This is a genomic window from Streptomyces zaehneri, from assembly GCF_032248645.1.
In the GTDB taxonomy this organism is placed as follows: Bacteria; Actinomycetota; Actinomycetes; order Streptomycetales; family Streptomycetaceae; genus Streptomyces; species Streptomyces coriariae.
In genome coordinates, this window is sequence record NZ_JASTTJ010000013.1 from 1 (window position 1) to 56,486 (window position 56,486).

Genomic DNA, 56,486 nt, shown 5'->3' on the forward strand with positions numbered 1-56,486 from the left:
CTCCTTCTCCAGTCCGCCCGACTCTTTGCGCCTCTCGTAACGCCCTCGTCACGCCCCTCGCCGCGCCAACCGCAGCAGCTCCGCGTTCGACTCCCGTCGCTTCCAGGCTATGAGCGCCAGCGGTACGAGCAGGATGAGCGGCGTCGCCGCGTTCTGGCCGTCGAAGGCGACGACCTGGACGACGAACGCACCCACCATCAGCGCGCCCAGCGCCACCGCCGCCACGGACTGGAGCACCGGGACGAGCAGGGCGATCGCACCGGCGAGTTCCAGGGCACCGATGGTGTACATGCCCGCGCTGCCCCAGCCCATCTCGTCGAAGGCGTCGGCGGCGGACGGGTGCGCGATCAGCTTCGGCAGCGCGCTGGCGATCCCGTAGAAGAGTGCGAGGAGCACCTGCAAGCCTCGCAGGGCGATCCGGCCGCGGCGGCCTCGGGCGATCGTGGAGGCGGACCGGGGAGCGGCTGCGGAAGCGGTGGCGGCGAGGGAAGCCGTGGTCTCGGACATGAGAGTCTCCTGCGGTGAGCGGTCCGTTGTGCTGTCAGGGAGGTAGACCGACCTCCGTCAGCGAACTCATCGCACCCCGCCGCGCTTTCTCGAACCGCCGCCCTTACCGCCCCTGCCGCACTTGCCGTCCCTGCCGTCCCCTCCCACCCCAGCCCTTCTTACGTCTTCTCCGGTCCTACCGCCGTTCCTCCCCCCTCTACTCCGGCACCGGCACCGCCTTCACCCAGGTCCGGTCCTCCGTCAGATAGCGCTCCACCCTCAGACCCGCCTCCGCCAGGGCATCCTCGAACTGGTCCTTGGTCAGTGGTCGGGACCGGAAGGTCTGGGTCCACGCGGCGTCCGGGAAGTCGTACTCCGCGCGTACGGAGTGGACACCGTCCCCGACGGGCTCGGTCGAGACGATCCGGATCGTGAAGCCGCTCGGGTCGACACGCTCGCGCGGCACGTTCGAGTGGTAGTCCTCTCCTTCCCGTTGGATCAGCACGCAGCCGCCCTTCACCGCGTGCCGTGCGCAGGCCCCCAGCAGCTTTCGCCGTAACTCGACGTCCCCGTTGTGCACGAGGAACGACGCGAGCATCACCACGTCGAACGTCTCGCCCAGGGCGAGATCCTCGATGGGGCTGCATATCGTGCGGGCCCCGCGCACGCGCTCCAGCATCTCGGCGGACTCGTCCACCGCCGTGACCGTGTATCCGCGCTCCAGCAGGGCGTGGGTCACTCGCCCGACCCCGCTGCCCAGCTCGAGGATGTGCGCGCCCGGGGGCACCGCCTCGGCGATGACTTCCGGTTCGTTCCCCACCGGCAGGCGCGAGTAGAGCTCGACCGCGCAGCCGTCCGGGGTGATCGCACCGGGACCGGTTCCCTTGTATCCGTCTCGCATTTCCAGCTTCATGCCCGTACAACGGCCCTTCTCCGTGCGGCCGTTCCCCATCGTCGACGGTTCACCCGTTCGAGGGATGGGCTCTCTGTTCGAGCTGCGCCGGGGCGAGGACACCGGCCCCCTGGAGAACGTCCGGGCCGGGGAGTACGTTGCAAGGAGGAGCGGTGATCGGGATGCGTACGGGCAGTGAGCCTGTGACAGCGCGCAGTGCGCTGCGGATGCGTCTGTGGCTGACCCTGTGGGGCCTGGCCTGGGCGATCTTCGGGACGGCCGCGTTCGCTGTCGTGGGGCGTCCGGGGTGGGCGGTAGCGTGCGGCGTGCTGTGGCTGGTGATCACGGTCGACCTGACGATGATCCTCAGGCACCGGCGACAGGGTCCCCACTATCAGCCTGGCCCCGACATCCCGCCGTACCGGCCGCCCGAGCACCGCCACCCCTGATGACCTGTGGGCCCGGCAGCCTGAAGGCCTGAAGGCCTGGGAGCCCGGAAGCCTGGGAGCCTGGAGAACAGAGAAAGCCCGGAGATCCGAAGGCTTGAAGATCCGAAGGCCCGGCAGCGTGGCGACCCGAAGCCACTGCGACCCAGCAGCCCTTGGACCCGGCATCCCGAAGGCCCGGCAGCCCGAAGACCCGACCGCCGGCCGTTCTCAGCTCTCGAAGCGTGCCGCTTTGAGGTACTGCGGGTTCGGGTCCAGTGCCGCGGCAAGCCGGAAGTGGCGCTTGGCCTGGTCGGCCCGGCCCTGCCGCTCATAGGTGCGGCCGAGCGCGAAGTGCGCGAAGGCGTTGTCGGGCTCGCGCTCCAGGACGATGGTGAACTCCAGCTCGGCAGGCCGTAGTTGGGCGGCGGCGAAGAAGGCACGCGCGCGCAGCAGCCGGGCGGCGGTGTTCTCGGGGTGTGCGGCGATGACTCCGTCGAGCAACTTCACCGCGCCCCGCGGGTCCCGTGCGGCGAGCAGATGCTCCGCGGCACGGAAGTCGATGACGTGTGTCTCCGGAGTACGTCCGGTCGAACCGCTGGTATCGGGCACGGAAAAATCCTTCCCTTGCTCAACGGGTTCAACGCGCGGAGCGAGGGCCGCTATTCCGGAGCGGTCCGGTGCGGCGCATGGGCTCTGTGCGTGAGGTCGGCCCATACGTCCTTCACGCGCCGGTGGAGTTCCGCGAGCGGTACGTCGTTGTCGATCACGATGTCGGCGATCTCCCGGCGTTCGTCGCGGGTCGCCTGTGCGGCCATCCGCGCCCGCGCGTCCTCCTGCGTCATGCCGCGGAACCGGACGAGCCGGTCGAGCTGGGTCTCGGGGGTCACGTCGACGACGACCACGACGTCGTAGAGGGAGCCGAGCGCGTTCTCGGTGAGGAGGGGGACGTCGTGGACGACGACGGCGTCCTCGGGGGCGGCCGCCTCGAGTTCGCGGGAGCGGGCGCCGACGAGGGGGTGCACGATCGAGTTGAGGAGCGCCAGTTTCGCGGGGTCGGCGAAGACGACCGAGCCCAGGCGGGGGCGGTCGAGGCTGCCGTCCGGGGCGAGGATGTCCGCGCCGAAGGCGTCCACGACCGCCGCGAGTCCGGGGGTGCCCGGCGCGACGACCTCGCGTGCGATGCGGTCCGCGTCGATCAGTACGGCCCCGCACTCGACGAGCAGCCGTGACACCTCGCTCTTGCCGGCGCCGATCCCGCCGGTCAGGCCCACTGTCAGCATGAGCGAAAGCTTAGGGCCTGCCGGTGACGATGTACCCGACAGGCCCCCTGCGTGCTGCCGCCTCGGCTCGCGCAACCGCACTGTTCAGCGGGGACGTTCGGCTGGAACATCGTGGGATGACTCGGTTGTGAGCGCTCGGCGCGAGCCTCAGCCTTCGCCCCAGGCGGGAGCCTCAGCCTTCGCCCTCGCGCTCGGCGAGGAACCGCTCGAACTCCTGCCCGATCTCGTCCGCCGACGGGATGTCGACGGGCTCGGCGAGCATGTTGCCACGGGTCTCGGCGCCGGCGGCGGCGTCGTACTGGTGCTCCAGGCCCTGGACGAGGGAGGTGAGTTCCTCGTCGCCCTCCTGGATCTGACGGTCGATCTCGGTCTGTGTCCGGTGGGCGTCCGTGCGCAGGGCGTGCGCGATGCCCGGCAGGACAAGGCCGGTGGCCGCCGTGATCGCTTCCACGACGGTCAGGGCCGCGTCCGGGTACGCGGAGCGGGCGATGTAGTGCGGGACGTGTGCGGCGACGCCCAGGATGTCGTGTCCGGCTTCCATGAGGCGGTACTCGACGAGCGCCTCGGCGCTGCCGGGGACCTGGGCCTCGTCGAAGGGGCTGCGGTGGCCCGGCATGAGGTCCGTGCGGTTGCCGTGCGGGGTGAGGCCCACGGGGCGGGTGTGCGGGACGCCCATGGGGATGCCGTGGAAGTTCACCGAGAGGCGGACGCCGAGTCGCTCCACGATCTGCTTGACGGCGACGGCGAAGCGCTCCCATTCCACGTCCGGTTCGGGTCCGGACAGCAGCAGGAAGGGTGCACCGGTGGTGTCCTGTACCAGCCGCACCTCGATGGACGGTTCCTCGTACTCGGTCCACCGGTCGCGCTTGAAGGTCAGCAGCGGACGGCGGGCGCGGTAGTCGACCAGCCGGTCGTGGTCGAAGCGGGCGACGACCTGGTGGGGCAGCGAGTCGAGGAGCCGGTCGACGATCTGGTCACCGGTCTCGCCCGCGTCGATGTATCCGTCGAAGTGGTAGAGCATGACAAGTCCGGCCGACTCCTGGGCCAGCGCCATGTCGACGACCGCCAGGCCCTTCGGCTCCCATGCGTACAAATCCTGCGGATCAAGCACTTGGACCGCTCCCCTCGTGTTCCTCCTGTCCAACGCGCGCCGGACCGTGGGCATTCCCGGTCCACGCGCCTTGATCACATGACTCCTGCCGGCTTCTCACGGGTGGGGGGAGCGGGTGAGGTCCGGCCGGGGCGGGGCGCGCCAGGGTGGTCACGGGGTGAGCGGCGAGGGCGATCCCGCTTCCGGGCAGCACCGAGGGCCCGCACCTCGAAAGGTGCGGGCCCTCGACACACTGCTAAACCTCAGCGGCTGGGGTCACCCCCGCCGGGGGAGTTCAGCTCTGGCCGCCGGCCAGCTTCTCGCGCAGAGCGGCGAGCGCCTCGTCCGAGGCCAGCGCGCCGGACGTGTCGGCACCCTCGGAGGAGTAGGAACCACCGCCACCGCCACCGGACGCGGCCGGAGCGGCGCCAGCCGCGTCGCCACCCTCGGCAGCGGCCTTCTCGTCCGCCTCGCGGGACTTGATGACCTGAGCCTGGTGCTGCTCGAAGCGCGTCTGCGCCTCGGCGTACTGGTTCTCCCAGACCTCACGCTGCGACTCGAAGCCCTCGAGCCAGTCGTTGGTCTCGGGGTCGAAGCCCTCGGGGTAGATGTAGTTGCCCTGGTCGTCGTACGACGCGGCCATGCCGTACAGGGTCGGGTCGAACTCGACCGAGGCCGGGTCGGCACCGAAGGACTCGTTGGCCTGCTTCAGCGAGAGGCTGATGCGGCGGCGCTCGAGGTCGATGTCGATGACCTTGACGAAGATCTCGTCGTTGACCTGGACGACCTGCTCCGGGATCTCCACGTGGCGCTCGGCCAGCTCGGAGATGTGGACCAGACCCTCGATGCCCTCGTCGACGCGCACGAACGCGCCGAACGGAACGAGCTTCGTGACCTTACCGGGAACAACCTGCCCGATCTGGTGCGTGCGGGCGAACTGCTGCCACGGGTCTTCCTGGGTCGCCTTCAGCGACAGGGAGACACGCTCGCGGTCCATGTCGACGTCGAGGACCTCGACGGTGACTTCCTGGCCGACCTCGACAACCTCGGAGGGGTGGTCGATGTGCTTCCAGGAAAGCTCGGAGACGTGAACCAGACCGTCGACGCCACCCAGGTCCACGAACGCACCGAAGTTGACGATCGAGGAGACGACGCCGGAGCGGACCTGACCCTTCTGGAGGGTCGTGAGGAACGTCTGGCGGACCTCGGACTGGGTCTGCTCGAGCCAGGCACGGCGGGACAGGACCACGTTGTTGCGGTTCTTGTCCAGCTCGATGATCTTGGCCTCGAGCTCCTTGCCCACGTACGGCTGGAGGTCGCGGACGCGGCGCATCTCGACGAGGGACGCCGGAAGGAAGCCACGGAGGCCGATGTCGAGGATGAGACCACCCTTGACGACCTCGATGACGGTACCGGTGACGATCCCGTCTTCTTCCTTGATCTTCTCGATGGTGCCCCAGGCACGCTCGTACTGGGCGCGCTTCTTCGAAAGGATCAGGCGGCCTTCCTTGTCCTCCTTCTGGAGAACAAGGGCCTCGATCTCGTCACCGACGGCGACGACCTCGTTGGGGTCGACGTCGTGCTTGATCGAGAGCTCGCGGCTCGGGATAACGCCTTCGGTCTTGTAACCGATGTCGAGCAGGACCTCGTCCCGGTCGACCTTCACGATGACGCCGTCGACGATGTCGCCGTCGTTGAAGTACTTGATCGTCTCGTCGATCGCGGCGAGGAAGGCTTCCTCGTTACCGATGTCGTTGACCGCTACCTGCGGCGTGGTAGAGGTGGTCTCGGTGCTGCTCGTCATGTGGGAAAGGGCTCCGGTACGGACAGTGAGTCGTAGGTACTGCTACGCCGGGAGCCCGTGATCGCTCTGAAGAAGCCGGACAGCTTAGGAAGCACCTCACCGGATGACCGGTGATGGCACCTCGAGAACCGAGGGGACAACAACAGATGCGAGCGCAGCCTGCTACGTCTGAGGTGCGCAGGCCCGCAGCGCAACTTGTAGCATACGGGGGCAGCCGGGCGGGGTCAATGCGCGAAGGCGCACACCCGGGGCGGATCGCCGCATTCCCGGCACACAACCTTTCTCCTGAGGTCAAACAGGCCGCAGGAAGCCTCACCGGTGACACCTCGGGTGACACCGACGGGCGGGTTGCACGGAAGAGTACGACGAGGGAGCCGATCATCCAAGAGCCTGAATCGTCCGAGCCGGTCTTCGAGCCGGAAGCCACCCGACGTGACGCCGACGTCACCGAGAGCTCCCGGGCCAACCGGGGCTGGTGGGACCGCAACGCGGACGAATACCAGATCGAGCACGGCACCTTCCTCGGCGACGACCGGTTCGTATGGGGTCCCGAGGGTCTGGACGAGGTGGAGGCGGAGCTGCTCGGCCCGCCGGAGGAGCTGAAGGGCAAGTCGGTCCTGGAGATCGGCGCCGGCGCGGCGCAGTGCGCGCGCTGGCTGACCGCGCAGGGCGCGCGTCCGGTCGCCCTGGACCTCTCGCACCGCCAGCTCCAGCACGCGCTGCGCATCGGCGTCTCGTTCCCGCTGGTGTGCGCCGACGCGGGCGCGCTGCCCTTCGCGGACGCCTCTTTCGACCTGGCCTGCTCGGCGTACGGGGCGCTGCCCTTCGTGGCCGACCCGGTGCTGGTCCTGAAGGAGGTGCGGCGGGTGCTGCGGCCGGGGGGCCGGTTCGTGTTCTCGGTGACCCACCCGATCCGCTGGGCGTTCCCGGACGAGCCGGGCCCGGAGGGGCTGACCGTGTCCTCGTCGTATTTCGACCGCACTCCTTATGTCGAGCAGGACGACCAGGGCCACGCGGTGTACGTGGAGCATCACCGGACGCTCGGCGACCGGGTCCGCGACATCGTGGCGGGCGGTTTCCGGCTGGTGGACCTGGTCGAGCCGGAGTGGCCGGCCTGGAACTCCTCGGAGTGGGGCGGCTGGTCCCCGCTGCGCGGCAACCTGATCCCGGGTACGGCCGTCTTCGTCTGCGAGCGGGACTAGCGGGCTCCCGCGCCTTCCGTCCTTCCTCCTCTCCCACCCCGCACGCGCGCGTGCGGGGTGGTTTTCGCGGGCGTACGACACTGGGGGCGTGATCCCCCGTTACGACGCCCTGGACGCGCTGCCCGTGCGGGCCGCCCTGCCCGCCCTGAACGACGCCCTGGACGGGCACGGCACGGCCGTCCTGGCCGCGCCACCGGGCACGGGCAAGACGACGCTGGTACCGCTCGCGCTGGCCGGTCTGCTGGGCGAGGGGCCGGCGCGCCGGGTGCTCGTGGCCGAGCCGCGGCGGATCGCGGCGCGGGCGGCGGCCCGGCGGATGGCGTGGCTGCTGGGTGAGCGGCCCGGGGACAGCGTGGGCCACACCGTGCGCGGGGAGCGGGTCGTCGGGCGGCACACGCGCGTGGAGGTCGTCACGACCGGTGTGCTGCTCCAGCGTCTGCAGCGCGACCAGGAGCTGTCGGGCGTCGATGTGGTGGTGCTGGACGAGTGCCACGAGCGGCATCTCGACGCGGACACCTCGGCCGCCTTCCTGTGGGACGTGCGCGAGACGCTGCGGCCCGAGCTGCGGCTGGTGGCGGCCTCGGCGACGACGGACACGGCGGGCTGGTCCCGGCTGCTGGGCGGGGCACCGGTGGTGGAGGCGCGGGGTTCCGTCTTCGGTGTCGAGGTGGTCTGGGCGCCCCCGGCGCGTCCCGTGCGGCCGCCGCACGGGACGCGGGTGGATCCGGCGTTGTTGGCGCACGTGGCGTCGGTGGTACGGCGGGCGCTGGCCGAGCGGTCGGGGGACGTGTTGTGCTTCCTGCCGGGTGTCGGGGAGATCGCGCGGGTCGCGGGGCTCCTCGGTGCGCCGGCCGGGGTGGACGTGCTCCAGGTGCACGGGCGGGCGCCGGCAGCCGTGCAGGACGCGGTGCTGGCTCCCGGGGAGCGGCGCCGGGTGGTCCTGGCGACCTCCGTGGCGGAGTCCTCGCTGACGGTGCCGGGGGTGCGGGTGGTCGTCGACTCGGGGCTGGCGCGGGAGCCGCGGGTGGACCACGCGCGCGGGCTGAGCGCGCTCGCGACGGTGCGTGCCTCGCAGGCGGCGGGCCGGCAGCGGGCGGGGCGGGCCGGGCGGGAGGCGCCGGGAGCGGTGTACCGGTGCTGGGCGGAGGCGGAGGATGCCCGGCTGCCGTCGTTCCCGGCCCCCGAGATCAAAGTGGCCGACCTGACGGCGTTCGCCCTCCAGGCGGCGTGCTGGGGGGATCCTGACGCTTCCGGGCTGGCGTTGCTGGATCCACCGCCGGGTGGGGCGATGGCGGCGGCGAGGTCGCTGCTGACGGCGATCGGGGCGGTGGACTCCGTCGGCCGGGCCACCGAGCGGGGGCTGCGGCTGGCCCGGCTGGGGCTGCACCCCCGGTTGGGCCGGGCCCTGCTGGACGGGGCCGCGTCGGTGGGGGTGGAGCGGGCCGCCGAGGTGGTCGCGCTGCTCAGCGAGGAGGCGCCGCGGGAGTACGGCGACGATCTGGCGGCGGCTCTGCGGTCCGCCCGGCGTGGGGGTGACGCCTACGGCGCGCGATGGCGGGCGGAGGTGCGCCGGCTGCGGGCCGTCGCCGAGGCCTCGACGCCGGCCGGGCCCGCCGCCGGAGGAAACAGCACACGGGGAAGCGGCAACGCAGGAAACGGCGGCGCAGGAAGCGGAAGCGGCGGCGCAGGAAACGGCGGCGTAGGAAGCGGCGGCGGGGATGCTGCCGGGTCGGACGCGCTCGCCGGGCTCGTCGTCGCCCTCGCCTTCCCGGAGCGGCTGGCGCGGGCCGATAGGGGGTCCTACCTCATGGTCTCCGGCACCCGGGCCGAGGTCCGTGAGGGCACGGACCTGCGGGGGGCGCCCTGGCTCGCCGTCGCCGTCGCCGACCGGCCGGTGGGGAAGGGGCACGCGCGCGTGCAGCTCGCCGCGGTCGTGGACGAGGAGGTCGCCCGGTTCGCGGCCGGCGCGCTGCTCGACGAGCGGGACGAGGTCCACTGGGCCGACGGGGATGTCGTGGCACGGCGGGTGGAGCGGCTGGGGGCCGTGGAGCTGGCGGTGCGTCCGCTCCGCAACGCCGACGCCGGGCTCGTACGCGGTGCGCTGGTCGAGGGGCTGGAGAAGGACGGGCTGCGGCTGCTGCGGTGGTCGCCCGACGCGGACGTCCTGCGGCAACGGCTGGCGTTCCTGCGGTGGCATCTGGGAGAGCCGTGGCCCGACGTCTCCGACGCGTCGCTGCGCGCGCGGGTGGACGAGTGGCTGGAGCCGGAGCTGAGCCGGGCCCGGCGGCGGAGCCATCTCGGGCGGATCGGTGCCGGGGAGGCGCTCGGACGGCTGCTGCCCTGGGCATCCGGCGAGGCGGCGCGGCTGGAGGAGCTGGCGCCGGAGCGGATCACCGTGCCGAGCGGGTCCAGGATCCGGATCGACTATGCCGACCCGGAGCGGCCGGTCCTCGCGGTGAAGTTGCAGGAGATGTTCGGGCTCCAGGAGTCGCCGCGGGTCGCCGGGGTGCCGCTGCTGGTGCATCTGCTGTCCCCCGCCGGGCGGCCCGCGGCCGTCACCGCCGACCTCGCCTCCTTCTGGAAGGACGGCTACAAGGGGGTGCGGGCGGAGTTGCGCGGCCGGTATCCGAAGCATCCCTGGCCCGAGGATCCGGCCGGCGCCGAGCCGACCCGGTTCACCAACGCGCGGCTCAGGCGGTGACGGGCCGCGGGGCGACGGGGTCGGCTGCGGTGGGTTCGTCCGGGCGGCGGGAGCGGGCCTCCAGGTAGAGGGAGAGGCACATCGTCAGGACGCCGAGCAGGAGCAGGCCCCAGGGCAGGTAGGCGGTCAGCAGCAGGACCAGGGTGCGGTTGGCCTTGATCACGGACACGGTGTGCTCGATGTAGTCCTCGCGCATCTTCACGTGCCCGGCGAAGGCGGTGACCTTCGCGCGGCCGCCGAGCAGGGTGCCGCCGCGGAGTTCCTCCCGGTGGATCTCCTCGCCGTAGACGGGTGCGCCGGTGACGGGTTCGACCCAGAACCTGCGGACCGTGGTGTACCAGCGGGTGGTGCCGGTCCTGGCGACGGTCTCCGGGGTGATGCCCGCGACCGGCATCGTCCTGGGCATGGCGACCCTGGTCCAGGGGACGGTCTGCTCGAAGTAGTAGACCTCCAGGCCGCGGAAGGTCCGGGTGCCCTGGTAGTGGATGGGGGCCGTGGTGCGGGTCTGCGCGTCGAAGTACTCGTAGTCCCGTTTCTCCGTCAGGAACGGCCACTTGAACTCGATGCCCTCCCGGCGTACCGGGTCGCCGTCGACCATCTCGCCGGTGGCGTGCACGGGCTCCTGGGTGTGGGCGTCGAAGATGTACCGCTCGGGGACCTTGGAGACCATCTTGCCGTCGGGTCCCTGGACGTAGGACAGGCCGTCCCAGACGACGACGTCCCGGCCGGCCGTCTTCTCGATCTTCTCGGAGGCCTCCACGTCGCCCTTGAGGGTCTGCACGATGGTGACCTTGGGGACGGTGCGGGCGGTCATGCTGCCGTAGTCGAGGAGGGTGGCGTTCTCGGCCTCCAGGACCATGGTCTGGTATTCGTTCGCCGGGATCTTGGCCAGGCGCGGGTAGGCGTACCAGCGCAGCAGGGGGGACAGCGCCGCGAAGAACACGGCGAGGGCGAGCAGGATCAGGCTGGCCTTGCGGCGCATCTCGGCCTCCTTCGCGGGCGGAACCGGCGGGCGGGGCGGCTAGGGGTGTGCGGGGACCGTGGTCAGCAGTGGCTTCGGGGAGGTGCGGCCGGCCGGTGTGCCCAGTGCGGAGACGGTGAGGACGAGGGCGAGCGCGACGGCGAGACCGGTCGCGGCGGCGATCAGGGCACGCATACGGTCCTCCCGGAGCTGACGGGACGTCAGGTCGGGCACCGTAGCAACGGGCGGGCGAGATGAGAACACGTAGCGCACGACGGCGGCGCCCCTGTGGAGACAGGGGCGCCGCCGTCGTCGTTCGGTGCGGAGTCCGGACCGGGGTCCGCAGCAGGGCCGGGTCCGCGGGAGGTCTACGAGGCGGTGGCCGTCGGCTCCGACTCGCTGGGCGTCGGGGTGGGCGTCGAGGTCTCGGCCGCCGTGACGGTGAGTTCGACCGTCAGGGTCGCTCCGCCCGTGGTGGTGATGCGCAGCAGATAGGTGCCGGCGGCGTCGTCCGCGTACAGGGCGGGCAGCGCCAGCAGGCCGTTCGCGTCCGTCTGGAGGTCCAGGGTGCGGACGGGGTTGCCGGCGGCGTCCTTGAAGTAGGGGCCCTTGTCGTTCGTGGTCGTGTCGTCGGCCGACCTGATCAGGGTGGCGGTGGCCGCGACCTTGTCCGCGACGGCGCCCTTGTAGGTGGCCTTCACCTCGACCCGGTCGGCGAACTCGCCGCCGGCGGTGCAGGTCAGCGTGGCGCTGCCGGTGCGGGCGAGGGCGTCGGCGGCGCGGGCGGTGACGGTGGCCTTGTAGTCGAGGGCGGAGAGCGTGCGGCCGAGGACCGTGGCCCGGACGGTGAAGCCGCCGGTCTTCTCGCCCGCCTGGAGGACGGGTGCGAGGGCGACGCCCTGGGCGTCGGTGACGATCGTGGCGACGCTCTCGCCGCCCGCGAAGGTGGCGTCGGTGTCGCCGACGACGGTGAAGCGGATCCGGACCTTGGCGACGGCCTTGCCGGCCGCCGTCTCCGCGCGGGTGCTGATGCGTTCGGTGAACGCGTCGCCCGCCGTGGCGGTGAGGCTCGCCGTGCCCGCGTCCTCGAGGTGGCCGACCGTCTCGGTGGGCGTCGGGGTCGGGGTCGGGGTCGGCGTCGGCGTCGGGGGGGCGGGCGTCGGCGGGGTGTCGGGCTTGCCGGGCGTCGACGGCTTGTTCGGCGTGCTGGGCGTGTTGGGCGTGCCGGGCGTCGACGGGGTGGACGGCGAGGCGGGCGTGTAGCCGGTGCCGTCGTCGCTGCGGTTGTCCGGCACGGTACCGGTGCCGTTGGGGATCTCGTGCGTGCCCTTGCGGTAGTACTCCAGCCACGACAGGACGGTGTTCAGGTAGTCCGTCGAGTTGTTGTAGCTGAGGATCGCGCTGCGCATCCCGGACGTGGCCGACATGTCCCAGTCGTAACGGCACAGGTAGTGGCCGGCGGCGAGCGCGGCGTCGTAGATGTTGTTGGGGTCCTTCTTGCCGTCGGCGTTGCCGTCGCGGCCCGCCCACGCCCAGGTGGACGGGATGAACTGCATGGGGCCCACGGCCCGGTCGTAGGTGCTGTCGCCGTCGTACGCGCCGTTGTCGGTGTCGCTGATGTTCGCGAAGCCGACGCCGTTGAGGACCGGGCCGAGGATCGGCGAGACGGTGGTGCCGTCGGCGGTGACGTTGCCGCCGCGGGCCTGGCCCGACTCGACCTTGCCGATGGCTGCGAGGAGTTGCCAGGGCAGGTTGCAGCCGGGCTTGGACCGCGCCAGCTCCGCCTCGGCCTTCTTGTAGGCGTCCAGGACGGTCGCCGGGATGCCCGCCTCGGTGGCGCCGGTGGCGGCCGGGGTGGTGGCGGAGCTCTCGCTCGGCGCGGGGTTCGGGCTGTTCAGCGGCGGCAGGTCCGTGTAGTACGGCGAGTTGCCGGTGGCGCTGTCACCGATGCCGCTGCCGTTGTCGGCGGACGACGGGGTGTCGGCGGCGGTCTGTCTGCCGTGGCCGTCGGCCGTGACGTCCGGTGCCTGGGACGCGGCCAGAGCCGCTACCGCCAGCGCGGCGACGGTCGTGTTGACCGCTCCCTTGCGCAGCCTCGTGCCGAAATGCGCCGACATGAAGTGAAACCCTCCCGTGGACGCGGTACGCCCGTCTATTCGCCTGCACCTGCCGTTGCGGCTGTTGCCACTGTTGTGGCCGTTGCCGCTGCCGCCGCCGTACCGGTGTGACGATCAACCCGCTCCGACGGTTGCACTCATGGGCGGTCTGCCCTGCTCCGCTCTTGTGTTCGACGCGCCCTCGGGCACACCGACCCAGGCGACCCTACGACAACTTCTTTTGCACCGGCACCCGTTCGGGTGCCGTTTTCACCAGCCGGCCATGCTCCGTCGACCGGGAACCACGCCCCGCATACTGGACGTCGTAGATCACCGGGCCGGCCGGCCCGTCAACGTCCGCCCCCGGGAGCCCCGTTGCCGTTCACGCTGAGTCACGCGGCGGCCGTGCTGCCCGCCGTGCGCGCCGACGGCACCGGCCGCCGGCAACTCGTCCCGGGCGCCCTGGTGGCGGGCTCCTTCGCTCCCGACATGACCTACTACGCGGCGAGTGTCTCGTCCGGGGCCATGGAGTTCGGCGACGTCACGCACTCCCTCCCCGCCGTGTTCACGGTCGACGTGCTCGTCGCCTGGGTGCTGGTGGGGCTCTGGCTGCTGGTGCGCGAGCCGCTGGTCGCGCTGCTGCCACGGTCCCGGCAGGGCCGGACGGCCACGCTGACCCGCTGCGGTGCGCCACGCGCGCGTGTACGGCCGTCCACCGTCCGGTGGTGGTACGTCTCCGCGGCGCTCGGCGCGCTGACCCATGTGGTGTGGGACGCGTTCACGCATCTCGACCGCTGGGGCATGCGGCTGTTCCCCGTCCTCGGCGAGGACATCGCCGGCTCGCCTCTGTACTGGTATCTCCAGTACGGGGGTTCGGCCGTGGCCGCCGTCGTGCTCGCCGCGTTCGTGACGTACGCGCTGCGCCGGACGCCGGCCGGCGAGCCGGTGGGGGTCGCGGTGCTGTCGGCGCGGGACCGATGGTGGGCGGGTGCCGTGATCGGCGGTTGCGCGGTGGTCGCGGCGGTGCGGCGGGCGACGCGATGGTGGGAGTACTGGGGCGCGCGCGAGGCGAAGCCGTGGGAGCTCATCCCGACGCTGTGCTTCGGGGCGGGCGCGGGGCTGGTGCTGGGGGTGCTGCTGTACGCGGTCGGCGTGCGGCTGTGGCGCCCGGCTGGTCCGGTCCGCCCGGCTCATCCTGCTCATCTGGCCGCTCGGGATGCCGGCACCGGGCAACCGGACGCAGACGCAGACGCAGACGGGCTCAGTGTGCGGCGGAGTCGCCCGGGCGTTCGGTGACGGGGGGCGCCGTCGCGACGAAGAGGGGGATGCGACGGACCGTACGGCGGCCGCGGAGGCGGCCGAGGACGCCGAGGGCCGACGCCAGGTGACGCCGTACCGCCTCGGCCCACGGACGCCGCCGGCCGTCGTTCCGGGAGACGAACCCGGCGAGGAACCGGGTCAGGTCCCGGAGCGCACACCGGGGCAGGAACCGAGTGGGAGCCGGCCCGCCGAGCCGCGCGGCGGCCGCGCGCAGGACCGCGCCGGGTGGCCACGGGATGCGGGGGCCGGCGGCGCCCGGCGCGAGGGCGGGACGCGGCCGTGTGCGGGAAGCCGCGCCGGGCCCGGACCGCGTGTCCGCGGACGCCGTGGCGTGGACGGGTGCGTGGGCCTTCCGGCGGTGGAGCATGCGTATACCCATGGCGGCATCCTGGTGGCCCGGACCCGGCAGGGGCCTGTTCTCGGGGGCCACGCGGGTGAGGACCCTTCGGAGGAAGTGCCGGCGGCGACCTGGCTCCTCACGACGGCACCGGCTCGTACGGCACCCCGCCGGGGTACGGCACCGCCTCGTACGGCATCGGCTCCCCCGAGGCGTGCGAAGGGGCCCTGCCGGTGTCGGCAGAGCCCCTTCCAGCTGTTGCGGCTGTTGCGGCTGTTGCGGGGAGTGCGGCGGGCCGCCCCCGGCGCAGGCTAGTGCGCCGCCGACTCCCAGTCCGCGCCCGCGCCGACCGACACGTCCAGCGGGGCCCTGAGCCGGACGGCGCCGGCCATCTCCCGGCGCACCAGTTCCTCGACCGCCGCACGCTCGCCGGGGGCGATCTCCAGGACGATTTCGTCGTGGACCTGGAGCAGCATGCGGGACTTGAGGTCCGCCGCGCGCAGGGCCTCGTGCACCTTGAGCATGGCGATCTTGACGATGTCCGCCGCCGTGCCCTGGATCGGCGCGTTGAGGGCCATGCGCTCGGCCGCCTCGCGGCGCTGGCGGTTGTCGCTGTTGAGGTCGGGCAGATAGCGGCGGCGGCCGAAGAGCGTCGCCGTGTAGCCGGTCGCCCGTGCCTCGTCGACCGCGCGGCGCAGGTAGTCCCGGACGCCGCCGAAGCGCTCGAAGTAGGCGTCCATCAGGCCACGGGCCTCGCCCGCGTCGATGTTCAGCTGCTGGGACAGGCCGAACGCCGACAGGCCGTACGCCAGGCCGTAGGACATCGCCTTGATCTTGCGGCGCATCTCCGCGTCCACGGCGGCGGGCTCGACGCCGAACACCTGGGAGGCGGCCGTGGTGTGCAGGTCCTCGCCGGAGGTGAACGCCTCGATGAGGCCCGCGTCCTCCGACAGGTGCGCCATCACGCGCAGCTCGATCTGGCTGTAGTCGGCCGTCATCAGGGACTCGAAGCCCTCGCCGACGACGAAGCCGCGGCGGATCGCCCGGCCCTCGTCGGTGCGGACGGGGATGTTCTGGAGGTTCGGGTCGGTGGAGGACAGCCGGCCGGTCGCGGCGACGGTCTGGTTGAACGTGGTGTGGATGCGGCCGTCCGCGGCGATCGTCTTGATCAGGCCCTCGACGGTGACCCGCAGCTTCGCCTGTTCGCGGTGGCGCAGCATGATGACCGGCAGCTCGTTGTCCGTCTGGCCCGCGAGCCAGGCCAGGGCGTCGGCGTCGGTGGTGTAGCCGGTCTTGGTCTTCTTCGTCTTCGGCAGGCCCAGTTCGCCGAAGAGGACCTCCTGGAGCTGCTTGGGCGAGCCCAGGTTGAACTCGTGTCCGGCCGCCGCGTGCGCCTCCTTCACGGCCTGCTGGACGGCGCCCGCGAACATCTGCTCCATGGCCTCCAGGTGGGCGCGGTCGGCGGCGATGCCGTGCCGCTCCAGACGGGCCAGGAGGGCGGAGGTGGGCAGCTCCATGTCGCGCAGCAGGTCGGCCGCGCCGACCTCCTCCAGCCGGCCGCGGAACGCCTCGCCGAGGTCGACGATCGTGCGGGCCTGCACCATGAGGGCCTCGGCCTCGGCGCCGTCGTCCGCGCCGAAGGCGAGCTGGCCGTCGGCCGCGGCGGCCGGGGCCAGCTCACGGCCCAGGTACTCCAGGGACAGCGCGTCCAGGTCGAAGGAGCGGCGGCCCGGCTTGACCAGGTAGGCGGCGAGCGCCGTGTCCATGCCGACGCCGGCGACGGACCAGCCGTGCTCGGCGAAGACGCGCATGGCGCCCTTGGCGTTGTGCAGGACCTTGGGGCGGTCCTCGGCGGCGATCCAGGCCGCCCACGCGTTCTCGTCGGCCTCGTCGAGCTCGGCCGGGTCGAACCAGGCGGCCGCTCCCCCGGCCGCGGCGAGCGCGATCTCGGCGACCGAGCCGGAACCCAGCGCCCAGGTGTCGACGGTGGCGACGCCGAGGGTGTCGGTGCCGTGCTCCGCGAGCCAGCCGGCCAGCTCGCCGGTGCCCAGCACCGTGCCGTCCAGCTCAACCCCGCCGGTGATCACCGGCGTCGCCTCGGCCTCCTCGCCGCCGGGGTCGACGGCGAACAGCCGCTCGCGCAGGGACGGGTTCCTGATCTCCAGGGTGTCCAGGATCATCGCGACGGCGGTGCGGTCGTAGGGTGCGCGCTCCAGCTCGACGACCGTCTTCGGCAGCTCGACGGTGCGGACCATCTCGGTGAGGCGGCGGTTGAGCTTGACGGCCTCCAGGTGGTCGCGCAGGTTCTGCCCGGCCTTGCCCTTGACCTCCTCGACGCGCTCGACGAGATCGGCGAACGAACCGAACTGGTTGATCCACTTCGCGGCCGTCTTCTCACCGACGCCGGGAATGCCCGGCAGGTTGTCGGACGGGTCGCCGCGCAGCGCCGCGAAGTCGGGGTACTGGGCGGGCGTCAGCCCGTACTTCTCGATGACCTTCTCCGGAGTGAACCGGGTCAGCTCCGAGACGCCCTTCGTCGGATACAGCACCGTGGTGTGCTCGGACACCAGCTGGAAGGAGTCGCGGTCGCCGGTGACGATCAGCACCTCGAAGCCCTCGGCCTCGGCCTGGGTGGCGAGGGTGGCGATGACGTCGTCCGCCTCGAAGCCGTCCACCGCGAACCGGGACACGTGCATCACGTCGAGCAGCTCGCCGATCAGCTCGACCTGGCCCTTGAACTCGTCCGGTGTCTTGGAGCGGTTCGCCTTGTACTCGGTGAACTCCTCGGAGCGCCAGGTCTTGCGGGACACGTCGAACGCGACCGCGAAGTGCGTGGGCGCCTCGTCACGCAGGGTGTTGGCGAGCATCGACGCGAAGCCGTAGATGGCGTTCGTCGGCTGGCCCGTCGCGGTGGTGAAATTCTCCGCGGGCAGCGCGAAGAACGCGCGGTAGGCCAGCGAGTGCCCGTCCATGAGCATCAGGCGGGGCCGGCTGCCGGCGGGGGTGTCGGTCTTCTTCGCTGCTGTCTCTGCCACGCCCCCGATCCTGCCACGCCCCACTGACACTCGGTCCCGGCCGCCGCGGCTCACGGGGCTCGGCGGGCCGCCCGCCGGCCGGCGCAAGCTTTGCTGCCGCCCGCCGACCGGCCCGCGCGTCAACATTGTCGGCGCCTCGTGCGAGGATCCATGCGGTGTGTGGCGCAGGCGAGCGAAGGAGAGCGCGCGATGGCAACGAAGCCCCCCAAGGCCGATCCGGTCCAGGACGCTCCGCAGGTCACCGAGCCGAAGCAGGTGGCGGCGGGTCTGCCGGCCGTCGGGCACTCCCTGCGGATCGCCCAGCAGCAGATGGGTGTGAAGCGCGCCGCCCTGACCCTGCTGCGCGTCAACCAGAAGGACGGCTTCGACTGCCCCGGCTGCGCCTGGCCCGAGCCCGAGCACCGGCACACCGCCGAGTTCTGTGAGAACGGCGCGAAGGCGGTCGCCGAGGAGGCGACCCTGCGCCGGGTCACCCCCGAGTTCTTCGCCGCGCACCCGGTCGCCGACCTCGCCGGCCGCAGCGGCTACTGGCTCGGCCAGCAGGGCCGCCTCACGCACCCCATGTACCTCCCCGAGGGCGCGGAGCGCTACGAACCGGTGACCTGGGAGCGGGCCTTCGACATCATCGCCGAGGAGACCGCCGCCCTCGCCTCTCCCGACGAGGCCGTGTTCTACACCTCGGGCCGCACCAGCAACGAGGCCGCGTTCCTCTACCAGCTGTTCGCCCGCGAACTCGGCACGAACAACCTCCCGGACTGTTCCAACATGTGCCACGAGTCGTCCGGCTCCGCCCTGTCGGAGACCATCGGCATCGGCAAGGGCAGTGTCCTGCTCGAGGACCTCTACCAGGCCGACCTGATCATCGTCGCCGGGCAGAACCCGGGCACCAACCACCCGCGCATGCTGTCCGCCCTGGAGAAGGCCAAGGCGGGCGGCGCGAAGATCATCAGCGTCAACCCGCTGCCCGAGGCGGGCCTGGGACGTTTCAAGAACCCGCAGACCCCCAAGGGCCTCGCCGCGGGCGCCGCGCTCACCGACCTCTTCCTCCAGATCCGCATCGGCGGCGACCAGGCCCTCTTCCGCCTCCTCAACAAGCTCGTCCTGGACGCCGACGGCGCGCTCGACGAGGCGTTCATCGCCGAACACACCCACGGCTTCGAGGAGTTCGCCGACGCGGCCCGCACCGCCGACTGGGACGAGACGCTCACCGCGACCGGCCTCACACGCGCGGAGATCGAGCAGACCCTGCGCATGGTGCTCGCCTCCGAGCGCACCATCGTCTGCTGGGCCATGGGCCTCACCCAGCACAAGCACTCCGTGCCGACGATCCGCGAGGTCGTCAACTTCCTTCTGCTGCGCGGCAACATCGGCCGTCCGGGCGCGGGCGTGTGCCCGGTGCGCGGCCACTCGAACGTGCAGGGCGACCGCACGATGGGCATCTTCGAGCGGCCCGCGCCCGCCTTCCTGGACGCCCTGGAGAAGGAGTTCGGCTTCGCGCCCCCGCGCGAGCACGGCTTCGACGTCGTCCGCGCGATCCGCGCGCTGCGCGACGGCGAGGCGAAGCTGTTCTTCGCGATGGGCGGCAACTTCGTCTCCGCCTCCCCGGACACCGAGGTCACCGAGGCGGCCATGCGGCGCGCCCGGCTGACGGTGCACGTGTCGACGAAGCTCAACCGCTCGCACGTCGTGACGGGCGCGCGGGCGCTGATCCTGCCGACGCTCGGCCGCACCGAGCGCGACGTGCAGGCCGGCCCGGACGGGAGAGGCGCGGAGCAGTTCGTGACCGTCGAGGACTCCATGGGCATGGTGCACGCCTCACGCGGCCGCCTCGCGCCCGCGAGCGCGCACCTGCTGTCCGAGCCCGCCATCGTCTGCCGCCTCGCGCGCCGCGTGCTCGGCGCGGACAGCAAGGTGCCGTGGGAGGAGTTCGAGAAGGACTACGCGGCGATACGCGACCGCATCGCGCGCGTGATCCCCGGCTTCGACGACTTCAACGCGCGCGTGGCCCGCCCCGAGGGCTTCACCCTCCCGCACGCCCCGCGCGACGAGCGCCGCTTCCCCACCGCGACCGGCAAGGCCAACTTCACCGCGGCCCCCGTCGAGTACCCCCGGCTGCCCGAGGGCCGGCTGCTCCTGCAGACGCTGCGCTCGCACGACCAGTACAACACCACGATCTACGGCCTCGACGACCGCTACCGGGGCATCAGGAACGGCCGCCGGGTGGTCCTGGTCAACGCCGAGGACGCGCGGGCTCTCGGGCTCGCCGAGGGCTCGTACGTGGACCTGGTGAGCGAATGGCGGGACGGGGTGGAGCGGCGGGCGCCCGGTTTCCGGGTCGTGCTGTACCCGACCAGCCGGGGCTGCGCCGCCGCGTACTACCCGGAGACCAACGTCCTGGTCCCGCTGGACGCCACCGCCGACACCAGCAACACCCCGGCCAGCAAGTCCGTCGTCGTCCGTCTGGAACAATCGGCTACCGACTGAGCGTTTGCTTAAGTCACGCTGGACTGTGATCGACGAACGGAGCCGGGCCCCATGGGCGAGCAGCAGCACGTGAAGTTCCCGCAAGAGGTCATCGACGAGTACGCGGCCCTCGGCATCGACATCCTGGCCCTGTTCTCCGCCGGGCACCTCGGCAACCGCATGGGCGTGGAGATCGTCGAGGCCTCCGCGGACCGGGTCGTCGGCACCATGCCGGTCGAGGGCAACACCCAGCCCTACGGCCTGCTGCACGGCGGCGCCTCCGCGGTCCTCGCCGAGACCCTCGGCTCGGTCGGCTCCATGCTGCACGGCGGCAGCACCAAGATCGCCGTCGGTGTCGACCTGAACTGCACCCACCACCGCGGAGTCCGCTCCGGCCTGGTCACCGGCGTGGCCACACCCGTGCACCAGGGGCGCTCCACGGCGACGTACGAGATCGTGATCAGCGACCAGGAGGGCCGGCGCGTGTGCACCGCGCGGCTGACCTGCCTGCTGCGGGACGTCCGGGCCGGCGACGGCGCGCAGGTGCGCGCCGCTCACTGACGGCAACGGCGCTCCGGAGGGTGACCGACGCGCGGCCGTTGCCCACCGCCACCGCGGCGGCCTAGCGTCGGGGCATGACCACGGGAGGAGCCCCACGGGCGGTGGCGGCGAGGCGGCTGTCCGGACCGGCGTTGGCGGCGGCCTTGCTGGCGGTCCTGCCGGCGGCCGGCTGCGGAGTCCCGGGGAACGCCGACGCGAGCGGCACCCCGTCGCCGTCGGCGTCCACCTCCTCGCCCGAGGAGCTGTGCACCCGCATCGTCGCCCACTGGTCGCGCGAGGTCCTCGACAGCACCGCCTACGGGGACTACCAGTCGATGGGGCTGTCCAACGGGCAGTACGAGATCCTGCGGACCGTCGTGGACGCCGCGCGGACCGCGAAGAAGCGTCAAGGGGCCGACGCGGCGGACGAGTTGATCGGCCGCGAGGCGGCCGAGGGCTGCGCTGACCGGTACCGCTCCGGCGGCCCGACCGAGGGTCCCTGGCAGTGAGCGGCGTCGGCCCCGTGGAGCCCGGCGAGGGCACACACGCGTGGGAGACCCCCGCGGCCGCCCGCGCCCCCGTCCGCGCCGACGCCCCCGGCGCGGACGCCCCAACTCCCTTCACCCGCCTGCTCCGTGGGCTCGGCCGCCGCCATGCCGCGCACCGCCGGGCCGTGTCGGCCGTCCTCGCCGCGGCGGTCCTCCTCGCGGGCGGCGGCTACCTCTGGGCGACGCGGCCGCACGACACCGAACAGGCGCACCCCGCACCGCCGTTCCCGTCCCAGGTGGTGGACGTCAGCTACCTCGGCGAGGTCGCCGTACCGCCGGGCACCCGCCCTCGCACCTTCGCCTTCGACGTCGTCCTCGGCGTGGAGTCCGGCCCGCCGGTCACCGTGACCCGGCTCGCCCAGCCGTACCCAGGGCTTTCCCTGACCTCGGCCCCCCGGGCCCCCTTCAGGACAAAAGCGGGTTCCGTCCGCAAGGTGGTCATCACCATGCACGTAACGGAATGCGGAAAAGTGCCGAAGAACGTCGGACTCCCTTTCGTGGACGTAACTCTACGTAATGCACGCGCAATACAAGTCCACAGTTTCATCCTCGGCTCGCGCTATGCGCACGACCTCTCCGCGGCCCTACAAGTCGCCTGTAGCAACGAATCAAGTAATCACCAAAACGCCTGAGACACCTGAACATACCCGGGTTCGTCCTGCACGTTCTCACCATGCGGACAGGGCGAATCGGCCTGAATTCAGCTGTTCCACCCACCAAGTACCGCTCTGCATTACCTCGTGTCATAACAAGAGAGTCACAGCATGGGTCAGACCCTCCTCCCCGTCACCTTCACCCGCTTAGAGTCACGCCCAGTCACCGCGCGGCTGGAATACCCCTTCGGCCCAGCGCTCGACTCGGCTTCTTCCAGGGGGGAGGGCCGCCCAGGGAAAGGACTGGAACGTGCGTCAACGTTCGCTCATCGCCATTACCGCCGCGCTGTCCGCAGGAGCACTCACCCTCACCGCTTGCGGTTCGCGCGACAGCGACGACAAGGGCTCCGACAGCGGTGGCACCACCGTCACCATCGGTATCGACGCCCCGCTGACCGGCGACCTGTCCGCGCTGGGCCTCGGCATCAAGAACTCCGTCGACCTCGCCGCCAAGACGGCCAACAAGCAGAAGTACGTCGACGGCGTCACCTTCAAGATCGAGGCGCTCGACGACCAGGCCCAGCCGTCCTCGGGCCAGCAGAACGCCACCAAGCTGGTCGCCGACAAGTCCGTCCTCGGCGTGGTCGGCCCGCTGAACTCCTCCGTCGCCGAGTCGATGCAGAAGGTCTTCGACGACGCCAAGCTCGTCGAGGTCTCCCCGGCCAACACCAACCCGGCGCTCACCCAGGGCACCGACTGGGCGACCTCCAAGAAGCGCGTCTACAAGTCGTACTTCCGCACCGCGACCACGGACGCCATCCAGGGCCCGTTCGCCGCGCAGTACCTGATCAACGACGCCAAGAAGAAGAAGGTCTTCGTCATCGACGACAAGAAGACCTACGGCGCCGGCCTCGCCGGAACCTTCACCGAGGAGTTCAAGAAGCTCGGCGGCACGGTGGCCGGCACCGAGCACATCAACCCGGACAGCAAGGACTTCTCGGCCATCGCCACCAAGGTCAAGACCTCCGGCGCCGACGTCGTCTACTACGGCGGCGAGTACCCGCAGGCCGGCCCCCTGAGCAAGCAGATCAAGGCCGCCGGCGCCAAGATCCCCGTGGTCGGCGGCGACGGCATCTACAGCGCCGACTTCATCAAGCTGGCCGGCGCCACCGCCGCCGGCGACCTCGCCACCTCCGTCGGCGCACCGGTCGAGCAGCTCCCCTCCGCCAAGGAGTTCGTCGCCAACTACAAGACCGAGGGCTACAAGGAGGCCTACGAGGCCTACGGCGGCTACTCCTACGACTCGGCCTGGGCGATCATCGAGGCCGTGAAGAAGGTCGTCGACGACAACGACGGCAAGCTTCCCGACGACGCCCGCGCCAAGGTCACCGCCGCCATGCAGAACGTCTCCTTCGACGGTGTGACCGGCAAGGTCTCCTTCGACGAGTTCGGTGACGCCACCAACAAGCAGCTCACCGTCTACGCCGTCGAGAACGGCGCCTGGAAGCCGGTCAAGTCCGGCACCTACTCCGGCTGACCCACCCCGCATCACACGAGCCGCGCGGGGCGCTGTTCCACTGGCGCCCCGCGCGAACTCACATCCGGACACACACGTCGAAATTATCCGAACGTCTCGGAGGACATGCGGTGAACGAACTGCCGCAGCAGCTGGTCAACGGCCTGCTACTGGGATCCATGTACGGGCTGGTCGCCATTGGCTACACAATGGTCTACGGCATCGTCCAGCTCATCAACTTCGCCCACGGCGAGATCTTCATGACGGGAGCATTCGGGGCTCTCTCCGTCTACCTCTGGGTACTGCCGAACGGCACGACCATGTGGATAGCCCTGCCGCTCATGCTCATCGGCGCCATCCTGGTCGCCGTCCTCGTCGCCATCGGAGCGGAACGGTTCGCCTACCGCCCCCTGCGCGGCGCACCCCGCCTCGCCCCCCTCATCACCGCCATCGGCCTCTCCCTGGCCCTCCAGCAGGCGGTCTGGGCCTGGTACCCCGAAGCCACCTCGGCCCGCACCTTCCCCCAGATCGAGGGCGGCCCCTTCCACATCGGCGACGTCACCATCCAGACCGGTGACATCTTCCTCCTCGCCGCCGCCCCCATCAGCATGGCCGTCCTCGCCTACTTCGTCATGAAGACCCGCACCGGACGCGGCATGCAGGCCACCGCGCAGGACCCGGACACCGCCAAGCTCATGGGCGTCAACACCGACCGCATCATCGTGATCGCCTTCGCCCTCGGCGCCGTCTTCGCCGCCATCGGCGGTGTCGCCTACGGCCTCAAGTACGGCCAGATCGACTACCGCATGGGCTTCATCCTCGGCCTCAAGGCCTTCACCGCGGCCGTCCTCGGCGGCATCGGCAACATCTACGGCGCCATGATCGGCGGCGTGGTCCTCGGCATCGCCGAAACGCTGGCCACCGCCTACATCGCCGACATCCCCGGCATGGACAAGTTCGGCAGCCAGTCCTGGGCCGACGTCTGGGCCTTCGTACTTCTCATCCTCGTACTGCTGTTCAGGCCACAAGGCCTGCTCGGCGAGCGCGTCGCGGACAGGGCGTGACACCGATGACCACACAGACCACCGCACCCGAGACCCCCGGCGCCCCCAGCCCGGTCACCACGACCGACACCCTGGGCATACCGCCTCACATCGGACGCGCACTCGCCACCGGCGGCGGCGCCCTCACCGTCGTCTCCACCTTCCTCGCCTGGACCTGGACCTCCGCCTTCCCCGGCGACCTCACCGTCTACGGCTACCCCGGCGGCCTCCAGGTCCTCGTCCTCATCGGCGGCGCCCTCACCACCCTCTTCGGCCTCTCCTCCTACGGCGTCAAGGGCCTGCGCTGGCTCACCCCCGCCGGCGGCGACGGCGCCATCAAGTTCGCCGCACTCGCGACCTTCTACACCACCTGGTACACGATCATCGCGATCACCGCCGACCTCGGCGGCATCGTCAACCTCGAGCCGGGCGGCTACATCGCCGCCATCGCCTCCGCCGTCACCTACCTCGGCGCCCGCGCACTCCCCTTCGAGCGGCCCGAACCCGACCCGATCGACCCCGAAGACACCCGCTGGGAACACGTCAAGCACGCCTACGCGTACCGCTGGCAGACCATCAAAGCCGCCTACGCGGGCGGCAAGCCCAGCACCCTCGGCACCCTGCCCTCCTACGTCGAGATCCTCATCATCGTCGGCATCCTCGGCCTCGGCCTCACCGTCTTCACCTACGGCATCGGCACCGAGTACGACGAACTCTTCATCGGCTTCCTGATCACCGCCGCCTTCGGCTTCGCCGCACTCAACAAGTCCGGCCTCGTCGCCCAGGCCAGCCAGATCACCGCCCGACACCAGAACATCACCATCTGCGGCGCCTTCGTCGCCGCCGCGATGTTCCCCTTCACCCAGACCGACGACCAGTACGCCACCGTCGGCGTCTACATCCTCATCTTCGGCACCGTCGCCCTCGGCCTCAACATCGTCGTCGGCCTCGCCGGCCTCCTCGACCTCGGCTACGTCGCCTTCCTCGGCGTCGGCGCCTACGCCGCCGCCATGGTCTCCGGCTCCCCCAGCTCCCCCTTCGACGTGCACTTCCCGTTCTGGGCCGCCGTCCTCGTCGGAGCCGCCGCATCCCTCGTCTTCGGCGTCCTCATCGGCGCCCCGACCCTGCGACTGCGCGGCGACTACCTCGCCATCGTCACCCTCGGCTTCGGCGAGATCTTCCGCATCACCGCCAACAACCTCGACGGCACCTCCGGCCCCGACATCACCAACGGCTCCAACGGCATCTCCTCCATCCCGAACCTCAACATCCTCGGGTTCGACTTCGGAGCCGAACACGCCATCGCCGGATTCACCATCGGCCGCTTCGCCAACTACTTCTTCCTGATGCTCGTCATCACCGCCATCGTCGTCCTCGTCTTCCGACGCAGCGGCGACTCCCGCATCGGCCGCGCCTGGGTCGCCATCCGCGAAGACGAGACCGCCGCCCTCGCCATGGGCATCAACGGCTTCCGCGTCAAGCTCATCGCCTTCGCCGTCGGCGCCTCCCTCGCCGGCCTCGCCGGCACCGTCCAGGCACACGTCACCTACACCGTCACCCCCGAGCAGTACCTCTTCGCCGGCCCCATCCCGCCCAACTCCGCCTTCCTGCTCGCCGCCGTCGTCCTCGGCGGCATGGGCACCATCAGCGGACCCCTCATCGGCGCGGCACTGCTCTTCCTCATCCCCAACAAGCTCCAGTTCCTCGGCGACTACCAGCTCTTCGCCTTCGGCCTCGCCCTCATCCTGCTGATGCGCTTCCGCCCCGAGGGACTCATCCCCAACCGGCGCCGCCAGCTCGAATTCCACGAGGACGCGGAAGCTCCCACCGTCCTGACCAAGGCAGGGGCCTGACCACCATGACCACCGACACCACCACCAAGGACGCCCCTGTCGCCCCTGTCGGCGAGACGGTGCTCGACGCCCGCGGCGTCACCATGCGCTTCGGCGGCCTCACCGCCGTCCGCGACGTCAACCTCCACGTCAACGCCGGAGAAATCGTCGGCCTCATCGGCCCCAACGGAGCCGGCAAGACCACCTTCTTCAACTGCCTCACCGGCCTCTACATCCCCACCGAGGGCGAAGTCCGCTACAAGGGCACCGTCCTGCCGCCCAAATCCTTCAAGGTCACGGCCGCAGGCATCGCCCGCACCTTCCAGAACATCCGTCTGTTCTCCAACATGACCGTCCTGGAAAACGTCCTCGTCGGCCGCCACACCCGCACCAAGGAAGGCTTCTGGTCGGCCGTCCTGCGCCTCCCCTCCTTCCACCGCGCCGAAGCCGCCAGCCGCGAACGCGCCATGGAACTCCTGGAGTTCATCGGCCTGGAGAAGAAGGCCGACCACCTCGCACGCAACCTGCCCTACGGCGAACAGCGCAAGCTCGAAATCGCCCGCGCACTCGCCAGCGAGCCCGGCCTCCTCCTCCTCGACGAGCCCACCGCCGGCATGAACCCCCAGGAAACCCGCGCGACCGAAGAACTCGTCTTCGCCATCCGCGACAAGGGCATCGCCGTCCTCGTCATCGAGCACGACATGCGCTTCATCTTCAACCTCTGCGACCGAGTCGCCGTACTCGTCCAGGGCGAGAAGCTCGTCGAAGGCGACAGCGCCACCGTCCAGGGCGACGAACGAGTGGTCGCCGCCTACCTCGGCGAACCCTTCGAAAACGCCCCCGGCGACGAGGAAATAGCCGAAGTCGAGGCAGCCGAAGCGAAAGCCGAGAGCGCCGCCACCCCGACGGACGCCGCGCCCGGCAAGGAGAACGACCGATGACCGCACTGCTCGAAGTCGAGGACCTCCGGGTCGCCTACGGCAAGATCGAGGCCGTCAAAGGCATCTCGTTCAAGGTCGAGGCCGGCGAGGTCGTCACCCTGATCGGCACCAACGGCGCCGGCAAGACCACCACCCTGCGCACCCTCTCCGGCCTGCTCAAGCCGGTCGGCGGCCAGATCAGGTTCAACGGCAAATCGCTGAAGAAGACCCCCGCCCACGACATCGTCTCGCTCGGACTCGCCCACTCCCCCGAGGGGCGGCACATCTTCCCGCGCATGACGATCGAGGACAACCTCCGCCTCGGCGCCTTCCTCCGCAACGACAAGCCCGGCATCGAAAAGGACATCCAGCGCGCCTACGACCTCTTCCCCATCCTGGGAGAGCGCCGCAAGCAGGCCGCCGGCACCCTGTCCGGCGGCGAACAGCAGATGCTCGCCATGGGCCGCGCCCTCATGTCCCAGCCCAAACTGCTCATGCTGGACGAGCCCTCCATGGGCCTCTCCCCCATCATGATGCAGAAGATCATGTCCACCATCGTCGAGCTCAAGGCCCAGGGCATGACCATCCTGCTCATCGAGCAGAACGCCCAGGCAGCCCTCTCGCTCGCCGACCACGGCCACGTCATGGAGATCGGCAAGATCGTCCTCTCCGGCACCGGCCAGGACCTCCTCCACGACGAGTCCGTCCGCAAGGCGTACCTCGGCGAGGACTGAGCACCCCCTCGCACACGACGAGGCCCGCGCCCCTTCTCCGGGCGCGGGCCTCGTCGTCTGCTCTACCGTGCTTGCTCAGCCCTTGGACGACTTCTTCTCGTCCGCGTCCTGGATGACCGCCTCCGCCACCTGCTGCATCGACATCCGACGGTCCATCGACGTCTTCTGGATCCAGCGGAACGCCGCCGGCTCCGTCAGCCCGTACTCCGTCTGCAGAATCGACTTCGCCCGGTCCACCAGCTTGCGCGTCTCCAGCCGCAGCGTCAGATCCGCGACCTCGTTCTCCAGCTCCCGCAGCTCCGTGAAACGCGAGACGGCCATCTCGATCGCCGGCACGACGTCACTCTTGCTGAACGGCTTCACCAGGTAAGCCATCGCACCGGCGTCGCGCGCCCGCTCGACGAGGTCGCGCTGCGAGAACGCGGTCAGCATCAGCACCGGCGCGATGCGCTCCTCGGCGATCTTCTCGGCGGCGGAGATGCCGTCCAGCTTGGGCATCTTCACGTCGAGGATGACCAGGTCCGGCTTGTGCTCGCGCGCGAGCTCGATCGCCTGCTCACCGTCACCGGCCTCGCCGACGACGCTGTAGCCCTCCTCCTCCAGCATCTCTTTGAGGTCGAGACGGATCAGCGCCTCGTCCTCGGCGATGACGACACGGGTCGTCAGCGGAGGCACGTGCGACCTGTCGTCGTCGGGCGCGTCTACGGGCTGGGGCGACTCGGGGGCGGTCACGGGGGCTCCTTGTTACGGGCCGGGCTGTTTGCAGCTGCTTGTGCAGCCTACCTAGAGGCGGGGCGCTACGGTGACCCGGTATGCTTCCGATCAGCCAGTCCCGCCGGGTTGGTGGAATCGGCATACACACGGTCCTCAAAAGACCGCGCCTAACGGCTTGCGGGTTCGAGTCCCGCACCCGGCACCAATAAGCGGAGGATCACGTTCGCGTGATCCTCCGCTTTTTGCTGCGCACGGTCACCACCAGTCACGCAACGTGTTCGTATGACCTTTCATAGCACCGAGGTTCGACAGAAGGCCGTCTCAGCCACTCCGACGGGTGCCGCATCACCAACTGGACGACCCGCATCGTTGCCGGTGAACGCAAGCGCTACGCATACCCCCGGTACTTCTTCACCAACGTCTCCGACGACATCCGGCGGCTCTTCACCGACACCCTCGAAAAGCTGGGCACCGAGTGGACGCACTGCACCCGCAACGGGAACCCCTACAACATCTCCGTCGCCAAGAAGGCGCACGTCGCCCTGCTCGACACCCACGTAGGCCCCAAGTACTGACCCGGTCCCCCTACTTCGGGCTGTCGTCCTCTCCGACGTGGTGGACGCGGACCAGGTTGGTCGAGCCCGAGACCCCGGTGAGCGAACCCGCCGTGATGACCACCACGTCGCCCTTCTGGCAGCGGCCGTGCCTCAGCAGCAGCTCGTCCACCTGGTCGACCATCGCGTCCGTCGAGTCCGCGTGCGGGCCGAGGAACGTCTCGACGCCCCAGGTCAGGTTCAGCTGGGAGCGGGTCGCCGGTTCCGGGGTGAAGGCGAGGAGGGGGATCGGGGAGCGGTAGCGGGAGAGGCGGCGGACGGTGTCGCCGCTCTGGGTGAAGGCGACGAGGAACTTGGCGTCGAGGAAGTCGCCGATCTCGGCGGCGGCGCGGGCGACGGCGCCGCCCTGGGTGCGGGGTTTGTTGCTTGCGGTGAGGTCGGACAGGCCCTTGGCGAGGATGTCCTCCTCGGCCGCTTCGACGATCTTCGCCATGGTGCGGACGGTCTGGATGGCGTATTTGCCGACGCTGGTCTCGCCGGAGAGCATGACCGCGTCGGTGCCGTCGATGACGGCGTTGGCGACGTCGGAGGCTTCGGCGCGGGTGGGGCGGGAGTTCTCGATCATGGAGTCGAGCATCTGGGTGGCGACGATGACGGGCTTGGCGTTGCGCTTCGCCAGCTTGATCGCGCGCTTTTGGACGATGGGGACCTGTTCGAGGGGCATCTCGACGCCGAGGTCGCCGCGGGCGACCATGATCGCGTCGAAGGCGGCGACGATGTCGTCGATGTTCTCGACGGCCTGGGGCTTCTCGATCTTGGCGATGACGGGGAGGCGGCGGCCTTCGTCGTCCATGATCCGGTGGACGTCCACGATGTCGCGGCCGCTGCGGACGAAGGAGAGGGCGATGACGTCGAAGCCGGTGCGGAGCGCCCAGCGGAGGTCTTCTTCGTCTTTTTTGGAGAGGGCGGGGACGGAGACGGCGACGCCGGGGAGGTTGAGGCCCTTGTGGTCGGAGATCACGCCGCCTTCGATCACGCGGGTGTGGACGCGGGGGCCGTCGACGTCGGTGACTTCGAGGCAGACCTTGCCGTCGTCGACGAGGATGCGTTCGCCGGTGGTGACGTCGGCTGCGAGGCCGGCGTAGGTGGTGCCGCACCTGTGGCGGTCGCCCTCTACGCCTTCCTCGACCGTGATGGTGAAGGTGTCTTCGCGTTCAAGGAGTACGGGGCCTTCCGCGAAGGTGCCGAGGCGGATCTTCGGGCCTTGAAGGTCGGCGAGGAGGCCGATGCTGCGGCCGGTTTCGTCGGAGGCCTTGCGGACGCGCTGGTAGCGCTCCTCGTGCTCGGCGTGGCCGCCGTGGCTGAGGTTGAGGCGGGCTACGTCCATTCCGGCGTCGACCAGGGCTTTGATCTGGTCGTATGTGTCGGTGGCGGGGCCCAGGGTGCAGACGATTTTTGCTCGGCGCATGTTTCGAGCTTATGTCTTACCGGTGGGTAGGGAATTCGGAGGGCATGGCCGTCCAACAACCTTTGGGTGAAGGGTTGTTGTCGACTGCCGTCAATTAATAAATTGTGCGGGCTACCGCTCTGATGAGCACTTTTCGGTTTTGCTCCGGCTCTTACCGCGGCTTCCCCGAACGGGTGAATTCACAGGCTCGGTGGATTCATCGTGAACTGGGCGCTGATCTCGGCCCGGACCTGGATGCGCTGGGGTTCGAGGTCGAGGGGTTCGGGTGTGGTGGTGTCCGCGTCGGCTGCGGCCATGGAGAAGCGGACGGCGCGGCGGTCGAAGGCGGCGCGGGGGCGTCCGCCGGCTGTGCCGGTGTCGGCGAGTTCGAGGAGGGCGGCGACGGTGGTGCCGAGTGCTTCGGCGTATTCGCCGGCTCGTTGTACGGCTTCGCGTACGGCTTGTTGCCGGGCTTGGCGGTGGACGGGTGAGGTGGGGCGGAGTTCCCAGGTGGGGCCGTCGATCCTGGTGAGGTCGAGGTCGGCGAGGCGGGTGGTGAGTTCGCCGAGGGCGGTGAAGTCGGTGAGTTCGGCGGTGAGGTGGATGGTGCCGTGGTAGGTGCGGACGCGTTCGCCCCGTCCGCGGTGGGTGAGTTCGGGGGTGAGGGAGATGGTGCCGGTGGAGAGGTTCTCGACCGCGTCGCCGTAGGACTTCACGAGGTCGAGGGCGGTGGTGTTGCGGCGGGTGAGGTCGTCGAGGGTGGTGCGGCGGTCGCGGCCGCGGGCGGTGATGGTGATGCCGATGCGGGCGATCTCGGGGTCGACTTCGAGTTCGGCCTCGCCGCGGACGGTGAGGAGGGGGGCGTCGGGTGTGCCGTACGGGGGATTCTGCGGGGAGGTCATACGTCCTACCTTGTCATGGCTTTCCCGGGCTCCTGGGGGGAGTTGACCGTGCTGGTCATCAGATCGCAACCTCCTGGACCTGTTGCCGTCGGTCGGGTCCGGGTCAGAATCTACGCGCGTCGTCAGCCAGTCCCCGAGGAGCCTGAGTCATGCCGTTGAATCGCCGGAAGTTCCTGAAGAAGTCCGCTGTGACCGGGGCGGGGGTGGCGATCGCGGGTGCTGCGGTGGCTCCGGCGCGGGCCGCCGAGGCGAAGAAGCCGGGGAAGCCGGTCAAGCAGCCGAAGCGGTATGCGCTGACGGTGCTGGGGACGACGGACCTGCATGGTCACGTGTTCAACTGGGACTACTTCAAGGACGCGGAGTACAAGGACGCGGCCGGTAACGCGCAGGGGCTGGCGCGTATCTCGACGCTGGTGAACCAGATCCGTGAGGAGAAGGGGCGCGAGAACACGCTGCTGCTGGACGCGGGTGACACGATCCAGGGCACTCCGCTGACGTACTACTACGCGAAGGTGGACCCGATCACCGCCAAGGGTGGTCCGGTGCACCCGATGGCGCAGGCGATGAACGCGATCGGGTATGACGCGGCGGCGCTGGGCAATCACGAGTTCAACTACGGCATCGAGACGCTGCGGAAGTTCGAGTCGCAGTTGCGGTTCCCGCTGCTGGGTGCGAATGCGGTGGATGCGAAGACGCTGAAGCCGGCGTTCGCGCCCTATGTGATCAAGACGTTCTGTGTGAAGGGTGCGCCGCCGGTGAAGGTGGCGGTGCTGGGGCTGACGAACCCGGGTATCGCGATCTGGGACAAGGCGTACGTGCAGGGCAAGCTGGCGTTCCCGGGGCTGGAGGAGCAGGCGGCGAAGTGGGTGCCGAAGCTGAAGTCGCTGGGTGCGGACGTGGTGATCGTGTCGGCGCACTCGGGTTCGTCGGGGACGTCGTCGTACGGTGACCAGCTGCCGTATGTGGAGAACTCGGCGGCGTTGGTGGCGCAGCAGGTGCCGGACATCGACGCGGTGCTGGTGGGTCATGCGCATGTGGAGATTCCGGAGCTGAAGGTCGTCAACGCGAAGACCGGGAAGACGGTCGTGTTGTCGGAGCCGTTGGCGTATGCGGAGCGGCTGTCGGTGTTCGATGTGGAGCTGGTGTTCGAGAAGGGTCGGTGGACGGTCGAGTCCGTTTCGTCGAAGGTGCTGAACTCGAACACCGTGGCGGACGACCCGAAGATCACGAAGTTGCTGGGTGACGAGCACGCGAAGGTCGTGGCGTACGTCAACCAGGTGGTCGGTTCGGCGACGGAGACGTTGACGACGGTGGAGGCGCGGTACAAGGACGCTCCGATCATCGACCTGATCACGAAGGTGCAGGAGGACGTCGTCAAGGCGGCGCTGGCGGGTACGTCGTACGCGTCGCTGCCGGTCATCGCGCAGGCGTCGCCGTTCTCGCGGACGTCGGAGATCCCGGCCGGTCAGGTGACGATCCGGGATCTGTCGAGCCTGTACGTGTACGACAACACGCTGGTGGCGAAGTTGATGACGGGTGCGCAGGTGCGGGCGTACCTGGAGTACTCGGCGCAGTACTTCGTGCAGACGGCCGCGGGTGCGGTGGTCGACACGGAGAAGTTGACGAACGCGGCGGGGCGTCCGGACTACAACTACGACTATGTGTCGGGTCTGGTGTACGAGATCGACATCGCGCAGGCGGCGGGTTCGCGGATCAGGAACCTGACGTACAACGGGGCGGCGTTGGACGATGCGCAGCAGTTCGTGCTGGCGGTGAACAACTACCGGGCCAATGGTGGTGGCGCGTTCCCGCATGTGGCGTCGGCGCAGGAGCTGTGGTCGGAGTCGACGGAGATCCGTACGCGGATCTCGGAGTGGGTGACGGCGAAGGGTGTGCTGGATCCGAAGGACTTCGCGTCGGTGGACTGGAGGCTGACGCGTGACGGTACGCCGGTCTTCTAGGGGTTCCGCACTCGTGTAGTCCTGTGGGGCGGTGGGCGGTGTTTCGTGCGGTGGCCGGGTGGGTCACCGTGGGAGCACCGCCTTTCGCATGGGTGGGCCGGGGGCCGTGGGGTGGGGTGTCGGGTGTGGCTTTCAGCGTCGGTCGACGAGGGGGGTGAGGGTGGGGGTGGGCGCCTGTCGGGCCGCGGGGACTCGGGGTTGTGGTTGTTCGAGTCCGAAGGTGGTGAAGGCGGTGCGGGTGGGGAGGGGATAGGTCTCTTTGCCGGTGAGGGTGTTGAGGATGGTGGCGGCGCGCCAGGCGGCGAGGCCGAGGTCGGGGGCGCCTACGCCGTGGGTGTGGCGTTCGGCGTTCTGGAGGTAGATGTTGCAGCCGGTGGCGGTGACGGAGGGGTCGAGGACGAGGCGGAAGTGTTCGTCGACGCGGGGGCGTTCGCTGTTGTCGCGGCGGATGTAGGGGTCGAGGCCGGCGAGGATGCGGTCGAGGGGGCGTTCGCGGTGGCCGGTGGCGAGGACGACGGCGTCGGTGGTGAGGCGGGTGCGGGTGTTCTGCTGGAGGTGTTCGAGGTGGAGTTCGATCTTGGTGGTGGCGATGCGTCCCGCGGTGCGGACGCGGACGCCGGGGGTGAGGACGGTGTCGGGCCAGCCGCCGTTGACGGTGCGGTGGTAGAGCTCGTCGTGGATGGCGGCGAGGGTGGTGGTGTCGATGCCTTTGTGGAGTTGCCATTGGGCGGCGGTGAGGCGGTCGCGGGTGCTTTCGGGGAGGGCGTGGAAGTAGCGGGTGTAGTCGGGGGTGAAGTGTTCGAGGCCGAGTTTGGAGTACTCCATGGGGGCGAAGGCGTCGGTGCGGCCGATCCAGTGGAGTTGTTCGCGGCCGGCGGGGCGGTGCCGGAGGAGGTCGAGGAAGACTTCGGCGCCGGACTGTCCTGATCCGACGACGGTGATGTGGCCGGCGGCGAGGAGGGTGTCGCGGTGGGTGAGGTAGTCGGCGGCGTGGACGACGGGTACGCCGGGGGCGTCGACGAGGGGGCGGAGGGCGTCGGGGATGTAGGGCTCGGTGCCGATGCCGAGGACGACGTTGCGGGTGTGGGTGCGGCCGAGGGCTTCGCCGTCGGTGTCGAGTTGGGTGTGGTCGACTTCGAAGACGTCGCGTTCGGGGTTCCAGCGGACGGCGTCGACCTGGTGGCGGAAGTGGAGTCCGGGGAGTTGGTCGGCGACCCAGCGGCAGTAGGTGTCGTATTCGGCGCGTTGCGTGTGGAAGCGCTCGGCGAAGTAGAACGGGTAGAGGCGCTGGTGGGTTTTGAGGTAGTTGAGGAAGGTCCAGGGGCTGGTGGGGTCGGCGAGGGTGACGAGGTCGGCGAGGAAGGGGACCTGGACGCGGGCGCCGTCGATGAGGAGGCCGGGGTGCCAGTCGAAGCGGGGGCGTTGTTCGTAGAAGACGGCGTCGAGTTCGGCGAGGGGTTGGGCCAGGGCGGCCAGGGAGAGGTTGCAGGGGCCGATGCCGATGCCGACGAGGTCGCGGGGGGTGTCGGCGGTGAAGTGTGGGGGCGTGTTCATCGGGGGGTGTTTCCTTCCACCAGGTCGAGGAGGGCGGCCAGGTCGTGGGGGCGGGTGTGGGGGTTGAGGAGGGTGGCCTTGAGCCAGAGCCGGCCGTGGAGGCGGGCTCGGCCGAGGACGGCGTGGCCGTGGGTGAGGAGGCGGCGGCGTGTCTCGGCCACGGTGTCGTCGGTGGCGCCGGTGGGGCGGAAGAGGACGGTGCTGATGGTGGGTGGGGCGTGGAGTTCGAAGCCGGGGTGTGCGGTGACGATGTCGGCGAACTCGTGCGCGTGGGCGCAGACTTGGTCGACGAGGGCGCCGAGGCCGGTGCGGCCGAGGGTTTTGAGGGTGACGGCGATCTTGAGGGCGTCGGGGCGTCGGGTGGTGCGCAGGGAGCGGCCGAGGAGGTCGGGGAGGCCGGCTTCGGTGTCGTCGTCGGCGTTGAGGTAGTCGGCGTGGTGGTGGAGTGCGGTGAGGTCGGTGGCGTCGCGGGCGGCGAGGAGTCCGGCGGCGACGGGCTGCCAGCCGAGTTTGTGCAGGTCGAGGGTGACGGTGTGGGCGGTGTCGAGGCCGGTGAGCAGGTGGCGGTGGCGGTCGCTGAAGAGGAGGCCGCCTCCGTAGGCGGCGTCGATGTGGAGGCGGGCGCCGTGGGTGGTGGTCAGGGCGGCGATGGCGGGGAGGGGGTCGATGAGTCCGGCGTCGGTGGTGCCGGCGGTGGCGGCGACGAGGAGGGGGCCGGGCAGGGTGGTGAGGGTGTGGGTGAGGGCGGTGGGGTCGAGGGTGCCGGTGGGGGTGGGGATGATCACGGGTTCGGGGAGACCGAATAGCCAGGCGGCGCGGGGCAGGGAGTGGTGGGCGTTGGCGCCGCAGACGAGTCTGACGGTGGGGCCGTGGGTTTCGCGGGCGAGGAGGAGGGCGAGCTGGTTGGCTTCGGTGCCGCCGGTGGTGACGAGGGCGTCGGCCAGGCCGGCCTGCGCGGCGAGTCTCCGTGTCACGAGGGCCTCCAGTTCGGAGGCGGCCGGTGCCTGGTCCCAGGAGTCGAGAGAGGGGTTGAGGGCGGAGACGGCGAGGTCGGCGGCGGTGGCGACGGCGAGGGGTGGGCAGTGCAGGTGGGCGGCGCAGAGGGGGTCGGCGGGGTCGGCGGCCCCTTCGGCGAGGGCGTGGACGAGGGTGGCGAGGGCGGCGGGGTCGCCGTGTTCGGGGAGTACCTCCCCGACGGCGTGCCGTAGCCGGGTGGCGACCGCTTGGGGGCCGCCTGCGGGCAGTGGTCCGCCGCGGGCCCGGGTGCCGGTGGCGAGGGCGTCGAGGACGGTGGCGAGCAACGGCCTCAGGGCGTCGGGGCCTTCGGGTCCTGAGGCGAGGGGCGGCATGCTCACGGGGGCTCCTCCGGGGTGCGGGGGCGGATGGCCGCAGCGGGGAGTGCCAGCTTGTCGGGGATTGCGGTGGCGCGCCCGGAAGATCTGGTGATCGGAACCCTAAAGGGGGATGTGCGCCCGCGGCCCCGCCACGGGAGGTGGCACCGGGGCCGGGCCTGGCGCCGGGGGCGGTGCACGGACACGGCGCCTGGGGCGGTGACGGGGCCTGGGGCGGTGACGGGGCCTGGCGCCGGCGGCGGAGGGCCTGGCGCCGGCGGCGGCGGAGGGCCTGGCGCCGGAGGCGGGCGGGGGCGGTGCACATGACCTGGCGCCAGGACCGGCGGGGGACCTGGCGCCGTGGCTCGGAGGGAGCCCTGCGCCGGGTCAGTATCCGACGGCTTCTCGGAGAAGCAGTACGGTGCCGCGCCCCGGGCGGGGTTCGGCGTTGAGGATGAGCAGGCGGTTGACGGCGCTGGGCGTCCCGTACACCGCCTGGGCGCGGACGTTCTCCAGTGGGAGGGCGTGCTCCTCGACGCGGCGCAGTGCTGTGCTCAGGTCGGGGACCACCTTCTGCGCGCCGACGATCCAGACCGCGTGGGCGGCGCCGCCGGCGTTGGCGGGGAGCTGGCTGCCGCTGCCCGAGGCGAGGACGAGCGATCCGGTCTCGGTGACCGCGGCGACGCTGTTGACGACGAATTCGGGGCCGGCGGCCAGCCTTCGGATCTCGTCGGCGCCGGTGGCACGGTCGATGGCCAGGATGCGCGGCCTGACGGCGTCGTACCGGCCGCCGGTGTTGATGTCCTCGTCGATGCCGGAGAGCCGGAGGGTCTCGCTGGCTCCGGTGAGCACGCCGGCGCCTTCGGGGAGCAGTTCCTTGATGCGGGCGCGGGCGGCCGTGACGTCGTCGAGGATCTCGGTGGTGAAGCCGTTGGCGCGCAGTGCGGCGGCTGCCCGCTCCAGTTGTTCGGCCGGTGCCGGGTCGGCGAAGGACGCGGCCGGAGCGGGGGTGGCCGTGGCGGGGGTGGCCGGGGTGGCGGTGGCCGGGGTGGGGGTGGCCGGGGTGGCGGTGGCCGGGGTGGCGGTGGCGTCTGCCTGGTGGGTCCCGGACTCCCGCGCCGCGTGGGGTGCGGTGCCCGCCAGCGGGGAGGTGTCGAGGTACCTGACCTCGTACACCCGCTCGGCGAACTTCCAGCCCTCCTCGGTGCGCCGGTAGCGGTCGTGGTAGACGGCGTAGTTCAGGCCCTGGCGTCCGTCGAGGGTGCGCGCGAGTTCCTGGATGTAGGCGCGGCCGGTCGCGGTGTCGCCGTCGAGGGCGATCGTGCCGGGGTGTGTGGTCTGTACGAAGAAGTCCCACTGGCTCTGCAGCCGCTCGCCCTGGGCACGGATCTCTTCGCGGCCGACCATTTCGGCGGGGATGTTGGGCATGCGCAGGGCGCCGTCCGGTGTGAACAGCGATGCCAGGCGGGGTCGGTCGCGCATCATCACCGCGTCGGTGAACTCGCCGCGCAGTGCCTCGATCTCGACGCGGTCCGCGATGGCCTGGAAGTCGTTCATGAAAGTCACCTCTTCGTCTTGTCGTCGTCCTCGCCGGTACGACAAGGCAGCCCGTCGGAATGTGAGGCGGCGCGTGGGCCTCACATTCCGATGCGCTGTCCTGTCGTAAGGGGTAGAGGCACAGAGGCGAGCGAGGGAGACGGCCGGACGATGACCACCAGAGGCGGGACCACCAGGGGCGAGCGGGGCGACGGTCAGAGGGATCCGGACCTCGGCGTGATCATGAGCGAGCGGCGGCGGCTGATCAACCTCGGCTATCGGCTTCTCGGGTCCGTTGCGGACGCCGAGGACGTCGTGCAGGAGACCTACGCCCGTTGGTATGCCCTGTCCGCGCGGGAGCAGCAGGCCATCGAGTCGCCGGGCGCCTGGCTGATGACGGTGGCCGGCCGTATCTGTCTGAATCTGCTCGGCTCGGCGCGGGCCAGGCGGGAGACGTATGTGGGTGACTGGATCCCGGAACCGCTGCCGGAGCCCACGGAGTGGATCACCGGGCGTTCCGGCGGTGGCGGGATCGATCCGGCCGATCGGGTCACCTTCGACGAGTCGGTGACGATGGCGTTCCTGGTCGTCCTCGATGCGATGACCCCGGCCGAGCGTGTCGCGTTCGTCCTGCACGACGTCTTCCGCTACCCGTTCGGTGAGATCGCCGGGGTCGTCGGCCGTAGTCCGGCGGCGTGCCGCCAACTGGCCTCGTCGGCGCGCCGTCGCGTCCGCACCGCGCGGACCCCGGCGGTCCCGGGTGCGGGGCAGGCCGACGTCGTCACGCGGTTCAGGATCGCGTGGGAGGCCGCGGACATCGAGGCCCTGGTCGGTCTGCTCGACCCCGACGCCACCGCGACCGCCGACGGCGGCGGGCTGGCCGTGACCCACCCGCGTCCGCTCGTGGGCGGTGAGCGGATCGCACATGGCTACGCGGAGATCGCCGGTCTGTGGGCCGGCCGTACGGCATTGCTGGAGTGCACGGTCAACGGTCTGCCCGGCTTGGTGGCGCGGCAGGACGGCAGTATCGCGACCGTGTTCTCGTTCGAGATCGCGGGCGGCCGGATCAGGCGTATCTGGGCGGTGCGCAACCCCGAGAAGCTCCGTTCCTGGCGGATCGGCTGAGGAGCGATCCGGAAGGCCGCAGCTTCGGGGGCCCGCCTCGGCCGCCTCGGCCGCCTCGGCCGCCTCGCCCGCGACGCCCTCGACGCCGGTGGTGTCCCTACGCCTCCCTCACCCTCAACGCCCTTGCCAGGTCGTCGAGTTGGTCGACGAGTTTGCGGCGCAGGGCGGGGATGGGGGCGGCTTCGGCCAGGCACTCCTCGCCCAGGCGGAGGGTGTCGGGGGTGACGGCGTGGGCGGGGAAGGCCCAGCGGCCGGCGGCTTCGGCGATGGCGGGGCCCCGGCGGGCGGCGAGGGTGACGGCGTCCTGGTAGTAGCGCGGGACGTAGTCGGCGACGAGGTCGCTCTGCTCGGGTTGCCAGAAGCCTTGGGCGGTGGCGGTGAAGAGGTAGTTGGAGAGGGCGTCGTCGTCGAACATGGCGGCCCAGGCGGTGCGTTTGGCGTCCGGGTCGGGGAGGGCGGCGCGGCAGCGGGCGGCGCCTTCCCGGCCGGTGGCGGAGGGGTCGCGGTCGAGTTCGGTGGCGATGGCGCGCTCGTCGGTGGCGCCGAGGACGGCGAGCCGGGCGAGGACGCGCCAGCGCAGGTCGGGGTCGAGTTCGGGGCCGCCGGGCACGGTGCCGTCGGCGAGCCAGGCGGCGATGGTGTCGGGGTGGGCGGCGACGTCGATGAAGTGGCGTACGGCGATGAGGCGCAGGCCGGGGTGGTCGCCGTCCTCGGTGCGGCGGATGAGGTCGCGGCAGAGGGCGGAGAGGGTGGCGACGGCGGCGGGGCGCTGCTCGGGGGTGACGTAGCGGTCGGCGACCTGTGCGGAGGCGTAGGCGAGGACGCCCTGGACGAGGGCGAGGTCGGTTTCCTTGGGAAGGTGGGCGCGGGCGGCGTCGAGGTAGGCGGTGGGGGCGAGGTCGCCGTCGCGGACGGCGTCGCGCAGGGAGTTCCAGACGACGGCGCGGGTGAGCGGGTCGGGCAGGCCGGACAGGCTGGTGCGGACGGTTTCGAAGGAGGCGGGGTCGAAGCGGACCTTGGTGTAGGTGAGGTCGCCGTCGTTGAGGAGCACCAGGGCGGGGCGCTTGCCGATGGGCTGGGGTGCGTTCTGCGGGATGTCGATCTCGAGGCGTTCGCGCAGGGTGAGGCCGCCTGCGTCGGTGAGGTCGAGGTCGTAGAGTCCGGCGGCGACGCGGTGCGGGCGGCTGCCGCGGTGGGTGATGGTGAGGCTGTGGTCGCCGTTGCTGCCGCCCAGGGTGGGGGTGAGGGTGTCGACGCCGGTGGTGCGCAGCCAGGCGTCGGCCCAGGCGTGGACGTCGCGGTCGGTGTGGGTGGCGAGGGAGTCGATGAAGTCGGCGAGGGTGGCGTTGGCGAAGCGGTGGCGGGCGAAGTGGGTGTTGATGCCGGCGAGGAAGTCCTTCTCGCCGAGCCAGGTGACGAGTTGTCGTAGTGCGGAGGCGCCCTTGGCGTAGGAGATGCCGTCGAAGTTGAGGAGGGCGGAGGCGGTGTCGTCGACGTTCTCGGGGGCGACGGGGTGGGTGGAGGGGCGCTGGTCGGCTTCGTAGCCCCAGGCTTTGCGGGCGACGCCGAAGTCGGTCCAGGTGCCGGTGAAGCGGGTGGCTTCGGTGAGGGTCTGGTAGCCCATGTACTCGGCGAAGGACTCGTTGAGCCAGATGTCGTCCCACCACTGGAGGGTGACGAGGTCGCCGAACCACATGTGGGCCATCTCGTGGGCGATGACCATGGCGCGGGTCTGGCGTTCGGTGTCGGTGACGGCGGAGCGGTAGACGAACTCGTCGCGGAAGGTGACGAGGCCGGGGTTCTCCATGGCTCCGGCGTTGAACTCGGGGACGAACGCCTGGTCGTAGGAGTCGAAGGGGTAGGGCTCCTCGAACTTCTCGTGGTAGCGGTCGTAGCACTGCCGGGTGATCTCGAGGAGTTCGTCGGCGTCGGCGTCGAGGTGGGGGGCGAGGGAGCGGCGGCAGTGGAGGCCGAACGGGAGGCCTTGGTGTTCGGTGCGCACGGAGTGCCAGGGGCCGGCGGCGACGGCGACGAGGTAGGTGGAGATGAGGGGGGTGGGGGCGGCCTGCCAGCGGCCTTCGCCGAGGTGTTCGGTGATGCTGTTGGCGAGGACGGTCCAGGTCTCGGGGGCCTTGACGGTCAGCTCGAAGACGGACTTGAGGTCGGGCTGGTCGAAGGCGGCGAAGACGCGCTGGACGTCTTCCATGAAGAGCTGGGTGTAGAGGTAGGTCTCGCCGTCGGTGGGGTCGGTGAAGCGGTGCATGCCTTCGCCGGTGCGGGAGTAGCGCATGCTCGCCCGGACGCGCAGTTCGTGGTCGCCGGCGGTGAGGTTCTCGAGGGGGAGCCGGTTGCCGTCCAGGGTGTCCGGGTCGAGGGGCTCGCCGTCGAGGGTGACGAGGTGCAGTGTCGCGGGCCTGACCTCGACGAAGGTGTCCCCGCCCGCGCGCGCGGCGAACCGGATGACGGTGCTGGACTCGAAGGTCTCGTCGCCGGTCGTCAGGTCGAGCTCGATGGTGTAGCGGTGGACGTCGAGGAGCTTGGCACGGCTCTGCGCTTCGTCGCGCGTCAGTACGGACATGCACGACATGCTGCCTGATACCGCTGGCCGGGCACAGGGGCGGATCGGTACGTGCCCTATGTCCCTTCTCGCGCCGGAGCGCCGTGGCGGTCGTGGGGTGGAGCGGGTGCGGCGGGCGGCGCCGACGGATCGCGTCCGGCCGGTTACCGCCCGTAGCGTGCGCCGTGCGGGTCAGTTCGGTGCGGGGGCGGGGCCGTTGACGGTGTCCTCGGCGATGCGCTCGTGGTGGCGGATCACCTCGGCGATGATGAAGCCCAGGAACTTCTCGGCGAACGCGGGGTCGAGTTTGGCGTTCTCGGCGAGGGTGCGCAGCCGGGCGATCTGGCGGGCTTCGCGGGCCTGGTCGGCGGGCGGCAGCTGGTGGCGGGCCTTGAGGTGGCCGACCTGCTGGGTGGCCTTGAAGCGCTCGGCGAGCATGTGGACGACGGCGGCGTCGATGTTGTCGATGCTGTCGCGCAGCCGGGCGAGCTCCTCGCGGACGGCGGGGTCGACGTCTCCGGGGCCGGGGGTGTTGCTGGTGGTCATGGGCGTTCACCCTAGTGCGTCCGCCGGGCCCGCTGCGGGGGTGGCCTGCCCTTACAGTGGAATGGGGTTCTCGGCGTCTTGGGGGTGCGGGCGTGGCGAACGGCGGGCCGGTCGAGCACGGGTACCCGCACCTGGAGACGGTGCGGGCGGCTGTCACGGCGTTGTACAGGCGGTTGTCGTACGACACGATCCATCAGTTCACGTCGAGTGTGGTGCCGGCGGACGTGGCGTTCTGCGACACCGACGATCTGCATCTGGGGGTGCAGCGGGTGGCGCGTGAGCTGGTGCGGCACTTCCGGTTGCCGCAGGCGCGGATGATCGTCGCGTTCCGTGCGATGGAGCATGCGGCGAACGTCGAACTCACGGCGGGTCCGGAGTACTTCGTCGAGCTGAACGACCGGTTCCGTACTCATCGGCGGGACATCGGCGCGGCGCTGGCGCACGAGATCATGCATGTCTATCTGCATCGGTTGGGTCTGTCGTTCCCGGGGACTCGGGACAACGAGATCCTGACGGACACGGCGACGACGTATCTGGGGGCGGGCTGGCTGCTTCTCGACGCGTACCGGGAGGACGCGGCGTCCTCGCAGAAGCTGGGGTATCTGACTCCGGAGGAGTTCGGGTACGTGCTGGCGAAGCGGTCGCTGGTCTTCGGTGAGGATCCGTCGGTGTGGTTCACGAGTGCGCAGGCGTACACGGCGTACGGGCGGGGTCTGGAGCGGGCCCGGCATGACGAGCGGCAGCCTCCGCTGACGGCGGCGGGCTGGGCGGGGCGGCGGCGTTACGCGCGTGACCGCCGGCACGCCCAGGACTCCCAGGACCACCGGGACCGTCGGTCGGTGGCGGCCCCGGACAGTCCGTACAGCTTCGCTCCGGGTTCGCCGGGGGCGTTGCGGGTGACGTTCGCGTGCCCCACCTGTCACCAGCGGATCAGGGTGCCGGTGCGGGGGCGGGTCCGGGCGCGGTGCGCGTTGTGCCGGACGGTGCTGGAGTGCGACACGTAGGCGGGTCGCCGGGGGCTCGCGTCCCGTGTGTGCGGGTTTTCAGGAGGCCTGGGTGCCGTACACCGGGCCCGGTGGTGTCGTGTGCGTCAGCAGTTTCCGTACGGCCTCTCCCGCCTCGGCGGGGGTCCACCGGGCTCCTTTGTCGGTGGTGGGTCCCGGCCGCCAGCCCTCCATGACGGTGATCCGGCCGCCGTCCGCCTCGAAGACGCGTCCGGTGACGCCCTCGCTCGCGGCGGAGCCGAGCCAGACGACGAGCGGGGAGACGTTCTCCGGGGCCATCGCGTCGAAGCCGTTCTCGGGGGCGGCCATGGCGGCGGCGAAGGTGCGTTCGGTCATGCGGGTGCGGGCGGCGGGGGCGATCGCGTTGACCTGGACGCCGTAGCGGGCGAGTTCGGCGGCGGCGACGAGGGTGAGGGCGACGATCCCGGCTTTCGCGGCGCTGTAGTTGCCCTGTCCGACCGAGCCGAGCAGTCCCGCGCCGCTGCTGGTGTTGATGATGCGGGCGGTGGGCGGGCGGCCCGCCCTGGTCTCGGCGCGCCAGTGTGCGGCGGCGTGTTTCAGGGTGAGGAAGTGGCCTTTGAGGTGGACGCGCAGGACGGCGTCCCAGTCGTCGTCGGTCAGGTTGACGAGCATGCGGTCGCGCAGGAAGCCGGCGTTGTTGACGAGGGTGTCGAGGCGGCCGTAGGTGTCCAGGGCGGCGTCGACGAGGCCGGCGGCGCCCTCGGGGGTGGCGATGTCCCCGTGGTGGGCGACCGCTTCGCCGCCGCTCGCGCGGATCTCGTCGACGACCTGGCCGGCGGGGCTGTGGGCGCCGGGTGTGCCGTCGAGGCCGACGCCGAGGTCGTTGACGACGACCCGGGCGCCCTCGGCGGCGAACGCGAGCGCGTGGGCGCGTCCGAGGCCGCGTCCCGCGCCGGTGACGACGACGACGCGCCGGTGGCAGGTTCCGCTCATCTCACGTCTCCTTGTTGGCGGTTGCGGCGTCGAGGAAGGCGGGCCGTTCGCCGCCTCCGTGCAGGAGCAGGCTCGCCCCGCTGATGTAGCGGGCCGCGTCGGAGGCGAGGAAGACGGCTGCCGCGCCCACGTCGGCGGGGAGGGCGAGCCGGCCGAGCGGGACGGTGCGGGCGACGGCTTCGACGCCGTCCTCGCCGCCGTAGTGGAGGTGGGTCAGTTCGGTGCGGACCATGCCGACGACGAGGGTGTTCACGCGTACCCGGGGCGCCCATTCGACGGCCATGGAGCGGGCGAGGTTCTCCAGGCCTGCCTTGGCCGCGCCGTAGGCGGCCGAGCCGGGCGAGGGGCGGCTGCCGCTGACGCTGCCGATCATCACGATCGAGCCGTTCGCGTGCCGGAGGTGGTCGTACGCGGCGAGGGAGACGGTCAGTGGTGCGAGGAGGTTGAGTTCGATCACGCGCGCGTGCCGTGCGGCGTCGGTGTGCGCGAGGGGGCGGTAGGGGGCGCCGCCGGCGTTGTTGACGAGGACGTCGAGCCGGGGCAGGCCGGTGAAGAAGCGCTGTACGGCGTCGGCGTCCCGTACGTCGAGCGGGATGAACTCGGCTTTTTCGAGCGGGTGTTCCGGTGGCCGGCGGGCGCAGACCACGACCTGGGCGCCCGCGCGGGCGAGGGAGCGTGCGATGCCGGCGCCCACTCCGCGCGTGCCGCCGGTGACGACGGCGACCTTCCCGTCCAGCTCCATTCGCTGCTACCTTCCACCTAACAAACGTTTGGTGGAAAGGTAGCTGATGCTTCCATGGGTGTCTCCACCTCGTCCCCGGAAAAGGGGCCGGACAAGGGAATCGCGCTCGTCACGGTCGACTTCCCGCCGGTGAACGCACTGCCGGTGAGCGGCTGGTTCGCCCTGGCGGACGCCCTGCGCGCGGCCGGCCGCGATCCCGGCACCCGGTGTGTGGTGCTGGCCGCCGAGGGGCGCGGGTTCAACGCGGGCGTGGACATCAAGGAGATCCAGGCGCGGGGGCCGAGCGCGCTCGTCGGCGCCAACCGCGGCTGCTTCGAGGCGTTCGCCGCGGTGTACGAGTGCGAGGTCCCGGTGGTGGCGGCGGTGCAGGGCTTCTGTCTGGGCGGCGGCGTCGGCCTGGTGGGGAACGCGGACGTGATCGTGGCGAGCGAGGACGCCGTGTTCGGGCTGCCGGAGCTGGACCGGGGCGCCCTGGGCGCGGCCACCCATCTGTCCCGGCTGGTCCCCCAGCACCTGCTGCGCGCCCTGTACTACACCTCGCGCACGGTCACGGCGGCCGAACTGCACGGGCACGGCTCGGTGTGGCGGGTGGTGCCGCCGGGCGGGCTCCGCGCGGCGGCCCTGGAGCTGGCGGGCGAGATCGCCGCGAAGGACGGGGAACTGCTGCGGCTCGCCAAGGCGGCCATCAACGGCATCGACCCGGTCGACGTGCGCCGCAGTTACCGCTTCGAGCAGGGCTTCACCTACGAGGCGAGCGTCGGCGGGGTGGCCGACCGGGTCCGCGACACCTTCGGAAGGAACGGTGACTGAGTGAACGCCGACGCCGACAAGCCCACCGGCCCGAGCGGAACCGACCGGGCCGGCGGGACCGGCAGGACCGACAAGTTGCTGTCCGCGGACGAGGCGGTGGCCCGGCTGCGCAGCGGCATGACCCTCGGCATCGGCGGCTGGGGCTCCCGCCGCAAGCCGATGGCGCTGGTCAGGGCGCTGCTCCGGTCGGAGGTCACCGATCTCACGATCGTGTCGTACGGCGGCCCGGACGTCGGGATGCTCGCCGCGGCCGGCCGGATCCGGAAGCTGGTCACCGCCTTCGTCACCCTCGACTCGATCCCCCTGGAGCCGCACTACCGCGCGGCCCGCGAGCGCGGGGCCTTCGAACTGACGGAGGTCGACGAGGCGATGTTCATGTGGGGTCTGCACGCGGCCGCGAACCGGTTGCCCTTCCTGCCCGTGCGGGCGGGGCTCGGTTCGGACGTGATGCGGGTCAACCCCGGCCTGCGGACGGTGACTTCGCCGTACGAGGACCAGGAGACGTTCGTGGCCATGCCGGCCCTGCGGCTGGACGCCGCCCTGGTGCACGTCAACCGGGCCGACCCGCTGGGCAACGGGCAGTACCTGGGCCCGGACCCGTACTTCGACGACCTGTTCTGCGAGGCGGCGGACGCGGCGTACGTCAGCTGCGAACGGGTCGTCGACACCGCCGAGTTGACCAAGGCGGCGGCGCCGCAGACGCTGCTGGTCAAGCGGCACACGGTGACCGGGGTGATCGAGGCCCCGAACGGGGCGCACTTCACGTCCTGCGCCCCCGACTACGGCCGGGACGAGGCGTTCCAGAAGCGGTACGCGACGACGCCCTGGCCCGAGTTCGCGGCGCGGTTCCTCGCCGGGGACGAGCAGGCGTACCGGTCGGCCGTCGGGGAGGAGTCATGAGCGGGGGCGTGAGCGAGGTGACGCGCGCCGAGTACTGCGTGATCGCCTGCGCGGAGGCGTGGCGCGGCGCGGGCGAGATCCTGGCCAGCCCCATGGGCCTGATCCCCTCGGTCGGCGCCCGCCTCGCCCGGCACACCTTCGCGCCGGACCTGCTGCTGACCGACGGGGAGGCGCTGCTCGTCGGTCTCGACGGCGCCGTCGAGGGCTGGCTGCCGTACCGGCAGCACCTGGCGCTGGTCACCGGGGGCCGGCGGCACGTGATGATGGGCGCGAGCCAGATCGACCGGTACGGCAACCAGAACATCGCGTGCATCGGCGACTGGGCCAAGCCCACGCGGCAGTTGCTCGGGGTGCGCGGCGCGCCGGTCAACACGCTGAACAACCCGACGAGTTACTGGGTACCGAGGCACTCCCGACGGGTGTTCGTCGGGCGGGTCGACATGGTGTGCGGGGTCGGGTACGACCGTGCGGCCGGCGCACCCCACCACCGCATCCCGCGGGTCGTCTCCGACCTCGGGGTGTTCGACTTCGCCACCCCCGACCGGTCGATGCGGCTGGCCTCGCTGCATCCCGGGGTGAGTGTCGAGCAGGTCCGGGAGGCGACGGGGTTCGACCTCGTGGTCCCGGACGAGGTGCCGCACACCCGTGAACCGACGGCGGGCGAACTGCGTCTGATCCGCGAGGTGATCGATCCGGGGAACACCCGGGCCCGGGAGGTCGCCGGCTGATGGAAACGGCACTGACCCGGCTGGTCGGGGTCCGTCACCCGGTCGTGCAGACCGGGATGGGATGGGTGGCGGGCCCGCGCCTGGTGTCGGCGGCGGCGGACGCGGGGGCGCTGGGCATCCTGGCCTCCGCGACCATGACGGTGGACCGGTTGCGGGCGGCGGTGCGCGAGGTGCGGTCGCGGACGGCGGCGCCGTTCGGGGTCAATCTGCGGGCCGACGCGGCGGACGCCGGCGACCGGGTGCGGATCATCCTCGACGAGGGCGTGCGGGTCGCGTCCTTCGCGCTCGCGCCCTCCCCGGAGCTGATCGCCGAGCTCAAGGAGGGCGGCGTCGTCGTCATCCCGTCCATCGGGGCCCGCCGGCATGCCGAGAAGGTCGCCGCGTGGGGTGCGGACGCGGTGATCGTGCAGGGCGGGGAGGGCGGCGGACACACCGGGGACGTGGCGACGACGGTACTGCTGCCGCAGGTGGTGGACGCCGTGGACATCCCGGTCGTGGCGGCGGGCGGCTTCTTCGACGGGCGGGGGCTGGTGGCGGCGCTGGCGTACGGGGCGGCCGGGGTCGCGATGGGCACCCGGTTCCTGCTCACCTCGGACTCGCCGGTCCCGGACGCGGTGAAGGCGCGGTACCTGGCGGCCACGGTCCGGGACGTCACCGTCACCCGGGCGGTGGACGGCCTGCCGCACCGCATGCTGCGCACCGCTCTGGTCGACGCCCTGGAGGACGCGGGCCGGGCCGGGGCCCTGATGCGTGCGGTGCGGCACGCGGCCGGCTTCCGCAGGCTGTCCGGCCTCACCTGGCGGGAGATGGTCCGCGACGGCCTGGCGCTGCGCCACGGCAAGGACCTCGCCTGGAGTCAGGTGCTGCTCGCCGCGAACACCCCGATGATGCTCAGGTCCGCGATGGTGGAGGGGCGTACGGACGCGGGGGTGATGGCCTCCGGGCAGGTCGCCGGGGTGATCGACGACCTGCCGTCGTGCGCGGAGCTGGTGGCCCGGATCATGCGGGAGGCGGAGGAGACCCTCGCCTCCCTGGACCGGCTCGGAGCCGCTCGCTGACCGTCACCGGTGTGGCCGGCACAGCGGCCCCGTGGACCGTCGCCTTCGTGGCGGTCACAGCGGCCCGATGACCGTCACCATCGTGGCGGTCACCACCACCCGACGACCGTCGCCGTCGCTGTCGTCACAGGCGCTCGATGATCGTCACGTTGGCCTGGCCGCCGCCCTCGCACATGGTCTGCAGGCCGAACCGGCCGCCGGTGCGTTCCAGTTCGTGCAGGAGGGTGGTCATCAGCTTGGCGCCGCTCGCGCCGAGCGGGTGGCCCAGGGCGATCGCGCCGCCGTTGACGTTGACCCTCTCCGGGTCCGCGCCGGTCTCCTTCAGCCACGCCAGGACGACGGGCGCGAACGCCTCGTTGATCTCGACGAGGTCGATGTCGTGGATCGACAGCCCGGTCTTCTTCAGGGCGTGCGCGGTGGCCGGGATCGGAGCCGTCAGCATGCGGATCGGGTCCTCGCCGCGGACGGAGAGATGGTGCACGCGCGCGCGGGGCGTCAGGCCGTGCTCGCGCACCGCCCGCTGCGAGGCCAGCAGCAGGGCCGCCGCGCCGTCGGAGACCTGCGAGGAACAGGCGGCGGTGACGGTCCCGCCGTCGATGACGGGCTTCAGCGCGGCCATCCTCTCCAGGGATGTGTCCCGGCGCGGCCCCTCGTCGGCGGTGACCTCCCCGAGGGCGACGGTCTCGCGGGCGAAGCGGCCCTCGTCGATCGCCCGCACCGCCCGCCGGTGCGAGCGCAGGGCGAACTCCTCCTGGTCCTGGCGGCTGATGCCCCACTTCGCGGCGATCATCTCGGCGCCGGCGAACTGGTTCACCGGCCGGTCGCCGTACCGCGCGCGCCAGCCCTCGCTGCCCGCGAAGGGGCCCTGGGTGAAGCCGAGGGGCTCGGCGGCCTGCCGGGTGGCGTAGGCGATCGGGATCTGCGACATGTTCTGCACGCCGCCCGCGACCACCAGGTCCTGGGTCCCGGACAGCACGCCCTGCGCGGCGAAGTGCACGGCCTGCTGCGAGGAGCCGCACTGCCGGTCCACGGTCACGCCCGGCACCTCCTCGGGCAGTCCGGCGGCCAGCCAGCAGGTCCGTGCGATGTCCCCGGCCTGCGGCCCGACCGTGTCCAGGCAGCCGAAGACGACGTCCTCGACGGCGGCCGGGTCGACCCCGGTCCGCGCGACGAGTTCCCCCAGCACATGCGCGCCCAGGTCGGCCGGATGGACCGTGCTCAGTCCTCCTCCGCGCCGCCCGACGGGCGTACGGACCGCTTCGACGATGTAGGCCTCGGCCATGGCAACTCCCTCACAGGAACGGGCTGTGCACGTACGGCGATCCCGTCCAGCACCATCGACAGGTACTGCCGGGCGATCTCTTCCGGGCTGTGCTGTCCGCCGGGCCGGTACCAGGACGCGGCGACCCACACGGTGTCGCGGACGAACCGGTAGGCGAGGCGGATGTCGAGGTCGGTGCGGAAGACCCGGTCCGTGACGCCGCGCTCCAGCGTGGACAGCCACGCCTTCTCGAACCGGAGCTGCGACTCGGCGAGGAACGCGAACCGTTCCTGCGCCACGAGCTGTTTGCTCTCCTTCTGGTAGATCGCGACGGCGGCGCGGTGCCGGTCGATCTCCCGGAAGGACTCGGTGACCAGGGCCGCGAGAGTCTCCCGGGGTCCGAGCTCGGCGCCCAGGACGGTGTCGTAGCCGTCCCAGAGCTCGTCGAGGAAGGTCCGCAGGATCTCCTCCAGCATCGATTCCTTGGAGTCGAAGTGGTAGTAGAGGCTGCCCGCGAGCATGCCCGCGTGGTCGGCGATCTTCCGGACGGTGGTGGCGTTGTAGCCCTGTTCGGCGAAGACCTCGGCGGCGGTGTCGAGGAGTTCACGGCGACGCGCGGGCGCCGCGGTCACCTGGGGCTTCTTCTTGGTCGGCACGAACACATTGTCGTCTGCTCCGGCCGTCAGGGGTGCTGGCCGCTGACGGAGACGACCTCGCCCGTCATGTACGAGGAGTAGTCCGACGCCAGGAACACGATCACGTTGGCCACCTCCCAGGGTTCGGCGTACCGCCCGAAGGCCTCCCGCGCGGTGAGCTCCTCCAGCAGTTCGGCCGAGGTCACCTTCACCAGGTGCGGGTGCATGGCGAGGCTCGGCGAGACGGCGTTGACCCGTACGCCGTACCCGGCCGCCTCGATCGCCGCGCAGCGGGTCAGCGCCATCACGCCCGCCTTCGCGGCGGCGTAGTGCGCCTGTCCGGCCTGGGCGCGCCAGCCGACGACGGAGGCGTTGTTGACGACGACTCCCCCGCCGGTCTCCCGCATCAGCCGCAGGGCGGCCCGGGTGCACCGGAAGGTTCCGTTGAGGGTGACGTCCAGGACGCGTGACCACTGCTCGTCGGTCATGTCGGCGAGTTCGGAGGTCCCGCCGAGGCCCGCGTTGTTGACGACGACGTCCAGCCGCCCGTGTTCGCGCACGGCGGTGTCGAACAGGGCCCGCACCTGGCCGTCGTCGGTGACGTCGCACGGCAGGGCGGCCACCGACGCCCCGCCGAACTCCGCGGCCAGTTCGGCCTGGTACGCCTTGAGCCGCCTCGCGTGGGCGTCGCTGATCAGCACGCGCGCGCCCTCCTCCAGGAAGCGGCGCGCGGTCGCTCCGCCGATGCCGGCGCCGGCCGCCGCGGTGATCACGGCGCTGCGGCCGTCGAGCAGCGCGTGTCCGGGAACGTACGGCGGACCCTCGACGTTCTTCATGACGGCACGCTAACCTACCAAACACTTGTTAGGGAAGAACGAAGGCGTGCGAAGCACGCACGCGAAGGCATACGTCAAGGACGCACGGACGCACGGACGCACCCGTTGGTCGCACACACGAGGAGGGACCGGTGGACCTCGCACACTCCCCCGCCGACGAGGCGTTCCGCGCCGAGGCGCGGGCCTGGTTGCGCGCGCGGGTGCCGTCCGAGCCGTTGCCCTCCCTGGAGACCGCCGAGGGCTTCGCGGCACACCGCGCGTGGGAGGCCGAACTGGCCGGGGGCGGCTGGTCGGTGGTCAACTGGCCGACCCGCTACGGCGGGCGGGACTGCGGGCTGATGCGCTGGCTGGTCTTCGAGGAGGAGTACTACGCGGCGGGCGCCCCGGGCCGCGTCAACCAGAACGGCGTGAGCCTCCTCGCCCCCACCCTGCTCGACCACGGCACCGAGGAACAGCGGGCCCGGGTCCTGCCCCCGATGGCCACCGGCGAGGTCGTCTGGGCGCAGGCCTGGTCGGAGCCCGAGGCCGGCTCGGACCTGGCCGCGCTGCGCGCCAGGGCGGTCCGCGTGGCCGGCGGCTGGCGGCTGAGCGGCAGTAAGACCTGGTCCTCGCGCGCGGCCTTCGCCGACCGCGCCTTCGGCCTGTTCCGCACCGACCCCGACGCCCCGAAACCCCATCTGGGGCTCACCTACGTCATGTTCGGCCTGCGGGCCCCCGGGGTCACCGTCCGCCCCATCGGCCGCCTGGACGGGAAGCCGGCGTTCGCCGAACTGTTCCTGGACGAGGTGTTCGTGCCGGACGAGGACGTGATCGGGGAGCCGGGCCAGGGCTGGCGGATCGCGATGTCGACGGCGGCCAACGAACGCGGGCTCACCCTGCGTTCCCCCGGGCGCTTCCTCGCCTCCGCCGACCGCCTGCACGCCCTCTGGGTGGACCGGGGCAGCCCGCAGGCCGGCGCGGCCCGGGTCGCCGACGCGCTGATCGGCGCCCGCGCCTACCAGCTGTTCACCTACGCGGCCGCCTCCCGCTTCCTCGCCGGGGAGCGGCTCGGCCCGGAGTCGAGCCTGAACAAGGTCTTCTGGTCGCAGTACGACATCGCGCTGCACGAGACGGCGCTGGACCTGCTCGGCGCGCAGGACGCGGAAGGGGAGGCGGCCGACACCGAGTGGTCGGAGGGCTATGTCTTCTCCCTGGCCGGCCCGATCTACGCGGGCACGAACGAGATCCAGCGCGACATCGTCGCCGAGCGGCTGCTCGGCCTGCCGAGGGGACGCCGTCGATGACTTCGCCCAGGCCGGCTCAGCCGGCGATGAGTTTCCTGCTGGACGGCGAACAGCGGGCGTTCGCCGCTTCGCTGGACGCGATGCTGAGAGCGGCCGACACCCCGGCCGTGATCCGCGACTGGAGCCGGGGCGAGCGGGCGAGCGGCCTCGCCCTGTGGTCGCGGATCGCCGAGGCGGGCGTGTTCGCCCTGGCGGTCCCGGAGGCGTACGAGGGGCTGGGGCCGCGGCCGGTGGAGGTGGCCGTCGCCTTCGTGGAACTGGGGCGGCACGCGGTGCCGGGCCCGCTGGTGGAGACGGTCGCCGCGGCGGCCCTGTTGCGCGATCCGGGCCCCGCCGAGCGGTTCCTCCCCGCTCTGGCCGCGGGCGGGTCGGTGGCCACGCTGGCGCCCGAGGGTTCGTACGCCGTGGACGGTGACGCGGCGACCCTACGGCTGGCGTCGGCCGCCGACGGCCTCCGGCTGGCTCCCGGGCACGGTCCGGTGCGCGCCTCCCTCGATCCCGCCCGTCGCCTCACCCGACTGCTGCCGGGCGGCGAACTCCTCACCCCGGACCCGCCCGTGGACCGTGCCCTGCGCTGGGCCCGTCTCGCCACCGCCGCGCAGGCTCTCGGGGTGGGTCTGGCGCTGCTGGAGCGGACCGTGGCGTATGTCGGGCAGCGCGTGCAGTTCGGCGTCCCCGTCGGCTCGTTCCAGGCGGTCAAGCACCGGCTGGCGGATGCGAAGATCGCGTTGGAGTTCGCCCGCCCCCTGGTCCTGGGCGCCGCCGCGACGATGAACCCGGCGGATGTCGCCGCCGCGAAGGTGAGCGCCTGCGAGGCGGCGTACACGACCGCGCGCACCGCACTCCAGCTGCACGGCGCGATCGGCTACACGGCGGAGTACGACCTGTCGCTCTGGCTCACCAAGGCCCGCGCCCTGCGCACGGCCTGGGGCACCCCGGACGACTGCCGGGCGGAGGTCCTGCGCGGCCGCGCCCGGGTCACGTCCGCGAAGTAGCGCCGTCCGCCCGCAGGGCAGGGCTCGCGGCGTCCGGGGCGTGCGATCGCGAAGCCGAGCATCGCGCACGTACCGCTCGCACCGCCCGTACCGCCCGTACCGCCCGTACGTGCGAGATCCCGACGACGTGGCCGGGGGTCCCTGCGAGGGAGTGCGAGCCGGGCGCCGCGAGCCAGGCGGGGAGGCGGACACGGCCCAGCCTCATCCGGTCACCTTGGCGACGAACGCGGCGAGGTTCGCCACGGTCCGCCCGATCTTCTCCTCCAGCGTGATCGTCTCGGGCAGCCGGGCCCCGACGCCCGCGTCCCGCTTGCCCCGCACATACAGCGAGCAGGCGAGGTCGCTGCAGATGTAGGCCCCCACCGAGTTGCCCTGCTGGCCGGCTCCGCCCGCCTTCGGCGCGACCATCAGTGAGACACCGCCGGAGTGGGTGGTCAGGCACATCGTGCACATGCTGCGCCGCGCCTGCCACGAGCCCGAGCTGGAGGAGCGCAGCGCGAGGGCCTTCGGCCGGCCGTCCAGTTCCACGGCGAGGTAGGCCCGGTCGGGAGCCTGGGGGTCCCGCCAGCCGAGGTAGTCCAGGTCCTCCCAGGGCCGGTCGGCCAGGTCGCGGGGGACGGCCAGGCGCTTGGCCTCGCCCTTGGTGCAGTTGACGAACGCGGCACGGATCTCTTGCTCGGTGAGCGGCTTCATATGGCGCAGGCTAATTTGCCTAAAGGTTTTAGGCAAACGCATAATAGCTATCGGCGGGGAGGTACGGGGCGAGACGCAGGAGGATGGGCATGGGGCGTGTGGGGCTGAGCACGGATCGTCTGGTCCGGGCGGGCGCGGAGCTGGCCGACGAGGTCGGCTTCGACCAGGTGACCGTCTCGGCGCTCGCCCGGCGCTTCGACGTCAAGGTCGCGAGCCTGTACTCGCACGTGAAGAACTCCGACGACCTCAGCACCCGGATCGCCCTGCTCGCCCTGGAGGAACTCGCCGACCGGGGCGACCTCGCGCTGGCCGGACGGGCCGGCAAGGACGCCCTGACCGCCCTGGCCGACGTCTACCGCGACTACGCCCGCGAACATCCCGGCCGCTACGCAGCGGCCCAGCTGCGACTCGACCCCGAGACGGCGGCCGCGAGCGCCGGACCGCGGCACGCCCGCATGACCCGGGCGATCCTGCGCGGCTACGACCTCACCGAGCCGGACCAGACCCATGCCGTCCGGCTCCTGGGCAGCGTCTTCCACGGCTACGTCAGCCTGGAGCTCGGCGGCGGCTTCAGTCACAGCGCCCCCGACACCCAGGAGACCTGGACCCGGATCCTGGACGCCCTGGACGCCCTGCTGCGCAACTGGCCACCGAAGACCTGACCGGACCCGCACCCGGGCGGGCAGGCGGGCAGCCCTGTGCGCGAACGCCCGGCGGACGGCCCGCACCCGACGGCGGCGGTCCGAGCGGCCGGCGGGGGGCCGCACGTGCCGGCGTCACGGGGTGAGGCCGACCACCGCCGTCGGGCCGTGCGCGTGCACGGTCGCGTCCTCCCCGGCCAGCAGGAGGGCGTCATGGCGGGCGAGCCGCACCCCGTCGACGTCGGCGGACCCGCTTTCACCGAGGGCGACGACCAGGGCGTGCGCCGCCCGCAGGCCGAGCCGGCCGCGCACGACCGCGACGGTCGGGGCCGGGGCGCCCCTGCGCCACATCACGTTGAGGTTGACGACGGGCCCGTCCAGCAGCCGGCAGTCGGTGGGCTCGTCGCCGGGGAGGTCCTGGGGCACGTACCGTGCGTCGACGAGCCGTCGCCGCCCGCCCACGGTCAGGTCCATGCCCGCGCCCTGGACCAGTGTCAACGTCCGTTCCACCTCGGGGAACACGGAGAAGGGGCCGTCCGCTGCGACCTCGGCGAGGCTGACCCGCCAGGTGAAGTCGGCCATGCCCGCGCCCGCGGGGAAGCAGGCGATCCCACGGGTCACCCCGCCGCCGTTCTTCCAGGCCGTGGCCGCACGCCCGGCGGCGGGCAGCAGGACCGTCACCGGATGATCCCCTGCGCCCGAGCCGCCCCCAGCCACGCCGGGAACTCCCCGACCAGCCGGTCGTACAGCTCCGCGTCCGACACCTTGCGCGGATCCGAACCGGCATGGAAGAAACCGGCGTTGTCGACCGCCCGCTTCGCCGGTACGGGCAGTTCGTCGAGCTTGCGCAGGAAGTCGAACTGCTTGCTGCCCCGGTCGCCGAAGCCGATGAACTGCCAGAACAGGGGCAGCTTCGAGGCCTTGCACAGATAACGCTCGGCGGCGAGCTTGTTGATCGGGCCGCCGTCGGTCTGGAAGACGACGAGCGCGGGGTCCTTCGACCCGCTGTCGAGGTAGTGGTCGATGACGGCGTCCATGGCGAGGTGGTAACTGGTCTTGCCCATGTGCCCGAGCCCGGCCACGATCCGGTCCACCCGCCCCTGATGGTCGGCGAGGGCGATCTCGGTGACCGCGTCGACGTCGGTGGAGAAGAAGACGGCCGGCACCCGGCCGTCGTCGTCGAGGTGCGCGGACAGGCCCAACACCCGGTCCGCCAGCGCCTGCACGCTGCCGTCCTGGTAGTACGGCTTCATCGACCCCGAGTAGTCGACGACGAGGTAGACGGCGGCCCGCTGGCCGTCGAGACCGTGCTTGGTGAGGGAGACTCCGGCGCTCTTGTAGAGGTTGACCAGCGCCGGTGCCGTCTCCTGGACCTTGGTGAGACTGATCGCGACCATGGCGCACAGCCTCCCACAACCACCGGCCCTCGCCCTTTTGTTCGTTCGCCGACCAAAAAGGATGGAATGACAAGCAACACGACATTCCCGCTCTAGGGTGTGCGGCATGAAACGTGCCGCCGCCCTGGTCTGCGTCGCCGTGGCGTCGACGGTGTACCTGTTCACTCCCGCCCGGCCCGTCCAGCCGACGGCCGGTGTCCAGGCGACCCGGCCGGGCCTCACCGCCCCGACCCAGAAGGAACTGGCCCAGAAGATCGTGGCCAGCGCCGAGAACGGGACCCTGGACTGGCGCGGCGCGTACGGCTATGTCGAGGACATCGGTGACGGACAGGGCTACACGGCGGGACTGATCGGCTTCTGCACCGGCACCCACGATCTGCTCACCCTCGTCGAGCGCTACACGCGCGAGCACCCGGGCAACGCCCTCGCCCGTTATCTCCCCGCCCTGCGCCGGGTCGACGGCACCGCCTCGCACGCCGGTCTGGACCCCGGCTTCCCGGC

General features: G+C 71.2%; 51 protein-coding genes, 1 tRNA gene and 1 pseudogene (1 of these 53 running past the window's edge). 26 read left to right on the forward strand and 27 right to left on the reverse strand.

Annotation, left to right across the window (positions count from 1 at the left end; all coding sequences use genetic code 11):
- Nucleotides 1-48: 48 nt before the first annotated feature.
- Entirely contained in the window at nt 49-507 is a 459-nt protein-coding gene (locus tag QQM72_RS21730) for a DoxX family protein (protein WP_314222536.1), read from the reverse strand.
- A 196-nt stretch (nt 508-703) separates the two neighbouring features.
- Complete coding sequence (locus QQM72_RS21735; RefSeq protein ID WP_314222537.1) at nt 704-1,387, reverse strand: class I SAM-dependent methyltransferase; 684 nt, start codon at nt 1,385-1,387, stop codon at nt 704-706.
- A gap of 173 nt (nt 1,388-1,560) precedes the next feature.
- On the opposite strand from QQM72_RS21735, the gene QQM72_RS21740 reads away from it, so the two are divergent.
- On the forward strand, nt 1,561-1,827 hold the full coding sequence (locus QQM72_RS21740) for a DUF6343 family protein (protein WP_314222538.1): 267 nt from the start codon (nt 1,561-1,563) through the stop codon (nt 1,825-1,827).
- Between the two features lie 207 nt (nt 1,828-2,034).
- Here QQM72_RS21740 and QQM72_RS21745 read toward each other — a convergent pair whose 3' ends face one another.
- The 4 genes from QQM72_RS21745 to rpsA all read right to left on the reverse strand — a co-directional run bounded on the left by QQM72_RS21745 (nt 2,035) and on the right by rpsA (nt 5,980).
- Nucleotides 2,035-2,415 carry a tetratricopeptide repeat protein gene (locus QQM72_RS21745; protein WP_314222539.1) on the reverse strand — a complete coding sequence of 127 codons (381 nt, stop codon included), beginning with the start codon at nt 2,413-2,415 and terminating at the stop codon, nt 2,035-2,037.
- 50 nt (nt 2,416-2,465) lie between these two features.
- Nucleotides 2,466-3,086 carry a dephospho-CoA kinase gene (coaE, locus tag QQM72_RS21750; protein WP_314222540.1) on the reverse strand — a complete coding sequence of 207 codons (621 nt, stop codon included), beginning with the start codon at nt 3,084-3,086 and terminating at the stop codon, nt 2,466-2,468.
- A gap of 172 nt (nt 3,087-3,258) precedes the next feature.
- A complete protein-coding gene (locus QQM72_RS21755; protein ID WP_314222541.1) occupies nt 3,259-4,197 on the reverse strand; it encodes a PAC2 family protein in 939 nt (312 codons plus the stop codon).
- 274 nt (nt 4,198-4,471) lie between these two features.
- Nucleotides 4,472-5,980, reverse strand: a complete 1,509-nt coding sequence (rpsA, locus tag QQM72_RS21760; protein WP_057599462.1) for a 30S ribosomal protein S1 — start codon at nt 5,978-5,980, stop codon at nt 4,472-4,474.
- Nucleotides 5,981-6,360: 380 nt separating this feature from the next.
- Here rpsA and QQM72_RS21765 point away from each other — a divergent pair, with 380 nt between their 5' ends.
- Both QQM72_RS21765 and QQM72_RS21770 read left to right on the forward strand, forming a co-directional pair.
- Nucleotides 6,361-7,182 (forward strand): class I SAM-dependent methyltransferase, encoded by an 822-nt coding sequence (locus QQM72_RS21765; RefSeq protein ID WP_314222707.1) that lies wholly within the window; start codon nt 6,361-6,363, stop codon nt 7,180-7,182.
- Between the two features lie 91 nt (nt 7,183-7,273).
- Entirely contained in the window at nt 7,274-9,883 is a 2,610-nt protein-coding gene (locus QQM72_RS21770) for an ATP-dependent RNA helicase (protein ID WP_314222708.1), read from the forward strand.
- Here the strand turns inward: QQM72_RS21770 and QQM72_RS21775 are convergent.
- The 3 genes from QQM72_RS21775 to QQM72_RS21785 form a co-directional block, all read right to left on the reverse strand.
- Entirely contained in the window at nt 9,873-10,865 is a 993-nt protein-coding gene (locus QQM72_RS21775; protein ID WP_314222542.1) for a DUF3068 domain-containing protein, read from the reverse strand. The genes QQM72_RS21770 and QQM72_RS21775 overlap by 11 nt on opposite strands.
- Before the next feature lie 39 nt (nt 10,866-10,904).
- On the reverse strand, nt 10,905-11,039 hold the full coding sequence (locus QQM72_RS21780) for an SPW_0924 family protein (protein ID WP_314222543.1): 135 nt from the start codon (nt 11,037-11,039) through the stop codon (nt 10,905-10,907).
- Between the two features lie 173 nt (nt 11,040-11,212).
- Nucleotides 11,213-12,961 (reverse strand): lytic transglycosylase domain-containing protein, encoded by a 1,749-nt coding sequence (locus QQM72_RS21785; RefSeq protein WP_314222544.1) that lies wholly within the window; start codon nt 12,959-12,961, stop codon nt 11,213-11,215.
- A 354-nt stretch (nt 12,962-13,315) separates the two neighbouring features.
- On the opposite strand from QQM72_RS21785, the gene QQM72_RS21790 reads away from it, so the two are divergent.
- Nucleotides 13,316-14,236 carry a DUF4184 family protein gene (locus QQM72_RS21790; protein WP_314222545.1) on the forward strand — a complete coding sequence of 307 codons (921 nt, stop codon included), beginning with the start codon at nt 13,316-13,318 and terminating at the stop codon, nt 14,234-14,236.
- On the opposite strand, the gene QQM72_RS21795 is transcribed toward QQM72_RS21790, so the two are convergent.
- Entirely contained in the window at nt 14,202-14,639 is a 438-nt protein-coding gene (locus QQM72_RS21795) for a hypothetical protein (protein ID WP_314222546.1), read from the reverse strand. The genes QQM72_RS21790 and QQM72_RS21795 overlap by 35 nt on opposite strands.
- 269 nt (nt 14,640-14,908) lie before the next feature.
- Nucleotides 14,909-17,632, reverse strand: a complete 2,724-nt coding sequence (polA, locus tag QQM72_RS21800) for a DNA polymerase I (RefSeq protein ID WP_314222547.1) — start codon at nt 17,630-17,632, stop codon at nt 14,909-14,911.
- A 189-nt stretch (nt 17,633-17,821) separates the two neighbouring features.
- Here polA and QQM72_RS21805 point away from each other — a divergent pair, with 189 nt between their 5' ends.
- From QQM72_RS21805 to QQM72_RS21845, 9 genes are all read left to right on the forward strand, one after another.
- Entirely contained in the window at nt 17,822-20,116 is a 2,295-nt protein-coding gene (locus QQM72_RS21805) for an FdhF/YdeP family oxidoreductase (RefSeq protein WP_314222548.1), read from the forward strand.
- A 51-nt stretch (nt 20,117-20,167) separates the two neighbouring features.
- The gene (locus QQM72_RS21810; protein WP_314222549.1) at nt 20,168-20,656 is read left to right on the forward strand and encodes a PaaI family thioesterase; all 489 of its coding nucleotides are present in this window, start codon (nt 20,168-20,170) and stop codon (nt 20,654-20,656) included.
- A gap of 74 nt (nt 20,657-20,730) precedes the next feature.
- Nucleotides 20,731-21,144: a hypothetical protein gene (locus QQM72_RS21815; RefSeq protein WP_314222550.1), complete on the forward strand. Its 414-nt coding sequence runs from the start codon at nt 20,731-20,733 to the stop codon at nt 21,142-21,144.
- Entirely contained in the window at nt 21,141-21,815 is a 675-nt protein-coding gene (locus tag QQM72_RS21820; RefSeq protein WP_314222551.1) for a Tat pathway signal sequence domain protein, read from the forward strand. The genes QQM72_RS21815 and QQM72_RS21820 overlap by 4 nt, the downstream gene beginning before the upstream one ends.
- Before the next feature lie 271 nt (nt 21,816-22,086).
- Entirely contained in the window at nt 22,087-23,313 is a 1,227-nt protein-coding gene (locus QQM72_RS21825; protein ID WP_020131829.1) for a branched-chain amino acid ABC transporter substrate-binding protein, read from the forward strand.
- 110 nt (nt 23,314-23,423) lie between these two features.
- A complete protein-coding gene (locus QQM72_RS21830) occupies nt 23,424-24,356 on the forward strand; it encodes a branched-chain amino acid ABC transporter permease (RefSeq protein WP_020131828.1) in 933 nt (310 codons plus the stop codon).
- 5 nt (nt 24,357-24,361) lie between these two features.
- Nucleotides 24,362-26,188, forward strand: coding sequence for a branched-chain amino acid ABC transporter permease (locus QQM72_RS21835; protein WP_314222552.1), 1,827 nt, complete (start codon nt 24,362-24,364; stop codon nt 26,186-26,188).
- Nucleotides 26,189-26,193: 5 nt separating this feature from the next.
- Nucleotides 26,194-27,108 carry an ABC transporter ATP-binding protein gene (locus tag QQM72_RS21840; protein ID WP_020131826.1) on the forward strand — a complete coding sequence of 305 codons (915 nt, stop codon included), beginning with the start codon at nt 26,194-26,196 and terminating at the stop codon, nt 27,106-27,108.
- On the forward strand, nt 27,105-27,821 hold the full coding sequence (locus tag QQM72_RS21845) for an ABC transporter ATP-binding protein (protein ID WP_314222553.1): 717 nt from the start codon (nt 27,105-27,107) through the stop codon (nt 27,819-27,821). The genes QQM72_RS21840 and QQM72_RS21845 overlap by 4 nt, the downstream gene beginning before the upstream one ends.
- 75 nt (nt 27,822-27,896) lie before the next feature.
- Here the strand turns inward: QQM72_RS21845 and QQM72_RS21850 are convergent, their stop codons facing one another.
- Nucleotides 27,897-28,553 (reverse strand): ANTAR domain-containing response regulator, encoded by a 657-nt coding sequence (locus tag QQM72_RS21850; RefSeq protein WP_314222554.1) that lies wholly within the window; start codon nt 28,551-28,553, stop codon nt 27,897-27,899.
- Nucleotides 28,554-28,655: 102 nt separating this feature from the next.
- Between QQM72_RS21850 and QQM72_RS21855 the strand changes: the two genes are divergently transcribed.
- Nucleotides 28,656-28,740: transfer RNA gene (locus QQM72_RS21855), tRNA-Leu, on the forward strand.
- Nucleotides 28,741-28,855: 115 nt separating this feature from the next.
- A pseudogene (locus QQM72_RS21860) lies at nt 28,856-29,110 on the forward strand (helix-turn-helix domain-containing protein); the annotation flags it as partial.
- 10 nt (nt 29,111-29,120) lie between these two features.
- On the opposite strand, the gene pyk reads toward QQM72_RS21860, so the two are convergent.
- Together pyk and QQM72_RS21870 are read right to left on the reverse strand one after the other, a co-directional pair.
- Nucleotides 29,121-30,557, reverse strand: a complete 1,437-nt coding sequence (gene pyk / locus QQM72_RS21865) for a pyruvate kinase (protein WP_314222555.1) — start codon at nt 30,555-30,557, stop codon at nt 29,121-29,123.
- Between the two features lie 179 nt (nt 30,558-30,736).
- Entirely contained in the window at nt 30,737-31,438 is a 702-nt protein-coding gene (locus QQM72_RS21870) for an SIMPL domain-containing protein (RefSeq protein ID WP_314222556.1), read from the reverse strand.
- Nucleotides 31,439-31,587: 149 nt separating this feature from the next.
- Here QQM72_RS21870 and QQM72_RS21875 point away from each other — a divergent pair, with 149 nt between their 5' ends.
- On the forward strand, nt 31,588-33,399 hold the full coding sequence (locus QQM72_RS21875; protein WP_314222557.1) for a bifunctional metallophosphatase/5'-nucleotidase: 1,812 nt from the start codon (nt 31,588-31,590) through the stop codon (nt 33,397-33,399).
- A 132-nt stretch (nt 33,400-33,531) separates the two neighbouring features.
- Here QQM72_RS21875 and QQM72_RS21880 read toward each other — a convergent pair whose 3' ends face one another.
- From QQM72_RS21880 to QQM72_RS21890, 3 genes are all read right to left on the reverse strand, one after another.
- Entirely contained in the window at nt 33,532-34,953 is a 1,422-nt protein-coding gene (locus tag QQM72_RS21880; protein ID WP_314222558.1) for a lysine N(6)-hydroxylase/L-ornithine N(5)-oxygenase family protein, read from the reverse strand.
- The gene (locus QQM72_RS21885) at nt 34,950-36,308 is read right to left on the reverse strand and encodes an aminotransferase class V-fold PLP-dependent enzyme (protein ID WP_399078131.1); all 1,359 of its coding nucleotides are present in this window, start codon (nt 36,306-36,308) and stop codon (nt 34,950-34,952) included. The genes QQM72_RS21880 and QQM72_RS21885 overlap by 4 nt, the downstream gene beginning before the upstream one ends.
- 363 nt (nt 36,309-36,671) lie before the next feature.
- Nucleotides 36,672-37,841: a nuclear transport factor 2 family protein gene (locus tag QQM72_RS21890; protein ID WP_314222559.1), complete on the reverse strand. Its 1,170-nt coding sequence runs from the start codon at nt 37,839-37,841 to the stop codon at nt 36,672-36,674.
- 150 nt (nt 37,842-37,991) lie between these two features.
- On the opposite strand from QQM72_RS21890, the gene sigJ reads away from it, so the two are divergent.
- A complete protein-coding gene (gene sigJ / locus QQM72_RS21895; RefSeq protein ID WP_314222560.1) occupies nt 37,992-38,945 on the forward strand; it encodes an RNA polymerase sigma factor SigJ in 954 nt (317 codons plus the stop codon).
- Between the two features lie 97 nt (nt 38,946-39,042).
- On the opposite strand, the gene pepN is transcribed toward sigJ, so the two are convergent.
- Both pepN and QQM72_RS21905 read right to left on the reverse strand, forming a co-directional pair.
- A complete protein-coding gene (gene pepN / locus QQM72_RS21900) occupies nt 39,043-41,523 on the reverse strand; it encodes an aminopeptidase N (RefSeq protein ID WP_314222561.1) in 2,481 nt (826 codons plus the stop codon).
- Nucleotides 41,524-41,694: 171 nt separating this feature from the next.
- Complete coding sequence (locus tag QQM72_RS21905) at nt 41,695-42,048, reverse strand: chorismate mutase (protein ID WP_054242932.1); 354 nt, start codon at nt 42,046-42,048, stop codon at nt 41,695-41,697.
- A gap of 92 nt (nt 42,049-42,140) precedes the next feature.
- On the opposite strand from QQM72_RS21905, the gene QQM72_RS21910 reads away from it, so the two are divergent.
- The gene (locus tag QQM72_RS21910; protein WP_314222562.1) at nt 42,141-43,052 is read left to right on the forward strand and encodes a hypothetical protein; all 912 of its coding nucleotides are present in this window, start codon (nt 42,141-42,143) and stop codon (nt 43,050-43,052) included.
- Nucleotides 43,053-43,091: 39 nt separating this feature from the next.
- Here QQM72_RS21910 and QQM72_RS21915 read toward each other — a convergent pair whose 3' ends face one another.
- Both QQM72_RS21915 and QQM72_RS21920 read right to left on the reverse strand, forming a co-directional pair.
- Entirely contained in the window at nt 43,092-44,006 is a 915-nt protein-coding gene (locus tag QQM72_RS21915; protein WP_314222563.1) for an SDR family oxidoreductase, read from the reverse strand.
- A gap of 1 nt (nt 44,007) precedes the next feature.
- Nucleotides 44,008-44,748 carry an SDR family oxidoreductase gene (locus QQM72_RS21920; RefSeq protein ID WP_314222564.1) on the reverse strand — a complete coding sequence of 247 codons (741 nt, stop codon included), beginning with the start codon at nt 44,746-44,748 and terminating at the stop codon, nt 44,008-44,010.
- Between the two features lie 54 nt (nt 44,749-44,802).
- Here QQM72_RS21920 and QQM72_RS21925 point away from each other — a divergent pair, with 54 nt between their 5' ends.
- From QQM72_RS21925 to QQM72_RS21940, 4 genes are all read left to right on the forward strand, one after another.
- The gene (locus QQM72_RS21925; RefSeq protein WP_314222565.1) at nt 44,803-45,558 is read left to right on the forward strand and encodes an enoyl-CoA hydratase family protein; all 756 of its coding nucleotides are present in this window, start codon (nt 44,803-44,805) and stop codon (nt 45,556-45,558) included.
- A 75-nt stretch (nt 45,559-45,633) separates the two neighbouring features.
- Nucleotides 45,634-46,458: a CoA transferase subunit A gene (locus QQM72_RS21930; RefSeq protein ID WP_314222710.1), complete on the forward strand. Its 825-nt coding sequence runs from the start codon at nt 45,634-45,636 to the stop codon at nt 46,456-46,458.
- Entirely contained in the window at nt 46,455-47,186 is a 732-nt protein-coding gene (locus tag QQM72_RS21935) for a CoA-transferase subunit beta (RefSeq protein WP_314222566.1), read from the forward strand. Before QQM72_RS21930 ends, QQM72_RS21935 begins: the two co-directional genes overlap by 4 nt.
- Entirely contained in the window at nt 47,186-48,244 is a 1,059-nt protein-coding gene (locus QQM72_RS21940; RefSeq protein WP_314222567.1) for an NAD(P)H-dependent flavin oxidoreductase, read from the forward strand. The genes QQM72_RS21935 and QQM72_RS21940 overlap by 1 nt, the downstream gene beginning before the upstream one ends.
- Before the next feature lie 124 nt (nt 48,245-48,368).
- On the opposite strand, the gene QQM72_RS21945 is transcribed toward QQM72_RS21940, so the two are convergent.
- Genes QQM72_RS21945 through QQM72_RS21955 form a run of 3 tightly spaced genes read right to left on the reverse strand, consistent with a single transcriptional unit; the run spans nt 48,369 to nt 50,976 of the window.
- On the reverse strand, nt 48,369-49,526 hold the full coding sequence (locus QQM72_RS21945; protein WP_314222568.1) for an acetyl-CoA C-acetyltransferase: 1,158 nt from the start codon (nt 49,524-49,526) through the stop codon (nt 48,369-48,371).
- The gene (locus tag QQM72_RS21950; RefSeq protein ID WP_314222569.1) at nt 49,463-50,161 is read right to left on the reverse strand and encodes a TetR/AcrR family transcriptional regulator; all 699 of its coding nucleotides are present in this window, start codon (nt 50,159-50,161) and stop codon (nt 49,463-49,465) included. The genes QQM72_RS21945 and QQM72_RS21950 overlap by 64 nt, the downstream gene beginning before the upstream one ends.
- 26 nt (nt 50,162-50,187) lie before the next feature.
- Entirely contained in the window at nt 50,188-50,976 is a 789-nt protein-coding gene (locus QQM72_RS21955; RefSeq protein ID WP_314222570.1) for an SDR family oxidoreductase, read from the reverse strand.
- A 131-nt stretch (nt 50,977-51,107) separates the two neighbouring features.
- On the opposite strand from QQM72_RS21955, the gene QQM72_RS21960 reads away from it, so the two are divergent.
- Both QQM72_RS21960 and QQM72_RS21965 read left to right on the forward strand, forming a co-directional pair.
- Nucleotides 51,108-52,259 (forward strand): acyl-CoA dehydrogenase family protein, encoded by a 1,152-nt coding sequence (locus tag QQM72_RS21960; protein WP_314222571.1) that lies wholly within the window; start codon nt 51,108-51,110, stop codon nt 52,257-52,259.
- Nucleotides 52,260-52,285: 26 nt separating this feature from the next.
- The gene (locus tag QQM72_RS21965; RefSeq protein ID WP_314222711.1) at nt 52,286-53,254 is read left to right on the forward strand and encodes an acyl-CoA dehydrogenase family protein; all 969 of its coding nucleotides are present in this window, start codon (nt 52,286-52,288) and stop codon (nt 53,252-53,254) included.
- A gap of 201 nt (nt 53,255-53,455) precedes the next feature.
- Here the strand turns inward: QQM72_RS21965 and QQM72_RS21970 are convergent, their stop codons facing one another.
- A complete protein-coding gene (locus tag QQM72_RS21970; protein ID WP_314222572.1) occupies nt 53,456-53,947 on the reverse strand; it encodes an FBP domain-containing protein in 492 nt (163 codons plus the stop codon).
- 89 nt (nt 53,948-54,036) lie between these two features.
- Between QQM72_RS21970 and QQM72_RS21975 the strand changes: the two genes are divergently transcribed.
- Entirely contained in the window at nt 54,037-54,609 is a 573-nt protein-coding gene (locus tag QQM72_RS21975; RefSeq protein WP_314222573.1) for a TetR/AcrR family transcriptional regulator, read from the forward strand.
- A 114-nt stretch (nt 54,610-54,723) separates the two neighbouring features.
- Here the strand turns inward: QQM72_RS21975 and QQM72_RS21980 are convergent, their stop codons facing one another.
- Nucleotides 54,724-55,269 (reverse strand): HutD/Ves family protein, encoded by a 546-nt coding sequence (locus QQM72_RS21980; protein WP_314222574.1) that lies wholly within the window; start codon nt 55,267-55,269, stop codon nt 54,724-54,726.
- Entirely contained in the window at nt 55,266-55,985 is a 720-nt protein-coding gene (locus QQM72_RS21985) for a vWA domain-containing protein (protein ID WP_314222575.1), read from the reverse strand. Before QQM72_RS21985 ends, QQM72_RS21980 begins: the two co-directional genes overlap by 4 nt.
- A 106-nt stretch (nt 55,986-56,091) precedes the next feature.
- Between QQM72_RS21985 and QQM72_RS21990 the strand changes: the two genes are divergently transcribed.
- On the forward strand, nt 56,092-56,486 hold the 5' end (the start) of the coding sequence (locus QQM72_RS21990; protein ID WP_314222576.1) for a chitosanase. The gene runs 418 nt beyond the window's last position; only the first 395 of its 813 coding nucleotides appear in the window; its start codon is at nt 56,092-56,094; its stop codon lies off the right edge, out of view.

Bases quoted from the DNA above. Each gene is read 5' to 3' on its own strand.
- QQM72_RS21730 (WP_314222536.1), bottom strand. From the start codon at position 507: ATGTCCGAGACCACGGCTTCCCTCGCCGCCACCGCTTCCGCAGCCGCT.
- QQM72_RS21735 (WP_314222537.1), bottom strand. From the start codon at position 1,387: ATGCGAGACGGATACAAGGGAACCGGTCCCGGTGCGATCACCCCGGAC.
- QQM72_RS21740 (WP_314222538.1), top strand. From the start codon at position 1,561: ATGCGTACGGGCAGTGAGCCTGTGACAGCGCGCAGTGCGCTGCGGATG.
- coaE (WP_314222540.1), bottom strand. From the start codon at position 3,086: ATGCTGACAGTGGGCCTGACCGGCGGGATCGGCGCCGGCAAGAGCGAG.
- rpsA (WP_057599462.1), bottom strand. From the start codon at position 5,980: ATGACGAGCAGCACCGAGACCACCTCTACCACGCCGCAGGTAGCGGTC.
- QQM72_RS21775 (WP_314222542.1), bottom strand. From the start codon at position 10,865: ATGCGCCGCAAGGCCAGCCTGATCCTGCTCGCCCTCGCCGTGTTCTTC.
- QQM72_RS21780 (WP_314222543.1), bottom strand. From the start codon at position 11,039: ATGCGTGCCCTGATCGCCGCCGCGACCGGTCTCGCCGTCGCGCTCGCC.
- QQM72_RS21785 (WP_314222544.1), bottom strand. From the start codon at position 12,961: ATGTCGGCGCATTTCGGCACGAGGCTGCGCAAGGGAGCGGTCAACACG.
- QQM72_RS21795 (WP_314222546.1), bottom strand. From the start codon at position 14,639: ATGGGTATACGCATGCTCCACCGCCGGAAGGCCCACGCACCCGTCCAC.
- QQM72_RS21805 (WP_314222548.1), top strand. From the start codon at position 17,822: ATGGCAACGAAGCCCCCCAAGGCCGATCCGGTCCAGGACGCTCCGCAG.
- QQM72_RS21810 (WP_314222549.1), top strand. From the start codon at position 20,168: ATGGGCGAGCAGCAGCACGTGAAGTTCCCGCAAGAGGTCATCGACGAG.
- QQM72_RS21815 (WP_314222550.1), top strand. From the start codon at position 20,731: ATGACCACGGGAGGAGCCCCACGGGCGGTGGCGGCGAGGCGGCTGTCC.
- QQM72_RS21835 (WP_314222552.1), top strand. From the start codon at position 24,362: ATGACCACACAGACCACCGCACCCGAGACCCCCGGCGCCCCCAGCCCG.
- QQM72_RS21840 (WP_020131826.1), top strand. From the start codon at position 26,194: ATGACCACCGACACCACCACCAAGGACGCCCCTGTCGCCCCTGTCGGC.
- QQM72_RS21845 (WP_314222553.1), top strand. From the start codon at position 27,105: ATGACCGCACTGCTCGAAGTCGAGGACCTCCGGGTCGCCTACGGCAAG.
- pyk (WP_314222555.1), bottom strand. From the start codon at position 30,557: ATGCGCCGAGCAAAAATCGTCTGCACCCTGGGCCCCGCCACCGACACA.
- QQM72_RS21870 (WP_314222556.1), bottom strand. From the start codon at position 31,438: ATGACCTCCCCGCAGAATCCCCCGTACGGCACACCCGACGCCCCCCTC.
- QQM72_RS21875 (WP_314222557.1), top strand. From the start codon at position 31,588: ATGCCGTTGAATCGCCGGAAGTTCCTGAAGAAGTCCGCTGTGACCGGG.
- QQM72_RS21880 (WP_314222558.1), bottom strand. From the start codon at position 34,953: ATGAACACGCCCCCACACTTCACCGCCGACACCCCCCGCGACCTCGTC.
- QQM72_RS21890 (WP_314222559.1), bottom strand. From the start codon at position 37,841: ATGAACGACTTCCAGGCCATCGCGGACCGCGTCGAGATCGAGGCACTG.
- sigJ (WP_314222560.1), top strand. From the start codon at position 37,992: ATGACCACCAGAGGCGGGACCACCAGGGGCGAGCGGGGCGACGGTCAG.
- pepN (WP_314222561.1), bottom strand. From the start codon at position 41,523: ATGTCCGTACTGACGCGCGACGAAGCGCAGAGCCGTGCCAAGCTCCTC.
- QQM72_RS21905 (WP_054242932.1), bottom strand. From the start codon at position 42,048: ATGACCACCAGCAACACCCCCGGCCCCGGAGACGTCGACCCCGCCGTC.
- QQM72_RS21915 (WP_314222563.1), bottom strand. From the start codon at position 44,006: ATGAGCGGAACCTGCCACCGGCGCGTCGTCGTCGTCACCGGCGCGGGA.
- QQM72_RS21920 (WP_314222564.1), bottom strand. From the start codon at position 44,748: ATGGAGCTGGACGGGAAGGTCGCCGTCGTCACCGGCGGCACGCGCGGA.
- QQM72_RS21925 (WP_314222565.1), top strand. From the start codon at position 44,803: ATGGGTGTCTCCACCTCGTCCCCGGAAAAGGGGCCGGACAAGGGAATC.
- QQM72_RS21935 (WP_314222566.1), top strand. From the start codon at position 46,455: ATGAGCGGGGGCGTGAGCGAGGTGACGCGCGCCGAGTACTGCGTGATC.
- QQM72_RS21940 (WP_314222567.1), top strand. From the start codon at position 47,186: ATGGAAACGGCACTGACCCGGCTGGTCGGGGTCCGTCACCCGGTCGTG.
- QQM72_RS21945 (WP_314222568.1), bottom strand. From the start codon at position 49,526: ATGGCCGAGGCCTACATCGTCGAAGCGGTCCGTACGCCCGTCGGGCGG.
- QQM72_RS21955 (WP_314222570.1), bottom strand. From the start codon at position 50,976: ATGAAGAACGTCGAGGGTCCGCCGTACGTTCCCGGACACGCGCTGCTC.
- QQM72_RS21965 (WP_314222711.1), top strand. From the start codon at position 52,286: ATGAGTTTCCTGCTGGACGGCGAACAGCGGGCGTTCGCCGCTTCGCTG.
- QQM72_RS21970 (WP_314222572.1), bottom strand. From the start codon at position 53,947: ATGAAGCCGCTCACCGAGCAAGAGATCCGTGCCGCGTTCGTCAACTGC.
- QQM72_RS21975 (WP_314222573.1), top strand. From the start codon at position 54,037: ATGGGGCGTGTGGGGCTGAGCACGGATCGTCTGGTCCGGGCGGGCGCG.
- QQM72_RS21985 (WP_314222575.1), bottom strand. From the start codon at position 55,985: ATGGTCGCGATCAGTCTCACCAAGGTCCAGGAGACGGCACCGGCGCTG.